This is a genomic window from Rothia sp. HMSC066G02, from assembly GCF_001813145.1.
GTDB lineage: Bacteria > Actinomycetota > Actinomycetes > Actinomycetales > Micrococcaceae > Rothia.
Window position 1 is genome coordinate 198,837 of record NZ_KV811593.1, and the last position, 51,631, is coordinate 250,467.

The 51,631-nt window shown below is 60.0% G+C and carries 38 protein-coding genes and 1 tRNA gene; 7 read left to right on the forward strand and 32 right to left on the reverse strand.

Going from position 1 to position 51,631, the window contains the following annotated elements; translation table 11 throughout:
- Positions 1-117: 117 nt before the first annotated feature.
- The 7 genes from HMPREF2894_RS05260 to HMPREF2894_RS05290 all read right to left on the reverse strand — a co-directional run bounded on the left by HMPREF2894_RS05260 (position 118) and on the right by HMPREF2894_RS05290 (position 10,764).
- Entirely contained in the window at positions 118-1,488 is a 1,371-nt protein-coding gene (locus HMPREF2894_RS05260; protein ID WP_070678124.1) for a hypothetical protein, read from the reverse strand.
- A gap of 492 nt (positions 1,489-1,980) precedes the next feature.
- Entirely contained in the window at positions 1,981-3,516 is a 1,536-nt protein-coding gene (locus tag HMPREF2894_RS05265) for a hypothetical protein (RefSeq protein WP_049340639.1), read from the reverse strand.
- Between the two features lie 598 nt (positions 3,517-4,114).
- The gene (locus HMPREF2894_RS05270; protein WP_070604645.1) at positions 4,115-5,902 is read right to left on the reverse strand and encodes a DEAD/DEAH box helicase; all 1,788 of its coding nucleotides are present in this window, start codon (positions 5,900-5,902) and stop codon (positions 4,115-4,117) included.
- Between the two features lie 264 nt (positions 5,903-6,166).
- A complete protein-coding gene (locus HMPREF2894_RS05275) occupies positions 6,167-6,466 on the reverse strand; it encodes a DUF3039 domain-containing protein (protein WP_005506434.1) in 300 nt (99 codons plus the stop codon).
- Between the two features lie 310 nt (positions 6,467-6,776).
- Positions 6,777-8,453 carry a hypothetical protein gene (locus HMPREF2894_RS05280; protein ID WP_049352976.1) on the reverse strand — a complete coding sequence of 559 codons (1,677 nt, stop codon included), beginning with the start codon at positions 8,451-8,453 and terminating at the stop codon, positions 6,777-6,779.
- Positions 8,429-9,445 (reverse strand): ABC transporter ATP-binding protein, encoded by a 1,017-nt coding sequence (locus tag HMPREF2894_RS05285; RefSeq protein WP_070678126.1) that lies wholly within the window; start codon positions 9,443-9,445, stop codon positions 8,429-8,431. Before HMPREF2894_RS05285 ends, HMPREF2894_RS05280 begins: the two co-directional genes overlap by 25 nt.
- Before the next feature lie 320 nt (positions 9,446-9,765).
- Positions 9,766-10,764, reverse strand: a complete 999-nt coding sequence (locus tag HMPREF2894_RS05290; RefSeq protein ID WP_049347474.1) for a co-chaperone YbbN — start codon at positions 10,762-10,764, stop codon at positions 9,766-9,768.
- Between the two features lie 294 nt (positions 10,765-11,058).
- On the opposite strand from HMPREF2894_RS05290, the gene HMPREF2894_RS05295 reads away from it, so the two are divergent.
- Positions 11,059-12,345 (forward strand): AI-2E family transporter, encoded by a 1,287-nt coding sequence (locus HMPREF2894_RS05295; protein ID WP_049347476.1) that lies wholly within the window; start codon positions 11,059-11,061, stop codon positions 12,343-12,345.
- Between the two features lie 181 nt (positions 12,346-12,526).
- Here the strand turns inward: HMPREF2894_RS05295 and HMPREF2894_RS05300 are convergent, their stop codons facing one another.
- Both HMPREF2894_RS05300 and HMPREF2894_RS08930 read right to left on the reverse strand, forming a co-directional pair.
- A complete protein-coding gene (locus tag HMPREF2894_RS05300) occupies positions 12,527-13,345 on the reverse strand; it encodes an alpha/beta hydrolase (RefSeq protein WP_049340650.1) in 819 nt (272 codons plus the stop codon).
- An 84-nt stretch (positions 13,346-13,429) separates the two neighbouring features.
- The gene (locus tag HMPREF2894_RS08930) at positions 13,430-13,756 is read right to left on the reverse strand and encodes an ATP/GTP-binding protein (protein WP_080562540.1); all 327 of its coding nucleotides are present in this window, start codon (positions 13,754-13,756) and stop codon (positions 13,430-13,432) included.
- A gap of 227 nt (positions 13,757-13,983) precedes the next feature.
- Between HMPREF2894_RS08930 and nucS the strand changes: the two genes are divergently transcribed.
- Entirely contained in the window at positions 13,984-14,697 is a 714-nt protein-coding gene (gene nucS, locus HMPREF2894_RS05305; RefSeq protein ID WP_005506450.1) for an endonuclease NucS, read from the forward strand.
- 261 nt (positions 14,698-14,958) lie between these two features.
- Here nucS and HMPREF2894_RS05310 read toward each other — a convergent pair whose 3' ends face one another.
- The 13 genes from HMPREF2894_RS05310 to HMPREF2894_RS05370 all read right to left on the reverse strand — a co-directional run bounded on the left by HMPREF2894_RS05310 (position 14,959) and on the right by HMPREF2894_RS05370 (position 28,567).
- Positions 14,959-15,216, reverse strand: coding sequence for a F0F1 ATP synthase subunit delta/epsilon (locus tag HMPREF2894_RS05310; protein WP_049340652.1), 258 nt, complete (start codon positions 15,214-15,216; stop codon positions 14,959-14,961).
- Between the two features lie 2 nt (positions 15,217-15,218).
- Positions 15,219-16,682, reverse strand: a complete 1,464-nt coding sequence (gene atpD / locus HMPREF2894_RS05315) for a F0F1 ATP synthase subunit beta (RefSeq protein ID WP_005507810.1) — start codon at positions 16,680-16,682, stop codon at positions 15,219-15,221.
- Positions 16,683-16,738: 56 nt separating this feature from the next.
- The gene (locus HMPREF2894_RS05320; RefSeq protein WP_049340654.1) at positions 16,739-17,680 is read right to left on the reverse strand and encodes a F0F1 ATP synthase subunit gamma; all 942 of its coding nucleotides are present in this window, start codon (positions 17,678-17,680) and stop codon (positions 16,739-16,741) included.
- 75 nt (positions 17,681-17,755) lie between these two features.
- Positions 17,756-19,381, reverse strand: coding sequence for a F0F1 ATP synthase subunit alpha (atpA, locus tag HMPREF2894_RS05325; protein ID WP_049340655.1), 1,626 nt, complete (start codon positions 19,379-19,381; stop codon positions 17,756-17,758).
- A gap of 187 nt (positions 19,382-19,568) precedes the next feature.
- The gene (locus tag HMPREF2894_RS05330; protein ID WP_049347483.1) at positions 19,569-20,381 is read right to left on the reverse strand and encodes a F0F1 ATP synthase subunit delta; all 813 of its coding nucleotides are present in this window, start codon (positions 20,379-20,381) and stop codon (positions 19,569-19,571) included.
- On the reverse strand, positions 20,381-20,938 hold the full coding sequence (locus tag HMPREF2894_RS05335) for a F0F1 ATP synthase subunit B (RefSeq protein WP_049326923.1): 558 nt from the start codon (positions 20,936-20,938) through the stop codon (positions 20,381-20,383). The genes HMPREF2894_RS05330 and HMPREF2894_RS05335 overlap by 1 nt, the downstream gene beginning before the upstream one ends.
- Before the next feature lie 51 nt (positions 20,939-20,989).
- Positions 20,990-21,193 (reverse strand): ATP synthase F0 subunit C, encoded by a 204-nt coding sequence (gene atpE, locus HMPREF2894_RS05340; RefSeq protein WP_005506461.1) that lies wholly within the window; start codon positions 21,191-21,193, stop codon positions 20,990-20,992.
- Positions 21,194-21,336: 143 nt separating this feature from the next.
- On the reverse strand, positions 21,337-22,128 hold the full coding sequence (atpB, locus tag HMPREF2894_RS05345) for a F0F1 ATP synthase subunit A (RefSeq protein ID WP_049347485.1): 792 nt from the start codon (positions 22,126-22,128) through the stop codon (positions 21,337-21,339).
- Between the two features lie 112 nt (positions 22,129-22,240).
- Positions 22,241-22,501: a hypothetical protein gene (locus HMPREF2894_RS05350; protein ID WP_049347487.1), complete on the reverse strand. Its 261-nt coding sequence runs from the start codon at positions 22,499-22,501 to the stop codon at positions 22,241-22,243.
- A gap of 28 nt (positions 22,502-22,529) precedes the next feature.
- Entirely contained in the window at positions 22,530-23,096 is a 567-nt protein-coding gene (locus HMPREF2894_RS05355; protein WP_052265079.1) for a hypothetical protein, read from the reverse strand.
- Entirely contained in the window at positions 23,096-24,385 is a 1,290-nt protein-coding gene (locus tag HMPREF2894_RS05360; protein WP_049358658.1) for an MraY family glycosyltransferase, read from the reverse strand. Before HMPREF2894_RS05360 ends, HMPREF2894_RS05355 begins: the two co-directional genes overlap by 1 nt.
- 256 nt (positions 24,386-24,641) lie before the next feature.
- Positions 24,642-26,600, reverse strand: a complete 1,959-nt coding sequence (locus tag HMPREF2894_RS05365) for a polysaccharide biosynthesis protein (protein ID WP_070678128.1) — start codon at positions 26,598-26,600, stop codon at positions 24,642-24,644.
- On the reverse strand, positions 26,600-28,567 hold the full coding sequence (locus tag HMPREF2894_RS05370; protein WP_070678130.1) for a glycosyltransferase family 2 protein: 1,968 nt from the start codon (positions 28,565-28,567) through the stop codon (positions 26,600-26,602). The genes HMPREF2894_RS05365 and HMPREF2894_RS05370 overlap by 1 nt, the downstream gene beginning before the upstream one ends.
- A 429-nt stretch (positions 28,568-28,996) precedes the next feature.
- On the opposite strand from HMPREF2894_RS05370, the gene HMPREF2894_RS05375 reads away from it, so the two are divergent.
- Positions 28,997-29,998, forward strand: coding sequence for an NAD-dependent epimerase/dehydratase family protein (locus HMPREF2894_RS05375; protein ID WP_070667271.1), 1,002 nt, complete (start codon positions 28,997-28,999; stop codon positions 29,996-29,998).
- 162 nt (positions 29,999-30,160) lie between these two features.
- On the opposite strand, the gene HMPREF2894_RS05380 is transcribed toward HMPREF2894_RS05375, so the two are convergent.
- The 9 genes from HMPREF2894_RS05380 to argS all read right to left on the reverse strand — a co-directional run bounded on the left by HMPREF2894_RS05380 (position 30,161) and on the right by argS (position 43,723).
- Positions 30,161-31,366 carry an L-threonylcarbamoyladenylate synthase gene (locus HMPREF2894_RS05380; RefSeq protein WP_049352981.1) on the reverse strand — a complete coding sequence of 402 codons (1,206 nt, stop codon included), beginning with the start codon at positions 31,364-31,366 and terminating at the stop codon, positions 30,161-30,163.
- 181 nt (positions 31,367-31,547) lie between these two features.
- Complete coding sequence (gene prmC, locus HMPREF2894_RS05385; RefSeq protein WP_049340673.1) at positions 31,548-32,456, reverse strand: peptide chain release factor N(5)-glutamine methyltransferase; 909 nt, start codon at positions 32,454-32,456, stop codon at positions 31,548-31,550.
- A 152-nt stretch (positions 32,457-32,608) separates the two neighbouring features.
- A complete protein-coding gene (gene prfA / locus HMPREF2894_RS05390) occupies positions 32,609-33,691 on the reverse strand; it encodes a peptide chain release factor 1 (RefSeq protein ID WP_049337341.1) in 1,083 nt (360 codons plus the stop codon).
- A gap of 143 nt (positions 33,692-33,834) precedes the next feature.
- The gene (rho, locus tag HMPREF2894_RS05395; RefSeq protein ID WP_049352983.1) at positions 33,835-36,003 is read right to left on the reverse strand and encodes a transcription termination factor Rho; all 2,169 of its coding nucleotides are present in this window, start codon (positions 36,001-36,003) and stop codon (positions 33,835-33,837) included.
- 510 nt (positions 36,004-36,513) lie between these two features.
- Positions 36,514-37,482 (reverse strand): homoserine kinase, encoded by a 969-nt coding sequence (gene thrB / locus HMPREF2894_RS05400; RefSeq protein WP_049352984.1) that lies wholly within the window; start codon positions 37,480-37,482, stop codon positions 36,514-36,516.
- Positions 37,483-37,605: 123 nt separating this feature from the next.
- Entirely contained in the window at positions 37,606-38,706 is a 1,101-nt protein-coding gene (gene thrC / locus HMPREF2894_RS05405; RefSeq protein ID WP_044150573.1) for a threonine synthase, read from the reverse strand.
- Between the two features lie 157 nt (positions 38,707-38,863).
- A complete protein-coding gene (locus tag HMPREF2894_RS05410; RefSeq protein ID WP_049337337.1) occupies positions 38,864-40,153 on the reverse strand; it encodes a homoserine dehydrogenase in 1,290 nt (429 codons plus the stop codon).
- Positions 40,154-40,455: 302 nt separating this feature from the next.
- On the reverse strand, positions 40,456-41,976 hold the full coding sequence (locus HMPREF2894_RS05415; protein ID WP_049352985.1) for a diaminopimelate decarboxylase family protein: 1,521 nt from the start codon (positions 41,974-41,976) through the stop codon (positions 40,456-40,458).
- 82 nt (positions 41,977-42,058) lie between these two features.
- The gene (gene argS, locus HMPREF2894_RS05420) at positions 42,059-43,723 is read right to left on the reverse strand and encodes an arginine--tRNA ligase (RefSeq protein ID WP_049352986.1); all 1,665 of its coding nucleotides are present in this window, start codon (positions 43,721-43,723) and stop codon (positions 42,059-42,061) included.
- A 74-nt stretch (positions 43,724-43,797) separates the two neighbouring features.
- On the opposite strand from argS, the gene HMPREF2894_RS05425 reads away from it, so the two are divergent.
- From HMPREF2894_RS05425 to HMPREF2894_RS05435, 3 genes are all read left to right on the forward strand, one after another.
- Positions 43,798-43,871: transfer RNA gene (locus HMPREF2894_RS05425), tRNA-Arg, on the forward strand.
- A gap of 230 nt (positions 43,872-44,101) precedes the next feature.
- Positions 44,102-45,049 carry an NADP-dependent oxidoreductase gene (locus HMPREF2894_RS05430; protein ID WP_070678132.1) on the forward strand — a complete coding sequence of 316 codons (948 nt, stop codon included), beginning with the start codon at positions 44,102-44,104 and terminating at the stop codon, positions 45,047-45,049.
- A gap of 14 nt (positions 45,050-45,063) precedes the next feature.
- Positions 45,064-46,260, forward strand: a complete 1,197-nt coding sequence (locus HMPREF2894_RS05435) for an alpha/beta hydrolase (protein ID WP_070678134.1) — start codon at positions 45,064-45,066, stop codon at positions 46,258-46,260.
- Between the two features lie 36 nt (positions 46,261-46,296).
- Here the strand turns inward: HMPREF2894_RS05435 and HMPREF2894_RS05440 are convergent, their stop codons facing one another.
- Complete coding sequence (locus HMPREF2894_RS05440; RefSeq protein ID WP_005506503.1) at positions 46,297-46,758, reverse strand: helix-turn-helix domain-containing protein; 462 nt, start codon at positions 46,756-46,758, stop codon at positions 46,297-46,299.
- Between the two features lie 285 nt (positions 46,759-47,043).
- Here HMPREF2894_RS05440 and hrpA point away from each other — a divergent pair, with 285 nt between their 5' ends.
- Positions 47,044-51,537, forward strand: coding sequence for an ATP-dependent RNA helicase HrpA (gene hrpA, locus HMPREF2894_RS05445; protein WP_070678136.1), 4,494 nt, complete (start codon positions 47,044-47,046; stop codon positions 51,535-51,537).
- The last annotated feature ends 94 nt before the right edge of the window (positions 51,538-51,631 follow it).

Consider the following 51,631-nt stretch of genomic DNA (forward strand, 5'->3'; position numbering starts at 1 on the left):
CGGGGAGCCTGGGATAGTACATCCCAGGCTCCCCGCCTCTAGCATGCCCATAACCTAGCGTGTCTGCAACCAGCCGAGGTCATGAAACCTCTGCGGTTATGTAGCAGATTGAGCCGCTTACTTAAAGCGGACCTCCGCCATGCCGTTCACGCGCACGTTCGGGCCGGCCGGCACCTCCTTAGTGCCGACGATCGCGCCGTTACGCACGCTCGGCGCCAGGTAGGATCCGCCTGCACCACCGGCGCCGCCCTGCTGAACGTAGCCGACCGCGCGGCGCGGGTTTTTCGGGTTGTTGCACCACTGCTGCGAGATGATGATTGCCGAAACCGCGTTCGCCACGCCGGAGCCGCCACCACCGTAGCCTGCACCGCCACCAGCAGACACTACGGTCTGGTAGCCGAAGAAGTTCTTGCTGATGGTGATGCTGGTGGTTCGTGCGGTTGCGGTACCGGTCAGGTTCTTCGGGTCGTTCTTGTCATACTGGTAGGCGTACGCGCCCACGCCGTCCGCACCGTTCGCATTGAAGCCGCTACCGCCGGTTGCGCCCGCGGTACTGGTGCTGTGGATGACCTGCTTGTTCTGGGAGCCGAAGCCGACCAGACCGTGGTCACCGGTGGGCAGGGGGTCTGCGATAGCACCCATGCCGCCTCGACCGCCGGAGCCACCCGTGCCGGGGGTTGCGATGATCTGCAGGTTCGCCTCGACGCTGTAGGCGTCGCTTGCGGCGGCACCTTCATAGCCCATGGAGGCTTCTGCATTGCCGCCGGAGCCGCCGCGTACCCATTCCAGGCCGCAGACCGGGCTAATGGCGTAGCTGGAGCCGGGCAGCGGTGCGGTGGAGCTGGAGTTACGCACATGTCCGCCGCCGCCACCTGCTGCGATAGCAACCACGGTGCCGTTGACCAGCAGTGCAGAGGAGCCGCCACCGGATGCGGCGTAAATGCTGCGCTTGAAGTGAGTGTGGGGTGCGCCGTCGCCTGCAGTGGGGTTGCCGTAGGTGCGGGGATTTGCCGTGTCGATAATAGCCTTCGGACCTGCGGGAACGGTGACCTGAGCGGCGGAGGAGCCACCCTTGCCGTAGCCTTCACCGCCGGTTGCGGGCTTGGATTCGTTCCAGCTTGCGCCGTTGCGGGTGACGCGCTCAAGCACGCCGATACCGCCGGCTGCCGCGACGATTTCTACGGTTGCGCCGGGGGTGACACTGACGGTGCCGGTGACCTTGGCGCCGCATCCGCCCTGGCTGCGTGCCATGACGGTGCCGCCAGCGCCGCCGGTGAGGGTGAAGCTGAGTTCGCGTACGCCCGCCGGGACGGTGAAGGTTTTGACGGTCTTGCGGCCGTTTGCCTGTCCCTTGATGGTGTGGGAGGTGCCGGTTTGTGCACCGTTGGCGGCGTAGGCGGGTACGGCTGCGGAGGATGCGATGATGGGCAGTGCCCATGCTGCGCCGGTGAGGATGGTGCGGCGGGGGGGGTGTGCGTTGTGAGGCATGGGGTTTTCTTTCATGAGGGTTGAGGGTGTGGATTGAGATGAGTGAATAATTTACACCTTTATGCACTGAGTGCAATATTCATTTTCTAGAGTATAGACCCTGAAAAACATTCTCAACTCGCCACGCCATGACCTCGCTCAACCCGGCAGTTCTCAGACATAGCGAAGGCCCGCAGGCATCAAAGTGCCTGCGGGCCTTCAGGTTGGCGCATTACTACCAACCTTTTCCTCAAAGCCATTGGTTTCATCGTTGAGACTCAACGAGACATCACTCAATGGCGTTCTCCGTGAGTGGCCAAAATACACCAAGAGACCACTCGCCAGAGAAGTACACAGTCCTCATGCCAGATACGCACAGATGCGCCTCTGGCGGGACTAAAACTTAGGGGCCGATTCTCCCGCCCCTGATGAGATTTCAGGAGTGGGAGAACCGGAAGGGCTAGTATCTAACCCACCGAGTAGCCCAAGAGGGCGACTCGAATAAGCACGCTATTAGGAGCGCTCGCAGAGGGTGACCTTCACGTAACCGGGGTTACGAACGCCGGATTCCTTCGCAGCGTTGTTAGCGGAGGAGATAGAGCCTCCAGCAACAGAGGGAGCAACGTAGGAGCCACCTGCGCCACCTGCACCAGCCTGGAGCAGTGCACCAACATTCTGGCGGACACCACCCTTAGCAGCGGTGTTACCATTCCACTTCTCGCCGGTCAGAATCGAAGAGAGTGCACGAACAGCACCGGAGCCACCGCCACCGTAGCCAGCGCCACCACCTGCGGAGACAACGCCCTGGTAGCCATTGAAGCTCTTCTTTGCAGAATCAACCTCAAGGCCGCCCTTCTCATCGCCCTTAACCACGCCTGCATCGATAGCCTTCTGGTTAGTAACGGGGATAGACTCCTTCGGCAGATCGGGGTGGTTATCCAGCTGGTAGGAGTATGCGGAGACACCGTCTGCACCCTTACCGTCGAAGCCGTTACCACCGGTATCACCTGCGGTAGAGGAGCTGAAGATTTCCTGGTTGTTGGTGGACACGAAGCCCATCACACCGAAAACGTTAGCCAGTGCGTAGAGGCGAGGCTTCTCACCACCGGTACCACCGGTGCCGTTGCCACCACCCTTACCGCCAGCAACTTCCATTGCGGAGGTGGGGGTACGCTTACCGGATGCATCCTTCAGGTGGGTATACCAGGAGACAGAGGTCTCTGCATCGTCACCGGTTGCTGCGGATGCGCTTGCACCTGCAGGCAGAACAGTGGTGTTCGAGGTGTCGCTCAGAGCGGTGGTGCTGGTGTCCTTCGCCTTAGAGTTGAAGTAGGGGTTGGGCTCAGTACCAATAACCTTACCCGTAGAATCCTTCTTCTCACGGGTTTCATTCAGAACATTGTTAGTAGCCGGCTGGGTACGGATACCCGCACCGCCACCGCCACCTGCAAGAGCCACAACGGTACCGTCAATCACCAGAGCGGAGGAGCCACCACCGGAACCGCCGTGAATGTAACGCTTCATGTCGGAGCCACCAGGCCACTTAGCATCGACGCGAGACTGTGCATCCGAGGGGACGGTGTAAACATTCACGTCACCACCATTACCATAGCCCTGGCCGCCGGTTGCCGGACGGGTGCCCCAAATCTTGTAACGCTTCTCTTCCGGAGTATCAGGAGCGTTCTCCGCACCATCCACGCGCTCCAGGTAAGCTACACCACCGGCAGCTGCAACCAGCTCGATAACCTGGCCTTCCTTGACGGGGATTTCACCCACAACGAGAGCGCCGGAACCACCAGCAATAGACGAGGAACCGCCACCTGCACCACCGGCAACCTCGAAGCGAATCTTGTCAACCTTAGCGGGAACAGTGAACTTCTGGGTGTTCTTAGCACCGGAAGGCTGGCCAGAGATATTGAACTTGGGAGCAGATGCGTACGCGCACTCAGTAGAAGATGCGAAAGCGGGAACCGCAGCAGATGCTGCAACAACCGGAGCAGCCCATGCTGCGCCAGCAACAACCTTGCGGCGAGAAATGTTAGTAGACATGTATGTCCTTCGAGAGTGATATCTTGGGCATTCACTCCCACCAAGAACGCGGCAGATAAATCCACGCAGGGCAGAACGCATACACAAAAAGTGAACATAGCGCGCTGAAGAGAGTGAATGCATGATGTTTCTATACAAGCGTCAGCCCCTGCACGCCCAGAAGATCAAAAACACAAAGGTCAGCTTCAAAAGCACAGGGAAACCCAACACTTGGAGAAAGCATACCCCCCCCCCGTATTAAAATTTCAAGCGAAAAACGCACACAATCTTCCATAAACCCACTTTGACATGCAGTGTTCAACCAGTACTTGAACTTTTATTCACACACATTTCTCCCCTAAATCCCTCTGACGCTCCTCCCATAAACAACCTTCAGGCGATGTTTTTCTCGAAATAAAGATTCAAAAGCCACATCTAGAATTTAAGAACCACACATTCCCACCATTCACCCGGCAGATTTTTCCTCTTTTGTGCTTTTAAGCACCTGAAAAAACCTTCAGGTAAAAATCACTCAAAGAACTATAGTTTTCCTTCATATACGCAGAAGCCCCGCGAGCGCACTCACTCGCGGGGCTTTTCTTTACGTTCTATCCACGTTCTAGCGTCGACCCACGAACCAGTCCGACAGCTTATCGATACGCGCCTGAATCTGCTCCGCAGAAGCCTGCGCGACCGCCGGGCCGCCACAAATCTTACGCAGCTCATTGTGAATCACGCCGTGCGGCTGACCCGAACGAATCGACCACGCTGCCACGTTCTTCGCCAGCTTATTGCGTAGCTCCTTCAACTGGCGGTGATCCACCACCGAAGGCGCCGCAGTCGCCGGGCGGCGTGCCGCATGCTCACGCTGATGCGCTCGCAACAGCGTACCGACCTGTTCGGCATCCAGCAGGCCCGGAATACCCAGGAAGTCCTGCTCCTCCTCACTACCCACGGCAAGGTTGCCGGAGGCGAACTCAGCGCCGTCGAACAGCACACCGTGGAAGGACGCCTCGGAGCCGAGCGCCTCGAACTTGCCGCGTGCCAGCTGCTCGGAGGCGCGCTCCTCGCGGTTTGCTTCTTCGAGCAGGTGATCGTCCAGGCCTTCAACCATAGGGTCGATTTCCTGGGGTGTGCCACGGTCGAGGGCGTGGTCGCGTTCTACTTCCATGTCGTTGGCGAGCATCATCAGCTGCGGCACCGAGGGCAGGAACACGGATGCGGTTTCGCCGCGCTTGCGGGCACGCACGAAACGGCCGATCGCCTGCGCGAAGAATAGCGGGGTGCTGGTGCTGGTGGCGTACACGCCCACGGCGAGGCGGGGCACATCCACGCCTTCGGACACCATGCGCACGGCGACCATCCAGCGCTGCGTGCCCTCGCGGAATTCGTCGATTTTCGCGGAGGCTTCGCGGTCGTCAGAGAGAATCACGGTGGGATATTCGCCGGTGATTTTCTGAAGCTGTTCGGCGTAGGCTTTGGCGTCCGCGTGGTCGGTGGCGATGACGAGCGCGCCGGCGTCGGGCACGGTGCGGCGCACCTCGGTCAGGCGCTTGTCGGCGGCGGCGAGCACGGTCGGAATCCATTCGCCGTTGGGGTCCAGGGCGGTGCGCCATGCCTGGGAGGTGATGTCCTTGGTGAAGCCTTCGCCGAGGTTTGCCGCCATTTCTTCGCCCGCGGAGGTGCGCCAACGCATCTGGCCCGAGTACGCCATGAAGATGACCGGGCGCACCACGTGGTCCTTGAGCGCGGGGCCGTAACCGTAGGAGTAGTCCGCCTTGGAGCGGCGGATACCGTCATTGTCGACCTCGTAGGTGACGAACGGAATCGGGGAGGTGTCCGAACGGAACGGGGTACCGGTCAGCGCCACGCGGCGGGTCGCGTCGTCGAACGCTTCACGCAGGCCGTCACCCCAGGAAAGGGAATCACCGGCGTGGTGAATCTCGTCAAAAATCACGAGGGTTTTCGTTTCCTCGGTGTTGCGGGCGTGCAGCTGCGGCTTATTCGCCACCTGCGCGTAGGTCAGCGCCACGCCCTTGTAGTGGCGGCTGATGGTCACATCCGCGTTCTTGAAGTTCGGGTCAATGGGAATACCGACCTTCGCGGCGGCATCTGCCCACTGCTTTTTCAGGTGGTCGGTCGGCGCCACAACGATGAGCTGGCGGACCGTGCCGCGGTTGAATAGTTCCTTGGCGAGGGTCAGCGCAAACGTGGTTTTACCCGCGCCGGGGGTTGCGACTGCCATGAAGTCGCGGGGGTTGGTTTCGAAGTACTTCTGCATGGCTTCTGCCTGCCAGGCGCGCAGGCTGACGGAGGTACCCCAGGGGGCGCGGTCGGGGTATGCCGGGGAGAGCTTCGGCTTCACCATACTGTCGAATAGTGTGGGTTCCTCTGCGGGTGCGCTCATTCTCTCCTTCTTCCTCGTCTGCATCTGCTGTTGCGGCGGGTTAGGCTCGGGACGGCTGATGCCCGCCGGGCACAGCGAGGTTAAATTCTAGCACCACATCCGCGGGTTGGGCCGGGCTGTGGTGCAAGAATTTGGTGCTCGTCAGCAAAGTCTCATGAGCGGTGTTGGGCCGTTGAGTCTTGCTGCTGCGGCGTGTTATTTATTCGTATTTATTCAGGCGTATCGCCCAGGTTGTGTTGTCTGAGGCGTGTCGCCTGGCGCGTATTATTCGCCGGAGCCGTTGTCGCCGTCGTTGCCGGGTGCGAGGCCTTCGTAGATTTCCTTGCACTGGGGGCAGACGGGGAACTTCTGCGGGTCGCGGCCGGGTACCCACATTTTGCCGCAGAGGGCGCGCACGGGTTCACCGGTCAGCGCCGATTCGAGGATCTTTTCCTTGCGTACGTAGTGGGAGAAGCGCTCGTGGTCGCCGGGCTCAGAAAGCTGGGTTTCTTCGCGTTCGAGCAGTGCGGTGCCGCCTGCGGTTCCTGGGCCAAAGGGGTCTTCGATGCCTTCGATCGAGCTCATGTTTCTCCTTGATGATGAGGTGGGATACATAGGGTGAGGGGTGCCGCTGCACGGTTGGGTGATTGGCGCCTTCTCTATTTTAGTAGCAGTTGGGAGGTGCTGAGCCCCCGGGCGGTCAATATGGAGGCAGACCACAGCTCAACCATAGACTCTTAGGTATTGCGGTGAGCTTCTTTCCGCTAGAAGTTCGGGGCTAGAAAGTTCAGGGCTAGAAATTCGTGCGGCACAGAAAAGGGGTTCCGCGCCAGACTTAGTACCTAACACGGAACCCCTCTCGTTTATTCCTGATGTGCTGGAGCTTCGACTCTTGTTAGTTCGCTTGGAAACGTGCCACGCGTTCCAGCATCTTGGAGCTGACCTTGTCGTAGCGGTGACCGCCCCACGCCACGCCACCCACGAGCAGTGCGGCACCAATCAGGAGCTGAATCAAGCCACCGAAGACGAGGGTTAGTAGATCTTGGGTCACGAAAATGTACACAACAACCGAGATACCGCCGGGTAGCGCGCTGAGCATCACCAGAATTACGGTGAGCATGAGCAGCAACTGATTAGCGAAGCCCTCATTGTTCTTCGGGTTCTTGAACGGGTTAGCACCCGGAGGCGCCACGGGCGGGCTAATGAAGGTGTCCATCACGCTGCCCATACCAGCCGCTGCGGCGAGCACGCCCAGCTGGTGCATCAGCACGATGGGGAAAAGCTCCAGGTGTCCATTTGCCGCTGAGGCGACGAACACCATCACCACCACGATCGGAACCATCAGGATGCTGTAACCCCAAAGACGGCCGAGACGATCGTCAATACCGCGTAGCGGGGAGAGCACGTGCAGGCTGAATGCGGTGTTGTCGTAGGAGACGAGATAGCACATGTAGTAGCCGGTGAAGACGGTGCAGAAGTACATCCAGAATCCGAAGAGCTGCATCACGCCGCTATTGATGATCTGGTTAGCTTCAGCCGCGTTGACGCCGTTAAAACTGGCCCGACTTTCGAAGGAGCCTACAGAGCTCAGGAACAGGGGCATAGCCACCGTCAGTATCAGGTAAAGCATGGCGGTGCTTGCGGTCAGCAGCTGCAGACGGTTGTCTTTCAGAAATGAGTGCAGGGTTCGTGCCGCCACGGCGCCACGCGGGGTTGCCGGGAACCGTGCCAACAGACCCAAATCACCTGCGGCGACTTCGGCAGCGCTGGCGTGGTGCGCGCTACCGCCCACATTCGCCATGGAGCGTGCCAGGTTCTTACCCCACAGCCACCATCCGCCAGCCAGGTAGACGAGGGTCAGAGCCAGGCAACCAAGGGCGGTACCCATATTGCCGGTCGCCATAAAGTAGGGCACCGCAAATGCCGACCCGAAGGGCGTCACGCTGAGCCACGGCAGGTAGGGCAGCACCTCTTCCCAGTGCTTGGTCAGGTAGGTTATCGTTCCACCGAAGATAAAGCCGGCGCTCATCATCAGTAGCATGGCAACGATCATCAGGGTGTTGGCGATGCGCGGGTTATCATTCAACGCCATGCCCAGGCGGTTGGCGAGACGAGCCCACACCATGAGGTTCGCAAGGCCGAGCACGCAGCAGATGAGGTACACGACCAGCGCGAGCGGTTGCGATATAAACGCGATCGCACCCAGCAGCACGGCAATGATGCTGGCAATGCCGGGGATACCCACGAACCCGCCGAGGAACTGGCCCTTCTGCAGGGTGGAGGGCTTGATGGGGAAGAGCACGAATCGGCTCTCGTCCAGGGTGCCGTCCAGTCCGCTAAAGAAAATGGGGACAATAGCCCAGGCGAGCGCAATAACCGCGCCTACCAGGAGGGTTCCGAGCTGACCGTATTCGGGTACCTCCGAGTTAGCGATAAAGTATGCGGAGCCGAGGCCGAAGAGCATGCCGCCCGCATAAAGCGCCGCAAAAATTAGGCCGATGAGCGCCCAGATGCTGCGGCGGAAGGAGGCGAGCACATACTGCCACTTTAGTGAGACGAGGTGCCCAACCATGACAATCCTTCCGAGGAGGTGCGGCCGCCGACCAGCTGCACGAATCGTTCTTCAAGGCTCATGCCGGCGCGTACTTCATCGACCGTTCCGGCGGCGAGAATACGGCCGGAGTCCATGACGGCTACGTGGTCGCACAGGCGCTGGACAAGGTCCATCACGTGCGAGGAGATAATGACAGTTCCGCCGGAGGCAACGAAGCCACGCAGAATGTCCTGAATATTAGCGGCGGAAACCGGGTCGACCGCCTCAAAGGGCTCGTCCAGGATCAGCACGGAGGGCGCGTGAACGAGAGCGGCGGCGAGCGCAATCTTCTTGGTCATACCGGCGGAGTAGTCGGCGACGGCACGACCCGCAGCGTCGGTCAGGTCCATTGCGGTGAGCAGGTCCTTGACGCGGGATGCGACAGTTTCCTTATCGATTCCGTGCAGGTAGCCGGAGTAGGTGATGAGCTGCTCGCCGGTGAGCTTGTCGAAGAGATGCACACCGTCGGGTAGCACGCCCAGGTGCGCCTTAGCCTTGAGCGGTTCGGCCCACATGTCGATGCCTCGCACGTATGCGGTGCCTTCGCTGGGCATGAGCATGCCGGTGACCATGGAGATGGTGGTGGTTTTACCGGCGCCGTTGCGGCCGACCAGCCCGTAGAAGGATCCAGAGGGGATATCCAGGTTGATGCGGTCGACGGCGACCTTCTGACCGAATGCCTTGGTGAGGCCGCGGATTTCGATGGCGGGGCGAGCGCCAGCTGCAGGTATAGTCTGCGGGGTGACGGGTAGCTGCGGTGCTACCGATGCGGGAACTACAGCTTCCGGCGCTACAGGCTCGAGGTTTGTAGCTTCCGGCGCTGCAAATTCGGGGACTATAGCTTGAGGTACTGCCGCGGCGGGGGTTGCCTCTACTGTGGTCTCTAGTACCGGGTTGGTCTCTTGTACCGGGTTCTGCGGTGAACCTGGTTCTTGCGGGTTCGGGTCCTGGGGAAAGTGACTAGTGTTCATATTTTCACCCTACCACCCCCCCCCATGAGGTCTAGCAGGTTTGGTGATGAAACCTGCATTATTAAGTACTCACAACGCATATTATGGACATTCCGGAGTGCTATAGATACCATCCAGCCGCACTATCAGACAGGTTGAGTCGATAAACTCTCCCCACCCTCAAAACCGCCAAAAAACGCAAAACAGAACGGGCTACCGTCTACCCCCGCAACCCGAGTGCGGGGGTAGACGATAGCCCGTCCGTATTCAACGTTTCAGCCGCCTAGATTAGCCAGAGCTAGCTAGACCGGCTCATGACGTTTCCCAGGCGACAGCGCCTTTTAGAACAGCGCCATAGTCAGTGCCGCACGCGCCTTGACGGTGCGCGGGTCAGATGCACCCACCACATCGAAGAGCTGCACGAGACGCTCGCGCACACACGCCTTATCGTCAGGACCAACAGCGCTGAACAGGCGCAGTAGACGGTTGTACGCGTCCTCCACGTGGCCACCGACCAGGTCCAGGTCGGCTACGTTGAACGCGGCGTCAATGTTCATGGGATCTGCCGCGGCCGCCGCACGTTCGGTTGCCATGTCCAGATCCTTCACACGGGCGAGCAGTTCAACCTGTTCCAGGCCGAGCTTCGCTTCCTTATCACCGGGGTTCTCGGCAATTGCCTTGCGGTATGCGGCGCGGGCGCCCTCCAGGTCGCCGCGGTCGAGGGCGGCGACAGCTTCTGCGTGCAGGGGCGGCAGGGGCTTTTCATCTTCGGGAACGACCGGGTCGAAGCCGCCGGGCAGCTGGTACTGTGCCGCGAGTTGCAGAACCTGGGAGAGCACATCGCCGAGGTCTTCTGCGCTGACCGGGCCGGTGTAAATCGGTGCCGGGCGGCCCGCCAGAACGGCAACGCCCGCGGGCACGCCGCTCACGCCGAATGCCTGGGCAGCTTCGGGGAGCTTGGTGACGTCCACGGCAGCGCAAATCATGCTACCTGCGGCGGAATCAACAAGCTTCTGCACGCCTTCGAGCATCTGCAGGGAGGAGGGCGAGTGCGGCGCGTAGAGCGCAAAAATTACGGCACCCTGGCTGGAGAGCTGAACGAACTTCTGGAACTCTTCGGGGGTGTTGACCTCGTAGCGCCAGGTGGGAGCGGAGGGGGTCTGCTCGCCGCCCTGTTCGCCAGCAGACTGTGCCGCGTTGGGGTTTAGTTCCATGGCGTTGCGTACGGAGGCGGGAATCTCCTGCGCTGCCCCGTTCTGCGCTGCACCACCCTGCGCGACATGACCCTGTGCCGCGTTCTGGGATGCGCCGCGGTCTGCCGGATCAAAAATAATGCTCATCCTGGGCTCCTTTACGTTCTGTACCTATTGTTGCGTGCGGGCTAAATCCTTCACGCGTTCCTTCCTCTATTATCCCCACAACGCACCGTTGCGAGCGCCCGTTCTCTGTCGCCTACGCTCTGAGCTCATGCCGGGGATAGCGTTTGGGCTATTGCCCGATCCGTCCCGCAAATATCTCTCCCACATGCACTCCCCTGTCCTTGGGATTCACCGTGGACGCCGTAACAAAGTAAACCAGCCGGTAGAATGGCACAGTAGAGAAAAAATACCCGGAATGATTCGGAAAGGAAGAGCATGAGCGAGAAGAAAGCCTCAGAAGCTCCCGCAGAGACGACATCGTCCCCCGAGACGCGCAAGAAGGAATCCCTCACCGATCAGCTAACGGAGACCTTCAGCGAGCTGACCGAAAGCATTAGCCAGGTGCGTTCCAACCGCCGCCGCGCTTCTATGCCTCCTACGGATACCATTCCGGTGGTTCCCGCCGCTTCTGAGGATGCGCCTCCCGCACCGAAGGTGGTCGGCAACGGCAAGACCTCGATGATGCATAACCCGGTCGCTTTTGGTTTCCTCATGACCGTGGGCGTGGGTCTGGCGCTCTTCGCCTACTACATTTTCAATAATGTGGGTGCCCTGGTGGGTTGGGTGACCGGTGCTATTTTCATTGCTCTGGGTCTGGACCCGATTGTGCGCCGCCTGGAGTCTTGGGGCATTAAGCGCGGTATCGGCGTGATTGCTGTGCTTGCTGGTTTTGCTGGCGCTGTGACCGGTCTGGTGATGACGATTGGCCCGGTCATTAGCGAGCAGGCGTCTAAGTTTGTGCAGTACGCGCCGGGTATTTATCAGAACACGATTGATTCTGATTGGTACCACGAGCTTGATCAGCGTTTTAGCATCAGCACCTGGGTGAATGAGAACGTCCCTAAGTTCTTGGAGTCGACGTTCTCCTCTTCGCAGGTCAATAGCTTCATGTCGAGCCTGGTTTCTGCGGGTTCTACCCTGGCGCAGAGCGTGACCGGCGTGATTATTGTGCTGTTCCTGTCCCTGTACTTCCTCACGTCGATGGACACGATTAAGGCGTGGGGTGTGCGTTTGGCGCCGGCGTCTAAGCGTGTGCGTGTCAAGTACATTACCGACAAGATTACTGAGTCGGTGGGTAACTACGTGATGGGCCAGGCGATGGTAGCCATTCTGAACGCCCTCTTCGCATTCTTCATAATGTTGTTCTTGGGCTTTAGCTTCCCGCAGTTGATGGCTTTGGTCGTTATGATTCTGGCGTTCATTCCGCTGGTTGGTGGCGTGATTGCGCTGATTTTGACCTCGCTGATTCTGCTGACTCAGGGTTGGAGTCTGGCGCTGTGGTTTGCGGTGGCGTACTTCCTGTACTTGCAGGTGGAGGCGTACCTGATTTCTCCGCGTATTATGGCTCGCGCTGTGTCGGTCCCTGCCGGTGTTGCGATTATTTCGGTGGCTGCCGGTGGCGCGCTATGGGGCGTGCTGGGCGCGCTGATTGCTATTCCGGTGGCGGCTTCCATGCTGATTCTGGTGCGTGAGGTGTTCATTCCTCGCCAGGACCAACTATAGTCACCGCCCAGTTGTAGTCGCCTCCCAGCTGTAGAGTCCCCTCTAGGTTCTCTACGCGCTCACGGCTCTTCCACCGAGCAGGCGTTTAAGACATAAGGCGGCGGCTTTGGATGTTCTATCCAAAGCCGCCGCCTTGATATTTTTATGCAGTGTTTTTACGCTGTGTTTTTATGCCAAACCTTTAGAGCTCAGTAATTTCTTCTGCCACCGGGCCGTTGTACTCGGTGGGCAGTTCAGTGGGCACACCGGTTACGATGCTGACAATAGTGTTCAGGACCTGCTGCACGGACTTCTCGCCCACCCACAGGTGCTTGCAACCCTCGAAGGGAATTACCCGAGTACGCGGTACAGCCGCGAAACGCTCACGCGCTGCCGGAGGCTGCAGGTAGTCGTCATGCTCGGGCACCAGCGCGTACAGCGGGTTCGAGATCTTGTTCCACTCGTCCAGCTCAGCCGGGTGCACGCGGTGCAACGGCGGGGAGAGCAGAATGGCGCCGGTGAACTCGTTCGCGTATTCGGGCGCGTACTTGAGCACCAGCTCGGTGCCGAAGGACCAGCCGACCAGCCAGGGGTTCGGCAGGGCACGCTCGCGTACAAACTTCAGGATTGCGTCAAAGTCCTTCTTCTCGGCAAAGCCGCCGTCAAAGACACCTTCGCTGGTGCCGCGAATCGAGGAGGTGCCGCGAGTGTTGAAACGCAGCACCGCGATGTTCGACAGCGCCGGCAGGCGGAAGGAAGCCTTCTTGTACACGTGCGAGTCCATGTAGCCGCCGTGGGTGGGCAGCGGGTGGAAGGTCACCAGGGTTGCCTTGACTTCGCCTTCGGGCAGGGCGAGTTCACCGACGAGGCGCTTGCCGTCCGCGGTGGTGACGGTGAAGTTCTCGCGGCGTGCCGGAAGCACAGTACGTGCCTTAATGGGGGTGGGCTCAGCGGCGGTGCTGAAGACGTAGCGGGCGGGATCGAATTCCTGCTCGCGGGTGATATCGGCGGTGTTGCTCATTGCGTTCCTTCAAGAAATGGATTCGAGAATGTGGTTTTGGTCAAGAATGTAGTCTTAGGCTGCACCTCAAGTGCAGTGTTCAGCCTATTTGCGGCGGGTGCGCCAGCAATGCTGATGCCAGTGCCTGCGCTCGTCAATGGCGCGGCTACGGCCCATCGTGTGGCTTTCTTGCCACACCACCAGGTGCGCTGTTCTGGGCGGAATCGGGCGGTAGCATTCGGGGCAGGTGTAGGTTTTTTGGGCGTTGACGGCGGGAATGTATTGCACCAGCCAGTCACCGTATCGGTCACGTTCCAATCGGGGCGCAGGGTCGAGGATCCTGCTGATATCACGCCCTGCGGGTGCTTGACGGTGCCACTTATCGCTGGTGGTGCCGGATGCTCGCCTGCCGGGATGATTCTTACGTGCCATGAGCCCTATTCTACCGCGCCGCTCAGCTATCTCTACCTATCGGTCCTGCCGCTGTTCGCTCTACGCTCTTCCACATACTGGCGTGGTACTCATGTTGAGGCGGTACTCCCCCGCTCTGTGCCGTACTTCCCTGCTGTGCCCCGTCCGCGACCTGTACCAAGCTCAGGTTCCCTATCTCATACCCTCACCTGCTAGAGCCAAACACTCGTACCTGCTAGAGTGGACGGATGCGTATTGTCATTGCTGAATGCTCCGTAGATTATGAGGGCCGCCTCCGCGCCCACCTGCCCCGCGCTACCCGCCTGCTGATGGTCAAGAATGACGGCTCCGTCCTCATTCACTCCGACGGCGGTTCCTACAAGCCTCTGAACTGGATGAGCCCTCCCTGCTCCCTGCTGGTGGCTGAGCGTGAGGACGTTCCGCAGAGCATCCGTGAGGACCTAGAGTCCGATGTTCAGCAGCTGTGGACCGTTCAGGCAGCTAAGAGCGATGACCGCCTCATGATTCGCATCTACAAGATTGAGCACGAGCACGCCACCGACCTGGGTGTTGATCCCGGCCTCATCAAGGACGGTGTGGAGGCTGATCTGCAGCGTCTGCTCGCAGAGCAGATCCACACTCTCGGTGAGGGCTATTCGCTGGTGCGCCGCGAGTACCCGACCGCTATCGGTCCGGTAGACATCATGGCGAAGGATGCGCACGGCGTCTCCGTGGCGGTTGAGCTCAAGCGTGTGGGCGATATTGACGGTGTGGAGCAGCTGACCCGTTACCTGGAGTTGCTCAACCGTGACCCGCTGCTGGCACCGGTGCGCGGCGTATTTGCGGCACAGACGATTAAGCCGCAGGCACGTACCCTGGCTGAGGACCGCGGTATCCGCTGCGTGAGCCTGGACTACGATGCGATGCGCGGCGTGGACGACTCCGCTGACCGTCTGTTCTAGCTGACCGTCTGTTCTAAACGGCTCTAGGCTAAGCAGCTGCACATAGCTTGAGGGGCGCCTCCCGACCATGGGAGGCGCCCCTTTTCAGCCCATCATCTTTCTGCCCGCGCTCTTTCGGCGCACGCGTTCTTTCTGTGCACACTCTCGTTCTGCGTAAACAATCTACCCCCGGATACACCAATCGCCGGTGCCCCTCCCCTTTCAGGGTGGAACACCGGCGAGGTGTACACAGTGGCTAATTCCCGCTGAGGGGAACCAGCTTTAGATCTGTGCGTGCTTTGCAACGATGGTCACGTGATCGTTCGAGACGGTCAAGAAACCTGCGTTGAGGATGGTCTTAATGGGCTCACCATCAACGGGTTCAATGAGCAGCTCGCCGTCCTGTGCCAGCAGCGTGCAGGTGGGGATCATGCCCGGCAGGATGCCGAGGTCACCGCTGACGGAGCGTGCACGAACGTACTTCGCTTCGCCAGTCCACACGACGCGTTCGCGGGAAACAACTTCAACTTTCAGAGCCATGATTACTTAGCTCCAGTCTGTGCCTTGATTTCCTCGTAGCGGCGCATAACGTCGTCCATACCACCAATGTTGTAGAACGCCTGCTCGGGGATGTGGTCGACATCGCCGTTGCAGATCATCTGGAAGGACTCGATGGTGTCCTTCAGCGGAACGGTCGAACCCTCGACACCGGTGAACTGCTTTGCAGTGTAGGTGTTCTGGGAGAGGAACTGCTCGATACGACGTGCACGTGCCACGACGATCTTCTGCTCCTCGGAGAGCTCGTCCACACCCAGAATCGCGATGATGTCCTGCAGTTCCTTGTTTTCCTGCAGAATAGCCTTCACACGAATTGCGGTGTCGTAGTGCTCCTGACCGATGTACTGTGCGTCCAGAATTCGGGAGGTGGAGGACAGCGGGTCAATTGCCGGGTACAGACCGCGCGATGCGATTTCACGAGAGAGCTCGGTGGTCGCATCCAGGTGCGCGAAGGTGGTTGCCGGCGCCGGGTCGGTGTAGTCATCCGCAGGCACGTAAATTGCCTGCATGGAGGTGATGGAGTGACCGCGGGTGGAGGTAATACGCTCCTGCAGCAGACCCATTTCGTCCGCCAGGTTCGGCTGGTAACCCACTGCGGAGGGCATGCGGCCCAGCAGGGTGGAAACCTCAGAACCTGCCTGAGTGAAACGGAAGATGTTGTCGATGAACAGCAGCACGTCCTGGTTCTGAACATCGCGGAAGTACTCCGCCATGGTCAGACCGGTCAGTGCCACGCGCAGACGGGTTCCCGGGGGCTCATCCATCTGGCCGAACACAAGAGCGGTGTCCTTCAGAACGCCTGCTTCTTCCATTTCGACCCACAGGTCGTTACCCTCACGGGTACGCTCGCCAACACCGGTGAACACGGAGGTACCACCGAAGTTACGAGCCACACGGGTAATCATTTCCTGGATCAGCACGGTCTTACCCACGCCTGCACCACCGAACAGACCAATCTTACCGCCCTTGATGTAGGGGGTCAGAAGGTCGATGGACTTAATACCAGTCTCCAGCATTTCGGTGGAGCCTTCCAGCTCTGCGAAGCCGGGAGCGGCACGGTGGATCGGCCAGTAGGTGTCAGCCTTGATCTCGGAGTTCGGCACGTCGAGTGCGTCACCGAGAACGTTGAAGATGTGGCCCTTCACGCCGTCACCAACGGGGACGGAGATCGGTGCGCCGGTGTCGACTACAGCCTGACCGCGGACCAGGCCGTCAGTCTGCTGCAGGGAGATAGCGCGAACGATCGAGTCGCCCAGGTGCTGTGCGGTCTCGAAGGTGATGGTGCGGGTGCGACCGTCGAGGGTCAGCTCGGTGGTCAGAGCGTTGTAAATCTCGGGGACCTGACCGGCGGGGAACTCGACGTCGACCACGGGGCCGATGACGCGGGCAATACGACCCGTTGCGCCCTGAGTCGGTGCGGAGACCGATTCGTTGTAGGTGGCAGTCATATTTCTCACTTACTTAGAAAGTTTGGACAGTTGATGGCTTCGTTGGCGTACAAGTACTAGGAGCCGAGGGCGTCTGCGCCGCCCACGATTTCGGAGAGCTCCTGAGTAATTTCCGCCTGACGTGCGTTGTTCATCAAACGGGTGTACTTGGTAATCAGCGTCTCAGCGTTGTCACCTGCGGTCTTCATCGCGCGCTGGCGGGATGCCAGCTCACTTGCTGCTGCCTGCAGGAGGCAGGAGAAGATACGCGATGCAATGTAGCGCGGCAACAGCGCGTTGAGCACTTCCTCGGCGGAGGGCTCGAACTCGAAGGATGCCGCCTGCTCGTACTCAGCCTTGGTCAGTTCCTGGTCGGGAACGATTTCCTCGCCCATAGCCTTTGCGTCACCCACGTGGATGGGCAGCAGGCGCAGGATCTTGGGTTCCTGAACAACCATCGACTTGAACTCGGTGTATACGATGTGCAGTTCGTCCACGCCGCCCTCTTCGAAGGGCAGGTCGTAGGCTTCGAGCAGCGCGTCACGAATTTCGACGGCAGTTTCAACACGAGGTGCATCGGTGTGCCCCTCCCACGCACGGGCGTAGGGGCGCTCACGGAACTCGAAGTAAGCCTTTGCCTTACGGCCAACCAGGTACAGCTGTACCTCCTGGCCGTTAGAGCGCAGCCTCTCAATCAGAGATTCGGTACGACGCAGGATAGCGGAGGAGTACGAACCTGCCAGACCGCGGTCACTGGTAACAACCAGGATTGCGGAGCGACGGTGTTCGTAGGTTCCGAACTCGTGCGGCTTGTGAATCAGCGGGTGCTTAATACCGTGCTGAGTCGCAACCGCAGTCACCACGCGGGTCAGAGCGTTCGCGTAAGGGCCGGCTGCCTGAGCAGCGTTACGAGCCTTGTTAATGCGGGAGGTCGCGATCATCTCCATCGCCTTGAAGATCTTCTTCATAGACGACGTCGAAGCAATCTTCTGTCGGTAAACCCTAATCTGGGCTCCCATAGAGCTTCCTTTCTCCTTGCTTTCTGCCCCGCCCCAGCCTCATAGCTGAGGCGGGGAGAAGGCGAGGACTAATCGCTAACCGATGGTTTCCTGAGTGATGTCGCTATCGCGAGCTGCCTTGTGCTCCTCGTGACCTGCGTCGACGAGGTGGCTGCTGCCCTCAGACTTGAAACCCTGCTTGAAGTCAGTAACTGCGGACTTCAGAGCTGCAACGGTGTCATCCTCAAGCTTGCCGGAGGAAGCGATATCGGTCAGTACCGAGGTCTTGTGACGCAGGTACTCGATGAAGCCTTCCTCGAAGCGCAGCACGTCGGAAACCTCAATGTCGTCGAGGTGACCGGAGGTACCAGCCCAAATGGAGACAACCTGCTCTTCAACTGCGTACGGGGTGTACTGCGGCTGACGCAGCAGCTCGGTCAGGCGAGAACCGCGGGTCAGCTGTGCCTTGGTAGCGTCGTCCAGGTCGGATGCGAACATTGCGAACGCTTCCATTGCACGGTACTGTGCCAGCTCCAGCTTCAGGGTACCGGAGACCTTCTTCATAGCCTTGGTCTGTGCGGCACCACCAACACGGGAGACGGAGATACCGACGTCGACTGCCGGACGCTGGTTAGCGTTGAACAGGTCGGACTGCAGGAAGATCTGGCCGTCAGTAATGGAGATGACGTTGGTCGGAATGAAGGCGGAAACGTCGTTTGCCTTGGTCTCAATGATCGGGAAGCCGGTCATCGAGCCTGCGCCCAGGTCGTCAGAGAGCTTAGCGCAACGCTCCAGCAGGCGGGAGTGCAGGTAGAAGACGTCACCGGGGTATGCTTCACGTCCCGGCGGGCGGCGCAGCAGCAGGGACACAGCGCGGTATGCTTCTGCCTGCTTCGACAGGTCGTCGAAGATGATGAGGACGTGCTTGCCACCGTACATCCAGTGCTGGCCGATAGCCGAACCGGTGTAGGGTGCCAGGTACTTGAAGCCTGCTGCGTCGGATGCGGGAGATGCCACGATGGTGGTGTACTCCAGCGCGCCGCGAGTCTCAAGGGTGTGGCGGACAGCTGCAATGGTGGATGCCTTCTGGCCAACAGCCACGTAGATGCATCGAACCTGCTTGTTGGGGTCACCCGAAGCCCAGTTGTCCTTCTGGTTCAGAATGGTGTCGATCGCAATAGCGGTCTTACCGGTCTGGCGGTCACCAATGATCAGCTGACGCTGACCGCGACCAATCGGAATCATCGAGTCGATTGCCTTCAGACCGGTCTGCAGCGGCTCGTGAACCGACTTACGCTGGGTCACGCCGGGAGCCTGCAGCTCCAGTGCGCGGCGACCTTCAGCCTCAATGGGGCCCAGGTCATCGATCGGGTTACCCAGGGGGTCAACAACGCGACCGAGGTACGCGTCGCCAACGGGCACCGAGAGGACCTCACCGGTGCGGTGTACGACCTGGCCCTCTTCAATACCGGTGAAGTCACCCAGGACGATCACACCAATATTGCGGGTATCCAGGTTCTGTGCGAGGCCGAGGGTGCCGTCTTCGAAACGAAGCAGCTCATTCGCCATAACCGAGGGAAGGCCCTCGACACGAGCGATACCGTCGGAGGCCGATACAACTCGACCCACCTCAACACGTTCTGCATTGCCGGGTTCGTAAGACGCTGCAAACTCGTTCAGCGCATTACGGACATCTTCGGCATTGATGGTCAGTTCGGCCATCTTGTGTCCCTGCTCTCTCATTGTGGTTGCGTTCCGTCAACGGAACCAACCGAAACTTGCAATTCGGGTTGAACGGGCGGGCAATGCCGCCGCTTCTGCGAAGGAGGCATCTGCCACGCACCCGCTACCCGAGGTATCTTCTAAATCACCGTTGCGACGAACGGTTCAGCGTCGCTAGCTTGAGCCGCTAGCCGATGGAACGAGCCAGGTCGGACATGCGGGTCTCGACGGTACCGTCGATCACCTCGTCGCCCACCTGAACACGCAGACCGCCCAGAACGGCGGGGTCCACCGAAACGTCGAGCTTCAGCTCACGGCCGTACACGGCGTTGAGCGTGCGACCGAGACGTTCAAGCTGTGCCTGCGACAGCGCAATCGCGCTAGTTACTCGCGCAATGTAACGGTTCTGTCGCGTGACGATGATTTCTGCGAACTCATCGGCTACCCGTGCAGCGTGACGGCCGCGGGGGTTGGAGCCAACTCGTTCGAGCAGAAGCACACCTTCGGCGGTGGTGGCGGGGCCACCGAGCGCCACGGCGAGCTTCTTCTTTGCTTCTTTGCTTGCCTGATGGTCGGACAGCGCTTCCTGCGCCTGAGCGTTGGAATCAACGGTACGCACAAAGGTGAGTAGTTCGTTGAGTACCTCGTCCAGGGCGTCCACGCCACCGCGAGACTGAGCCGATGCGGTCACGGCGAGCACTGCTGCACGCTCCAGGGCATTCGCCAGATCAGCATCATCGGACCAGCGCTGAGCCACCGCACTGGTGAGCACAGCCATAGCCTGAGAAGAGATCTTGCCGCCGAAGACGGTGTTAGCGATACCCTGACGTGCTGCTGCATCACGCGAAGAATCGGTGACAGCACGGCGCAGGGTGCCGTTGTGGTCGAGAACATCAACCACAGCGAAAAGCTCGCTCGCCAGGTTCAGGGGCTGCAGGGAAGCGTGAGCTTCCAGCACCTCTTCCACCTTGCTCAGTGATTCAGTAGATACTCCTGCCATTACCGAGCCGCACCTGCGTTCTGCTTCTCGGTTTCAAGGTCAGCAAGAAAACGATCTACCACACGGGCCGATCGCTCATCATCGTTGAGGGCTTCGCCCACAATCTTGCCGGCAAGGGTCGTAGCAAGAGTGCCAACCTCGGAACGGAGGGACACTGCTGCTGCCGCACGCTCTGCCTCGATAGCCTTTGCTGCATTATCGCTAATGCGCTGAGCCTCAGCGGTTGCACGCTCGCGAGCATCGGCAATGATTGCCTCGCCCTCTGCGCGTGCCTCTTCACGAATCTTCTGAGCCTCCAGTCGAGCGCTTTCGAGCTGCTGGGTGTACTCATCGCGAGCCGCTGCAGCCTCTGCCTGTGCCTTCTCGGCCTTGGCAAGGCCACCTTCGATTGCTTCCTTACGGTCCTGGTAGATCTTCTCGAACGCCGGGACAACGTACTTAGCAACGATGTAGTAGAGGATCAGGAATCCGATGAGGGTAATGACAATTTCCCCGACGTCGGGAATCAGGGGGTTCGAAGTTGCCTCCGCTCCCCCTTCGCTTGCCAGATAAATCATGGAGGGAATCCTGTTCTATGGGATGGGTCGTTTAGGATGTGGCAGAGCCGGTTACTTGATGAAGACGAGAACCAGGCCCAGAATTGCCAGCGCCTCGACCAGTGCGAAGCCCAGGAACAGCATGGGCTGCAGGGTCTTCTGGGACTCGGGCTGACGAGCAACGCTGGTCATGTATGCCGCGAAGATCAGACCCACGCCGATGCCGCCGCCAATAGCTGCCAGACCGTAGCCAACCGCAGTGATGGAACCAACCATTATTTTTCCTTTCAACAGTGTTCGACCGGGAACATACCCGGACCGAACAGAGTTTGATTTGAGTTAATAGCCCGCACAGTGAACGTGTGGGTTGCTTTATTCACGCCCAATGACGAACGCGAAAACCTAAAAAACTAGAGAGTTTAGTGTCCCTCGGAAACCGAGCCCTGCAGGTACACAGCCAGCAGCAGAGCGAACACATAAGCCTGGATGCACTGAATCATGAATTCCAGGAAGTACAGGAACAGGCCCAGAGCACCGGGAGCAATAGCAGCCAGGTAGCCGATACCACCCAGGGTCTCAACCATGTAGGTCACCATGCTGGATGCAACCATCAGCGCCAGGTGACCACCGAACATGGTCGCGAAGAGACGTAGCGCGTGAGTTGCGGGACGAATCAGCAGGTTCGAGAAGAACTCGATCGGGATCAGGATGGGGTAAATCCACACCGGCAGACCCGAGGGCATGGTGATGTCCTTGAAGAAGCCGCCCAGGCCCTTGCGCTTGATACCAACGCCAACCCAGGTCAGGTACGCTACGCCAGCCAGCGCGTAGGCGCTACCGGGGTGCGAGAAGGTGGGCAACTGAACAAACGGAATCGAACCGTAGAGGTTGTTCACCAGAACGAAGAAGAAGGAGGCGAACAGAATCGGCACGAACGGCTTGTAGTGCTGTACGCCCAGGGTTTCCTTACCGAGGGAGTTACGAGCAAACATGTAGCCGGACTCAGCGATGAACTGAGTCTTGCCGGGAACCATGGCGCGCTTACGTGCTGCGGTGAGGAAGAAGACCGCGATAATCACCACGGACAGCAGAATCAGTACGTTCTGCTTACCGAAAGCGAAATCACCAATGGTGAAGAAGGGTGGCAGATGCATGTCTTCGGGGGTCGGCGGCACATAGGCTTCCGCGAGGATCAACCCGTTCTCGATCAAAGCAAGTCCTTTCTTGCTACTAGTGGCTATCAAGAGCCCATGTCTGCCTATAAACGACTGACATGCTAACTACATGGATGAATGTGTGACCTGGCGGTCCGCGTTCAATGACCTAACGGTCTTTATTCTGCCTGGTCATGTGGGTAAAGACGAGGGTCAAACCTCCAATAGCGCCAATCAAGACGCCAACCCACACCAGCCAGGTGGTGGAGAAGACCAGGTCACCGAGGTAACCGATGCCTCCCCACACTGCTACACCGATGATCAGATAGAGAATCGACATGACTGCACCGGAGAGACCTCCGTCAGATACCAATTCTCCGGTGGTGCGGAGCTTTTTATCTCCGTCCCACCACTTCTTCTCTTCGGCCAAACGTTTTTCCTTTCAAACACCGATCGTGTTACCGACCATGGTCTTCCGAGTCGGTGTCGAAGTACAAAATTCTCAGTCGTGCGATGCTAACTGTTTCAATAACAATCCACAGAATCACGCCGGTACATGCGCCTGCGAGAGTCCAACCGTGCCTCAGATTCTCGGGGAACGGCACAAACATCAATACCAGACCGAGCAGAGCAATCTTCACGAGGTAGCTCACCACCAGCGATTTGGGTACACCCCAGTCGAAAATGGGAGCAACCAACATAACCAATACGCCCAGAGTGAAGCATATATAGATTATCAGAAAGCCCAATGTTATTCCTAGCGCGCCCACGGGGCCCGCAAACAGGTACGCACTCATCATACCGCCCAACCAAGCCAGCAGAGAGTAAGCCGATACCCTGTAGAACAAAAATTTCCAGGAAAGCTCTTGACTCTCGAAAGAAGAGGCCTTCAAACCTGCTTGAGCACGCTCTCGGCGGTGTTTCTGCTGCTTCTTGCGCTCCGCCGGCGGATACCACAGAACGTCCACCACGCGCCTCCAGAGAGGCTCTGCAGGAGCCTGAGATTTAGGCTGCTCAGAAGCCATTAGTGTTTCTCCCCACGGTTGCGATGAGAAGAAGGCTGAACAGAGGAGCGAGCAGCAGAAGAGCTATCTGCACGGTCTTTCACGGAATCCGGCATGATCGGCTCCGGATGCAGCGAGGTCGGCTCTACGTTCTCAGGAGTCGCCGGAACGCCAGTCGCCGAGGTCAAAGAGCCGGTAGCAGGCTCTGCAGTTGCCGACTTCGCCTTCGGCGCCGAACCCTTCGAATCCGCCGCAAAGCGCTTCGACAGGTCAATCGCAGAAGTAGGTGCCTCACCGCCAAAGAGCTGCGGCATACGCAGGTACACCACCAGCACGGCAAGAGCCACAAGAACCACACCAACAGCCGCCAGCACGGCGCCCGAAGCAAACAAATCAGAGGCAAACGCCAGCAGCACCCACACCAGAATGGTCGTACCGGTCACCACGGCGGTCGAACCAAGGTGGCTGAAACCAACATCCGTCAGACGCTGATAAGTGTGAGTACGGTGCGGCTTGTACCACTGCTCCCCCGCCATAAAACGACGGAACAGAGTCGTACCCGCGTCCGCCAGATACGTCATCAGCGGAGCAAAAGCCAACAGGAACGGAACATCCGCAAACCACGCGCCCACAGCCAACGTGCCCAGCGCCGCGCCCAAAACATAAGAACCCGCATCGCCCAAAAACACGTTCTTACCAGGGCGCACATTCCACGGCAGGAACGCCGCAAAAGCACCGGCAACAGCCACACCAGCCAAAGCCAGCCACGGAAGGTTCACCATCCAACCGGTCAGCGCATACGCCAAACCAGCCACCAGACCGTGAGCACCAGAAATACCGTTAATGCCGTCCATAAAATTCGCCACGTTAATGTAGCCGGCAACAAAAATCGCGCCCAGAATCAGCAGCAGAATGTTCGTGCCCTGCACCGTCGCAAAGCTCACGCTCACCAGTACGCCAATCACCAGCTGCAGGCCCGCACGACGCACAATGCTCACGCCGCGAATATCCTCAAGCCAGCCCAGGGCAAGAGCACACAGAATCGCCGCGGCAATCGTCACCGCCAGCTGCAAAGACTCAGCAGAACGGTACGTCCAGCCGAACAGGGTAGCCGCCACAAACGCCACAAAGGTCGCAGCCGCAGTCGCCAAACCCATACCGCGGTAGGTCGGAGCAGTATGCGAAGAACGCTCATTAGGAACATCCACCATGTTGTAGCGGTGCAAAATCGGGCGCACCGCAAACGGCAAAAGGGCACCCAAAACAAAAGCAAGAGCAAAAATGCTCAACAGCTCAGAAAAGGAGGTCATACCAGCTCCAAGGCATTGGCGCCGCTCCCCTGGACGCAAGCTCCAGAATTGCAGCTAAGGGACGATGTGTGCGTAGTGTGTGTGTGTTTACTTCGTATTCTATAGAACTCTTCAGTAGCCCGGGACTAAACATTACAGATTCTCTCCATACGTTCTGCATATTCTGCGTCCTGAAATGTTCTACACCCGAGAAAGAGAAAACACCGGATACCGCACCCGCCACGCAAGTGCAGCATCCGATGTCATTCCCTAAAGATTAGAACGTCTGCGCATCCGCCAAAGTACGCGGATCAGGGGCACGCTCCAGGCCATGACGTTCATAGCCGCTGTGCTCCCGATAGTTCTGAATCCACCGCTCATAATCGAGCTCATCAGGGTCAAGTGCCGGGGCACTCGACCGGGAAATATACCGGTTCTCCTCGCTCGGCACCAGCTTCTCGGTACCGCCGAAGAGAGTCTCATCCAGCTTCTCACCCTTACGAAGACCAATCTCCTTGATCTCCACGTCATACCGCTCATACGCCTGGCGCATCGCCTTCGCAACGTCCAGGATCTTGACCGGCTGACCCATATCCAGCACCATGACCTCACCCGGGCGACCAATCGCACCGGCAAGCATCACCAGCAGGCAGGCATCGGTAATCAGCATGAAGTAACGGGTCGCGCGCTTATCGGTCAGGGTAATCGGACCACCCGAGAGAATCTGCTTCGTAAAGAGCGGCTTAATCGAACCGCGCGAACCAAACACATTACCGAAACGAACCGACACGTAGGTGTTGCCGGTCTTCTCGCCAAAGTACGCGGTCAGACGCTCCGCCACGCGCTTGGACTGACCCAGCGCAGTCTTCGGGTCCGCAGCCTTATCGGTCGAAACGTTCACGAAGGTCTTCACGCCCACCGCCTCCGCGGCACGCAGCACGTTCAGAGTACCCAGAGAGTTCGTCTTCCACGCCTCCTGCGGGTACGCCTCCAGCGCCGACACATGCTTCAAAGCTGCAGCGTGGAACACTACCTCGGGGCGACGGTCACGGAAAATCTCCAGCAGGTTATCACCCTCACGAATATCAGCCAGGATGATGCGGTCATCGTCCAGGCTCGACTCGTGAGTAATCGAAACCTTCGTCTCCATCAGCAGAGTCTCATCATGATCAAGCATCATGAGGGTCTCAGGCTCAAACTCGCTAATCTGACGGCACAGCTCAGAACCAATCGAACCGCCCGCACCTGTGACCAGCACGCGCTTACCGTGCAGGTACGAACGCAGAATATCGCGGTCAATATCGTAGTTAATCTCACCACGAATCACGCGCATCAGGTCGTTATCGCTCGCGGTAATCAGACGCTCACCCATCAGTCGAGCATTCGCGCTACTAATACGCTGAACCTCAACCTTAAGCTTACGCATGCGGTTGCAGAAGGACTCGAAGTAATCCTCCGACATATCCGAAATCGTCACCAGAATCTTACGGGTACCCGACTCACGAATCACCTGCTCCAGCTCGCGGTACGTCGTAATCACCGAAATGCCGTGGAACTTCGTACCAGCCTTCAGCTGATCATCGTCGAAGACCGCAACCGGGCGAAGCTTCGCATCCTCATCGTGCAGCATCGAATCCATGACCATGCCGCCAATAAAGCCGGCACCGTACACAATCACCGGTTCACCGGTCAGCTCACGCACAGCACCGCGCTCAGTGTACACACGCTTCGCCATGCGAGCGCCCGCCATCATAATCAAGCTAAATGCCGCCGCAATCGCAGGCACACTATGCGGCATATGGGGCAGACCCAACAGCTCATCCACAAAGGAGAAAGCAGTCAACGCCGCACCCGCGCTCAAAGCAGCCGCGCCGGCACGCCAGGACTCGTCAAACGAACCGTACGAATACACGCCGTTATAAATCTTCACACCCGCCAGACCAATGACCAGGTGCAACACCACAGCCAACGTAGCGGTCATCGTCAACGACGCCGGGTGAATAATATCGAACACCGAACCGTTACTGAGCAGCACACTATAGCGGAGCATGTACGCGAACAAAACCGCCAGCAGCCACGCGCTCGAATCGATCAGAGCCTGCGCAATCAGCCACCACGGCTTACGCTCATACAGGCGGTTCACCAGCATCGTGCCAGAGTCACCCTCCGTCACCATCGTGCCGCGCTGAGCCGCCTTCCGCATCACCACATGAGCGTGAGGTTTCAACTGAGCCACTACATGCCTCCTTCAGATGCGGTACCAGAAGAACGAGAAGAAGCACGAGCCGTCAACGACGACAACGCACGAAACGCCGAACGGCGCGCCTGCTCAGGAACAAAACGGTACACACTACGCACCGCCATATTCTGAGCCCACTGAAGCTTAGAAATACCGTGACCGGTGTACAGTCGACGCTGAATCGCCACATCCTGCAACCAGGCGTCCACTCCCCCACGCTTCGTGTACGCGCCCGCACCCACGCGGTAACGCACCAGAGCCTCGGGGATATTGCCCAGACGGTAGCCGGCATCGCGCAGACGCATCCACAGCCACCAATCCTCAGCGCCGGGCACGAACTCGTAACCGCCCAGCTGCTGCACGGCACTCTTCACGAACGCCACCGACGGGTGATAAATCGGGTTACGCGAATCCATCGCGCGCAGCAGACGCTCGGACTCAACAATCGCCTCGCGGGTCGACTCCACCGCAGTATTGCTCTCATTCACCTCAAGCATGGCAGAGCCCAGCACCGTGTAGCCGCCCTGCACCAGGGCAGGAATCAGACGCGCAAAACGAGTCGGCTCAGACAGATCATCAGAATCAGCACGAGCCACCAGCTCATACGAACACGCCTGCAGACCGGCGTTCAGCGCCTCCGCCAAACCAACATTCTGAGCCAGCTCCACCACCTGAATCGGCGGGCAATCCAGATTCTCGGCGCGCTGAACCCAGCGGTCCACCACGGCATCCAGCTCGGGGGTCAGCGGACCGTCCTTCACCAAAACCAGCTCGGAAGGACGCACCGTCTGGTTCAGAAGATTTGACTCCAACGCCTGGTCCAGATAGGCGGGGTTCTCCTTCGCGTACACGCTCATCAGCACCGAGAAATCGGGTACAGAGCTCACGCAACCACGCGCCTTCTCAGAATCAGCGGGGCTTTCAGCGGATGCCGGCACGCCGTAGCGGCCGGGGAAAGTCAGCGGGTAAATGCCCTCAAGCACCTGAGCATTCGGGCGAGGCGCACGCAAACCATCACGCACACCATTGAGGAAATACCCCAGGTAGGTGCGGCGGTCATCAGTACGCAGAACAGTAGAAATCCACAGGCGCGCCGACGAGCCACCGTACAACAGCTTCTCCAGCGGGTTCAGGGTACGCGAACGGGTAAAGACCCACAGCTTATTGCGCACATCGTTATAGAAACGCGGGCCCGGGTCAGCGTTCGTCGTACCAAAAGTCTTCGTGTGGTGCTTAGCCACAGAAGAAGGCACCGCAATGCCGTCACGGTGATGAATCAGACGAGTCGAAAACTCGAAGTCATCATTCCAAATGAAGAACTCAGCAATCGGCAAACCACCATTACGGCGAATAGCCTGCGCGTCCATCAGAATCGACACGAACGAGGCGCTACGAATCGGACGGGCACTCACCGCCTGCGCACGAGCATAACGCTGCTGACCCGCCGCAAACATCGTGCGCGGAGTGTTCATCGGGTGGTCCTCGCCGTTCGTCCACACCACACGAGACGCCACCACCGCGGGGCGCTGCGAAGGCACCGGCGAATAGTTCAGCCAGGCGGCAACCGCCTCCGACAGAGTGTTCTCGGTCGGCTCGGTGTCATCATCCATAACCCACACCAGATCCGGGTTATGGCGTTCCAGGGCGCGATCAATACCCACCGCGAAACCGCCAGCACCGCCCATATTGCTCTCCAGGCGGATGCAATCCACCGGTAGCTCGTAGTCCAGGGCACGCAGATACTCAGCAGTACCGTCCGTGGAGGCGTTATCAACAATCACCACCGCCGCAGGCACACGCTCACCAGAAGCGATACCAGCAAGGGTCTTCGGCAGCAGGTCCTCACGGTTATAAGTCACCACCACGGCAACCGTGCGGGGATACTCATTCAAAGAATTGTGAGAAGAAGACTGATCGGAAGAAGGCTGGGCAAAAGCGGTCACGTCGCTGTACTTTTCTGCCATAAGTTCTCCCTCCGTGGCGCGATGCGCCTGAATCAGCCGGTACGCGATATACCCATACCGAGCTGGGCGCTTATGGTGTTTCTCGCGCCCGCGGTATTCAACCGTGTGGATATATCACTCAAAGAAAATATTCTACCTGCGGTCTCCACTAGAGAGTGAACCATCACCTCAAAAGACGCACTTTATGACAAATAAACAACCGAATTCAGTTGATTTATCCGCATAGCGGACGCACCCGCACACCCAGTTTTGGGTATCCATCAAGCTACCAGCTTCACAGCCTGTGTTTGCGCTGTGCACCCCGTGCGAAAAAACGACCAGAGACCGAATAAAAACCCACAAATTCCCCATAAACTGTTCAAATATGGGAAAGTTGAAATGACCCCATTTTTCCCCGCAACGTACGCGGGCTCGTGAGAGGTAAAAGAGATGTCCGAATCCAAGTGGAAAGTCATTGGCGCCAGCGGCTTCGTTGGTTCCTCCATCGTCGCGCGTCTAAACGCAGAAGGTATCAGCGTTGATCCCATCGAGGCACCTCGACTCGCAACCCGCGCCCTCGACGTAGATAGCATCATCGACGAGGCAGACCAGCTTGAAGGCATCATCGACTCCCTCGCAGAAGCCTTCGCCGGCGCGCAGGTCGTCGTCAACGCAGCGGGCCTCGCAGCGCCCAATATGCAGGATCTACCTCCGCTCGTCGGTGCAAACGCCCTGCTTCCCGCCGTAATTGCCATCGCCGCACAGCGAACCGGCGTACGCCGCGTCATCCACCTCTCCTCCGCAGCGGTACAGGGCCCGCGCCTCGTGCTGGATGATTCCGAAGAGACCAACCCGTTCAGTGCCTACTCCTTCTCCAAGGCACTCGGCGAAGAAGCGCTGCTCGACCTGCAGGACTACTTCCTCGAAGAGCACCCCGACTGCGCACCCGAACTGTGCATCCTTCGCGCAACCAGCGTGCAGGGCCGAGGCCGACGCACCACCGAACTCTTCGCCAAGATAGCTTCCTCCCCCTTCGCATCCGTTGCGGGTGCAGGCACCGGCAAGTCCCCGGTCTCCAGCGTGCAAGCCCTCGCAGAATTCGTGGTCATGCTCGGCACCTTCCCCGGCGAGCTACCCACCATCGTGCTGCAGCCCTGGGAAGGCGCAACCGTTGCCTCCGCATCCGTGGACGCTGGTCGCCGCCACCCGCACCGCCTGCCCGAGTGGCTCTGCCGCGCAGCCGTCAAGGCGGGCTACACCGTCTCCGAGCTGATGAATGACAAGTTCGCAGGATCCGTGCGTAAGGTCGAGGTCATGTGGTTCGGCCAGGGCATCGACGACTCCTGGGCACGTGACAACAACCTTCTGCCCACCCCGCGCGTGCGTGAAGTACTGCGCAACGCCCACACCGCGCTGGGTAAGAAGAAGGACCGCCGCTTCGACAAGAACTAGGTAGCGTACGTGCGCCCCTAGCAGCGCACAACCTGAGGCACGCAGCCCAGGAGCGCATAACCTGTAGGACTCATAACGAAAGGGAACCCCCGATATATCTGAACGATATATCGGGGGTTCCCTATACGTTTTTATGCTCCGAGCTTTATAACTCGCAGAGGTTTAGAGGTGATCCTCCGGGGCGTCCTTCTGCTCGGTCTTTGCCTCAGACTCAACCTTTGCCTCAGCTTCAGTCTTGGTAGCCTCAGTCTTAGCTTCTGCCGACTTAGCCTCATCCTTAGAGGCAGTCTCAATCTTCGACGCGCCAAAGACCAGCGCGCGAGCAGTATCAGCAGGAACTGGGTGAGTCTGCGGCTCATCCGCACGAACCGGCTTCGGAGTGTTGTCACGGTAGCCGCGCGAACGCTCCTGGTCCACGCCAGTGCTGAAAGCAGAAGACAGAGCCGAAGTAGCGCCCAGCAGGGACGCAGCGACAGAACCGGCCACCGGTGCCGAAGCGCGACGAGCAGGCTCACCGCTCACAGTGTGGGTGCTGTCCCACTGCTCGTACGCTTCATCCAGGTCAGCCTGCTCATCCAGAGCACGCTCAGAAGGAGTCGACTCAGACGACGCGGAAGAAGCAGCCTCAGCTTCCTCAACCTTACGAGCCGCCTGCTCGTCAGCCTCCGCACGAGTCAGAATGGTCGGAACGACCTCGCGCAGCTCCTCCACCGAAATTGCGCCCTCACGAACCACCACGTAGGGGAAGGAAGTGCAATCCAGAATCGTGGACGGTGCCGGGTCACGCTCAGTCACCACAACCACGCCGTCCTCATTCGGCTCAGACTCAAGCGGCTTAGGACGAGCGCCACCGTCAATCACCACAGCAACGTCCTCGCCCAGAGAATCCATGGCGGTCTGTGCGTCCAGTGCGGCTTCCTGACCGGTCTTGTTCGCGCTCGAAACCGCCAGCGGACCGTGCTCAGTCAGCAGCTTCAGGGCGAACTCGTCATCGGGAACACGCACGGCAACAGTACCGCGGGTCTCACCCAAATCCCAGCTCAGCGACGGGTACGCGTGAAGAATGATAGTCAGCGCGCCGGGCCAGAAGCGACCACCCAGATCGTAAATATCGTCCGGAACGTCGTCGACCACGCCAGCGAGCGCAGCAAGATCAAAGATCAGCACGGGCGGCGGCATGGTGCGGTCGCGGCCCTTATCTGCCAGCAGCTTGGCAACGCCCTGATGCGAGAAAGCATCGGCGGCAATACCGTAGACGGTATCGGTGGGCATCACAATCGTGTCGTGCGCCTTCAGCGCCTCGCGGGCAGCTTCAATGGCCTCGCGGGTCTCAGTTTCAGTCGTTACGGGGTACAGCTTTGCAGTCACGGGTCTTATTCTCTCATGTTTTTCTGGATGCGGCGAGACACCGGCACCCACAACGCGCCATGTGGAAGCACTCTTCCGGGGGTTCACCGTATTTCGCCGGCTCTGAGCTGGCTACTGAGCTGACTACTGGGGCGGACGCGTTGCCTTCATGCAGCCCGGCACGGGCTAGGTGGTGCATTTACTAGTCTAAAGGCTCTAGTGGGCGCGGTTTATAACCGACGCTATGACGCGGACGATTATTCAGGTCACGCACCGGGTAGCAGTCCTCGAAGCCGACACGTGCCAACAGCTCGGCGACGGCTTCTTCCTGGGTGTCGTCGTGCTCCATGATGAACAGACCGCCGGGGGTAAGAAGTTCGAAGGCGCGGGCGGCAATCGCGGAGGGCATCTGCATGCCGTCCTCTCCCCCGCCGTACAGAGCCATGTCCGGGTCGTGCAGGGCGGCTTCCGGGTCGGCGGGTACGTTCGCCGGCGGAATGTACGGAGGGTTCGAGAGCACCGCGTCGAAGGTTCCGGAAAGTTCGGGCAGGGCGGTGAGGGCGTCCCCCTGAACCAGGTGTACGCCGAGCGGCTCCAGGTTCTTACGGGTGTAGGGGATGGCGTCTTCGGAGAGTTCCACCGCGAACACCTGGGCGTTCGGCAGTTCGCTCTTAATTGCCGCCGCGATAGCCCCGGAGCCGGTGCACAGGTCGACGATGCGCAGCTGACCGGTTGTCGAATCGGTGCGTGCGGTCAGCACCTTGAGGGCTTCTTCGACGAGTAGCTCGGTCTCGGGGCGGGGTACGAACACGCCCGGTCCGACTGCCAGTTCTAGGCGGTAGAAGGGAGCGGAGCCGGTGATGTGCTGCAGCGGTTCGCGGTAGGCGCGGCGGGCGACCAGCGCCTCGTACTCTGCGACCTGTGCGGGGGTGAGCCGCTCCCCCATGAGCGCGGCGTGCTGTAGGCGTGAGCGTGAGCCGTCGTAGAGCAGGTGCGCGGCGAGGAGCTCGGCGTCCACGCGGGGGCTGGGCACCTGCGCCAGTGCCGCGGTGGCGCGCGTGAGTACCTGCGCGAGTTCTTCCCCGCGGGGGTCGTGCACATTCACCTTCATGAGCTCTCCTTTTCATCTCTCAACGGCTCAAAGCCTATCGCGGCATACAGGTGAGGGGCTCCACCGCCGTAGCGGCGAGCCCCTCACCAACATCTCACGTCGATTCAGTGAATCGACAAGAGTCTATATACAGAACCTACGTCTGCACAGAACTACTTCTGTTCCTGGCCCACCTGAGCGAGGCGGTGCGCCTCATCCATCTCAATAGCGGACTGAACCACAGGCTCCAGGTCACCATTCAGTACAGCATCCAGGTTGTACGCCTTGTAGCCGGTACGGTGATCCGCAATGCGGTTCTCTGGGAAATTGTAGGTACGGATACGCTCCGAACGGTCCATGGTACGCACCTGCGAAGCACGGTGCGCCGCGTTCTCAGCGTCAATCTGCTCCTGCTGGTGAGCCAGCAGTCGCGCACGCAGCACGCGCATTGCAGCTTCACGGTTCTGCAGCTGAGACTTCTCATTCTGCATCGCCACGACAATACCGGTGGGCAGGTGGGTAATACGCACCGCCGAGTCGGTGGTGTTCACCGACTGGCCACCGGGGCCCGAAGAACGGTACACGTCAATCTTCAGGTCGTTCTGGTTAATCTCGATTTCTTCCGGCTCATCCACCTCGGGGAACACCAGAACACCGGCAGCGGAGGTGTGGATACGGCCCTGAGACTCAGTCGCCGGAACACGCTGCACACGGTGCACGCCACCCTCATACTTCAGGTGCGCCCACACGCCCTCAGCCGGCTCATTCGAGGAGCCCTTAATAGCAATCTGGGCGTCCTTGTAACCGCCAACATCGGTGCTGGTCGAAGAAATAATCTCAGTCTTCCAGCCCTTGTTCTCGGCATAACGCATGTACATGCGCAGCAGGTCACCAGCGAACAGAGCCGCCTCGTCACCACCGGCACCAGCCTTCACCTCAAGAATGACGTTACGGCCATCATCCGGGTCACGCGGAATCAGCAGGCGGCGCAGCTTCTCCTGAGCAACCTCCAGCTCCTCCTCCAGACCGGGAATCTCCGCCGCGAAATCCGGATCCTCATCAGCCATCTCGCGAGCAGCCTCAAGGTCATCCTTCAGCGAAGTGTACTTATTGTATGCAGTCACAATACCGGTCAGCTCCGCGTAGCGGCGGCCCACACGGCGTGCCTTACCCTGATTCGCCTGCACGGCGGGGTCAGCCAGCTGATTCTGCAGGTCAGCGTGCTCATCCAGCAGAACCTGAATAGATTCAAACATTCTGTTCTCTCTTCCATCTCCCGCACTTTACGCCGCACGGGCAGGCACTAGACATCTCACACCCCTCACAACGGGGATGCACAAAACGAACGGCTCACGCGCCCCACCCACAATGAGGAGGTGGGGCGCGTGAGATACGAGCCTTAGTCGACCAGACGCAGACCGTTCTTCTGAACCGTCAGAAGGAACTCCACGTTGCTTTCAGTCTTACGCAGCTGGTTGGTCAGAACACCCAGAGCCTGCTCGGGTTCCATACCCGCCAGGGCACGGCGCAGACCCCACATAATCTTGATCTCATCCGGGGAGAGCAGGTTCTCCTCGCGGCGAGTACCAGAAGCATTAATATCAACCGCCGGGAAGATACGCTTATCCGCCAGCTGACGGGACAGGCGCAGCTCCATGTTACCGGTGCCCTTGAACTCTTCGAAGATCACTTCATCCATCTTCGAGCCGGTCTCAACCAGGGCGGTAGCCAGAATGGTCAGCGAGCCGCCCTCTTCAATGTTGCGGGCAGCACCGAAGAACTTCTTCGGCGGGTACAGTGCGGCAGAATCCACACCACCGGAGAGGATACGACCGGATGCGGGAGCCGCCAGGTTGTATGCGCGTCCCAGGCGGGTCATGGAGTCCAGCAGCACGACCACATCGTAGCCGAGCTCCACCATACGCTTCGCACGCTCAATAGCCAGCTCAGCCACAGTGGTGTGATCCTCAGCCGGGCGGTCGAAGGTCGAGGCGATAACCTCACCCTTGACGGTGCGCTGCATATCGGTCACTTCTTCAGGACGCTCATCCACCAGGACCATCATCAGGTACACGTCCGGGTTGTTCACGGTAATCGCGTTCGCAATGGACTGCAACATGAGGGTCTTACCCGCCTTCGGCGGGGACACAATCAGACCACGCTGACCCTTACCAATCGGGGACACCAGGTCCACCACGCGGGTGCCCAGCTTCTTCGGGGTGGTCTCCAGGCGCAGACGCTCCTTGGGGTACAGCGGAGTCAGCTTCGAGAAGACGCGGCGGTTCGCTGCTTCCTCAACGCTCTGACCGTTAATCGCCTCAACCTGAACCAGCGCGTTGAAACGCTGGCGGCTGCTCGACTCACCCTCACGCGGCACGCGAATCGCACCGAGCACGTGGTCGCCCTTACGCAGGTTGTACTTCTTCACCTGAGCCAGGGAGACGTACACGTCGTTGGTGCCGGGCAGGTAGCCGGTGGTACGCACGAAAGCGTAGTTGTCGAGAATGTCCAGAACACCCGAAATCGGTGCCAGCACATCGTCTTCGCTCAGGCGAGGCTCGTTCTCCTCGCGGCGGCGAGCTTGCTTCTCGGTGCGCTCAGCCTGACGGTCGCGCTTGGAACGGCGCTCAGTACGCTCGGTGCGCTCGGCACGCTCTGCGCGTTCTGCACGCTCAGCAGCCTTACGCTCGGCACGTTCACTACGCTCAGTGTTGCGCTCTGCACGCTCAGCCTGACGGTCACGCTTAGTGCGACGCTCGGTACGCTCACCATCCTGGTCGCGGCGACGCTCACGGGTGCGGGTACGCTTCGAGCTCTTCTCACCGTCGGGGGTGCCAAAAGTCATGTCCAGGGCAGCGTTCAGGCTGTCCAGGCTCGCGGTGCCGTCAGCGGTAGTAGCCTTCAGCTCAGCAGAGTTACCGGGCAGGTCAACCTGCTCCGCACGCTCGCCAATACGCTCAGCAGCCAGTTCAGCGCGCACATCCAGCGGAGGAAGCTCAGCGGGCTTCTCGTCCTTACGGGTGCGGGTGCGGCGGGTACGCTTCTCCGGCTTCTCGTTATTCTCAGTCTTCTCGGACTTCTCAGCCGATGCGTCCTCACCCTCAGCGGCACGGCGAGCGCGCGCACGCTTCTGAGCGGGAGTCTCGTAACGGGAAGAGCGGGTTCGCTTCTCAGACTTTTCAGCCTTCTCAGCGCCCTCAGCGGGGGCTTCAGTAGCCTCAGCGTTTTCGGTCTTCTCAGCCTTTGCCTCGGCGTCCTTCTGGGCGCGAGTACGGCGGGTACGGCGAGGCTTAGACTCTTCAGTCGTCTCAGCAGCGGGAGTCTGGGCAGACTCAGCAGCAGCCTCAGACTTAGGTGCCTCAGACTTGGGCGCAGCAGGAGCGGCTACGGCGCCACCACGCTGATGCTCTTCAAGAGCCTGAACCAGCTCGGCCTTCTTCAACTTCAGATAGCCGCGGATACCAAGCTGCTGGGCGAGGACACGCAGCTGCGCGACCTTCAAGTTTGCAAGTTCCGGTGCGGCAGCTGCCGTACCGTACTCATCGGTGACAACAATATTCTTTGCCAACTACAATTCCTTTGGTTATAAGCCCTGAAAATCTTCAGAATAAAGATCGGGCGGGCGCTATAGCGCGGTCAAAGGTTTAGACACTGCCGAAAGAAAACAGCAGTCTGCACCTTCGACTCCCTCGAACCGCGCTGGAGGCGGTTCGCGTCTCTTACCGTACCCGCTGATTCAGACACAGCGAGCACACACGGAAGATAAGGCGCTCTATCACAAATGTGGGCAAGCCCAAACCATCATCTATAGAACCATCTACACGAGATGAAGAGGACGGATTGGTCACTTGAAAGGGCACCCGCCGCGAAACCGAACCCTCAGAAAAGTCTTCCCCTATGCGTCAGAAATAAAGAAAGACATGAATCCCAAAGGCACTCCCCCGAACCTTACCGGCTCCCGCCCAGATACAAAAGCATCTGAGGCATCAGGGGAAACGGAAGTACGTTACGAAGGATAGTATCGACGGTCTACATTGAACGACGGGCGAACCTCAACATAGGACGAACTAATAACGTCCTACTGAGTAACTATAACACCTTCAGTATCAATTTCAAGGGGAAGCACCCGCCAGTTCAGGCGGCGATCCGCAATAGCGCTACCAGGGTGAGTCGCCTCAAACTCGGCAATCGCCTCCTGAACCTGTCGCACCTGCTCCTCGCCGTGCGCAAAGGTCAAAACGGTCGGGCCAGCACCAGAAATCACCGCCGCAAAACCCTGACCGCGCAGATACGCAACCAGCGCAGCCGACGGCTCCATCGCGGTCACACGGTAACCCTGATGCAGGTAATCCACGGTCGCATCCATCAGGTACTCGGGAGCATCAGAGAGAGTGCGCACCAACAACGCCGCACGAGCCGAGTTCGCCACCGCCTCAACGTGGGGCATCTGCGCAGGGATCAGCGAACGAGCAAGCTTGGTCGACACCTCATAATCGGGCACAGCCACCACGGGGCGAACATCAGGATGCACCGGAATAATCAGGGTCTTCCAGTTACCCATCTCGCCCCAGGACACCGACAGGTTGCCGTAAATCGCCGGAGCCACGTTATCCGGGTGGCCCTCCATATCGGAGGCGACCTGCAGCATCTGCTCACGGCTCAGACGGTGCTCCTCCGGCAGCAGACCGCTCGCCGCAGCCACGCCCGCCACAATAGCCGACGCCGAAGAACCCATACCGCGAGAATGCGGAATCTTATTATCAGCAATCAGCTTCACCGGCGGCAGTTCGTCCAAACCAGCCGCAGCGAAACCAGCCTTCATCGCCTGCAAAACCAGGTGGCTCTCGTCGCGAGGAACATCCGCGCTACCCTCACCGCTGAGCTCAAACTCCAGACCGGACTCAATACGCTCAACAACCAGCTCATCATAGAAGCCAAGACCCAAACCCATGCTGTCATAGCCGGGACCCAGGTTAGCGCTCGTAGCGGGAACGCGAACCTTAACGGACGCGCCCACCGGAATATCAGAAATATGCAGGGAAGACATGAGAAGAACCTCGCGATCGGTGACGTAATGAGTGAATAGGTGAAAGATACAAAAAGGGGCTGTCATGCAGGTGCACCCCGCCCCGCAAACACGGGACGGAGTGCACATCGTAGTATGAACAGACTAGTTCAAATCAAGAATATCTGCCACAGCAACCACGTCGAAGGGAGCCTTAGTCGGCTCAACCTTCACACCGTTAACAGCCTCAAGAGCCCACTGCGGGTCCTTCAGACCGTGACCGGTCACGGTAATCACGATGGTCTTACCCTCGGGAGCTTCACCTGCGCGGTGCTTCTTCAGCAGACCCGCAACACCGGCAGCCGAAGCCGGCTCCACGAAGACACCCTCGCGGGCGGACAGCCAGCGGTGCGCCTCCAGAATCTCCTCATCGGTGACAGCCTCAATCACGCCGCCGGACTCGTCACGAGCAGCTTCAGCCTTCTCCCACGACGCGGGGTTACCGATACGGATTGCGGTCGCAATGGTCTCAGGAGCCTCAATCGGGTGACCAGCAACGATCGGTGCAGCACCAGCAGCCTGGAAGCCCCACATAATCGGACGCTTGGTCGCAACCGGCTCCAGCACCTTACCGTCACGGTTGGTGTAAGGCTCCGAGTACTCCTTGTAGCCCTTCCAGTACGCGGTAATGTTACCCGCGTTGCCAACCGGCAGCAGGTGGTAATCGGGAGCGTCACCCAGGGTGTCAACAACCTCGAACGAACCGGTCTTCTGACCCTCAATACGGTACGGGTTGACCGAGTTCACCAGGAACACAGGGTAGTTCTCGCTGAGCTTGCGAGCAATCTCCAGGCAGTTGTCGAAGTTGCCGTCAATCTGAATGATGTCAGCACCGTGAGCAATCGCCTGAGACAGCTTACCCATGGAAATCTTGCCGTCCGGAACCAGCACTGCACAGCGCATACCAGCCTGCAAAGCGTACGCAGCAGCCGACGCGGAAGTGTTACCGGTCGAAGCACACACAACAGCCTTCGCACCGTCACGCTTAGCGGCGGTCATCGCGCTGGTCATACCGCGGTCCTTGAACGAACCGGTCGGGTTCATACCCTCAAACTTCAGGTAAACGGTGTTGCCGGTCTCAGCAGACAGTGCCGGCGCGTGAATCAGCGGGGTGCCGCCCTCGCCCAGGGTCACAGCCTTCACATCGTCTGCGAAGGGCAGACGGTCACGGTACTCATTGATAACGCCCTGCCACACGTGTGCCATTGGCTTCTCCTTCAATCTTGGCGCCCCGCCCGCCGGACCTCCCATAGGTCCGGCGCGGTAGCGGGTACGCGGGTTAGTTAGTGAGCGATGCACCCGCAAGCGAACATCGCACGTTTAGTGAGCGGCGCGTGCCGCACATAGATAACGCTTTTGAGCCTTAGTGCTTCTCGGACTCCACGCGGATGACCGAGTTCACCTCACGCACAGTGTCCAGAGCATCAATCACGGCAATCGCACGGCGCAGATCGGAATCCTTCGCCGAGTGGGTCACCATACGAATCTGAGCCGCGCCCTCCTTTGGGGTGGACTGGCGCAGCGAATCCACCGAAATACCGTGCTCGGCAAGGATACGGGTAATATTCGCCAGAACGCCCAGGCGGTCCTCCACCAGAACACCCACCGAGTAGCGGGAAATCACGTTGTCCAAGCTGGTTGCGTGTAGCTGAGCGTGGGAAGTCTCCGGAACACCGGGACCGCCCAGCACCAGGCGACGAGCCAAGGACACGAAGTCACCCAGAACAGCCGAAGCAGTCGGAGCGCCACCCGCACCGGGACCGTAGAACATCAGCTCGCCAGCGTTCTCCGCCTCAACGAATACAGCGTTGAACGCACCGTGCACGCCCGCCAGCGGGTGCTGACGCGGAATCAGGGTCGGGTTCACACGAATGTTAGCGCCGTTCTCACCCTCGCGCTCACAAATAGCCAGCAGCTTGATGACGTAACCATCAGCATCCGCGGCAGCAACATCATCAGCGGTGATGGAGGTAATGCCCTCGGTGTGCACATCATCGATGGTGAAGTCAGAGTGGAACGCCAGCGAAGCAACAATCGCAGCCTTCGACGCGGCATCGTGGCCCTCAACGTCAGCGGTCGGGTCAGCCTCCGCGTAGCCGAGCTTCTGAGCCTCAGCCAGTGCGTCTGCGAAGGATGCGCCGGTGGTGTCCATCTGGTCAAGAATGTAGTTGGTGGTGCCGTTCATGATGCCCAGAACGCGGGTCACACGGTCACCAGCCAGGGAGTCACGCAGGGGGCGCAGAATCGGGATAGCACCCGCAACAGCAGCCTCGTAAGAGAGCTGAGCACCGGACTCATCAGCGGCAGCCTGCAGCTCCACACCGTGCTTAGCCAGCAGCGCCTTGTTGCCGGAGACCACGGACTTACCCGCCTTCAGAGCACGCAGAATGCGGGTGCGAGCCGGCTCAATACCGCCGGTCAGCTCGATGACCACATCCGCCGCATCAATCAGGGATTCAGCGTCGGTGGTGTACAGCGAGGGGTCCGCATTCCAGTGGCGGGATGCATTAGTATCGCGCACAGCAATACCGATCAACTCCACGGGGGCGCCAATGCGCTTTTCAAGGACGGCGTTATCCTCGACCAGGATGCGAGCAGCCTGGGAACCGACATTACCGGCACCAAGCAGTGCTACTTTGATCTTTTCAGCCACGATAGTCTCTTTCTACGGTCTGTTCCGGGTTCGCCCCGGTATCTCTTCGGGCTACGGTGTGGATGCGGCGCAGAGCACGCACTCAACAACCACTTTATCAAGAGGCGGGGACGGCTCAGCAGCCTCAAGCTGCGACTTTTACTCTCTGAGATGAGGTATCCCTCACAGTTATGAGGTGAACCTTATCTTCTGCCATGTTGTGAACGCACAAAACCGTGAAGACCCCGCCCGCAACCGCCACCTCACGGCACGCATTGTAGAAACGGGAACTTCACGGCTTTTCATGATGTCAGACAGGGTTCTTAGATTTCCGACCCCATATCCAGCGCCAACATATCCTCCTCACGCTGACGGCGAATCATCATGCGAGAAGGCTTACCCTCAGCAGTGGCAATCACCGGCGGGCGAGTCAAGAAGTTATAGTTCGAACCCAGCACATAGCAGTACGCGCCGGTCGCCGGAACCGCCAGAATATCGCCAGCCTGCAGGTCAGCGGGCAGGTAGCAGTAGCGCACCACCACATCGCCAGACTCGCAGTGCTTACCCACCACGCGAGAGAGCACCTGCTCCCCCGCCGGAGCACGATTCGCCAGGGTCACCGAATAATCCGATTCGTACAGCACCGGGCGGGCGTTATCACTCATACCGCCGTCCACCGAAACGTAGCGGCGCACACGGATCTCGCCGTTCTCATCCTCAATGCTCACGTTCTTAATGGTGCCCACCGTGTACAGGGTCGCACCCGAAGGACCGGAAATGGAACGGCCCGGCTCGAACGACATGTGCGGAATCGCCATGCCCAGGCGCTCACAGGTCGCCGCGACGGAAGCGGCAATCGACTCGGTCACCTCGGTAATGGAGCGGGGGTGATCCGCCTCGGTGTAGCCGATGCCGTAGCCACCACCCAGGTCCAGCTCCGGCAGGGTCACGCCCAGGTCACGGTTGAGACGGTTCATGAACTCCAGGGCGGTAGTAGCCGCCTGCTCGAAGCCCTCCGCCTCAAAAATCTGCGAACCAATATGGCAGTGAATACCGCGGAAATCCAGGGAATCGGTCGCATTCAGAATCGCGGCAGCCAGAGCCGCGTAAGAATCGGTAGCCTCAACACCCCAGTGCTCCAGCTCCTCCTCTTCCAAACCGGCGAGCGCGGCGGTGCCGGGCTGCAGGGACATGCCGAACTTCTGATCCTCGTGTGCGGTCGCAATGGACTCGTGGGTCGAGGCATGCACACCGGGGGTGATGCGAATCAGCACCGGAACCGGGGCGTACGGCTCCTCGCCCTCAGCCACACGCTCGGCGGCAAGCTCGGCGTACACGCACTCAATGAGCTTGAGCTCATCCACCGAGTCAGCCACCACACGACCCAGGCCGTTACGGATCGCGCGGGCGATCTCAGCCTCCGACTTGTTGTTACCGTGCAGGGCGATGTTCGCACCGGGCACCTGTGCGCGCAGAGCCAACGCCAGCTCACCACCGGAGGCGGTATCCAGGCACAGGCCCTCCTCGGTCGCCCAGCGCGCCACGGCAGTGGACAGGAACGACTTACCGGCGTAGTAGACGCTTACCTTCGCACCGTGCGCGGCGAAAGCCTGCTCAAAAGCGGTGCGGTAGGCGCGGGCGCGGGTACGGAAGGTCGTCTCGGAGAAGACGTACTGCGGGGTTTCGTGCTCATCAACCAGGTCGCTGACGGTCACGCCATCAATGCAGAGCTCGCCCTGCTCATTGCGGGTGAAGGAGTCAGTCCAGATGGTGCGGGACAGGGTCTCGGGGTGCTCGGGGTAGGTGAGCCATTCGGGGGCGTAGAGGGCGCGGGCTTCGCTCATCGTGTCTCTTTCTTAGCTATCTTGCCGGCATACGTTCAACCCCCGCCCCGGTAGCACCGGGTCGGGGGTTGAAATGAGAGTATTACATGCGCTCGGGTGCGCTCACACCCAGCAGGTTCAGGCCGTTAGCCAGCACCTGCTGTGCTGCGTTATTCAGTAGCAGGCGGGTACGGCGCAGGTCGGTGACCTCTTCATCAGCCTTGGGGGCGACGCGGGAGACACCGTACCAGCTGTGGTACGCCGAAGCGAGCTGCTCCAGGTAGCGGTTCACGCGGTGCGGCTCGTAGAACTTCGCGGCATCACGCACAGCGGCGGGGAACTGGCCGAGTACAGCCAGCAGCTCACCGTCAGCAGCCGAGTCGAGCAGGGAGGTGTCCACGCCGTCCTCAACCTTCACGCCAGCCTCCGCAGCGTTACGTGCCACAGCGGCGGTACGTGCGTGAGCGTACTGCACGTAGTAGACCGGGTTCTCGTTGCTCTTGGAGGTCAGCAGGCCCAGGTCAATATCGATGGGGGTGTCCACCGAGTAGCGAGTCAGCTCGTAGCGGGCTGCGTCAACGCCCACAGCTTCGACCAGGTCCTCGAGGGTGACCACGGTGCCAGCACGCTTGGACATGCGGACGGGCTTGCCGTCCTTGACCAGGTTTACCAGCTGACCGATCATGACCTCAATCTGGTCGGCGCGGTAACCAAGAATCTGGGCGATAGCCTTCAGACGGCCCACGTAGCCGCTGTGGTCAGCGCCGAGCATATAAATCGCCACGTCAGCGGGGTTTACTGCACGGGTCATCTTGTCCTGGTAGTAGGCGATATCACCCGCCACGTAGGCGTGGTTGCCGTCAGACTTGATGACCACGCGGTCCTTATCATCGCCGTAGTCGGTGGTGCGCATCCACCATGCACCGTCAGCTTCGAAGAGCTGGCCGTTCTCGCGCATGGTCTCAAGCAGGGCGTCCACCTTGCCGCCTTCGAACACGGAGTTCTCGTGGAAGAACACGTCAAAGTGAGTACCGAATGCCGCCAGGGACTCCTTGATCTGATCGAACATCAGGTGAGTACCGATTTCGCGGAAAATCTCTTCGGGGTTCTCAGCCTCAAGCGCGTCGGGGCGCTGAGCCAGAATCTGGTCCTTAATGTCAACAATGTACGCGCCAGCGTAGCCGTCCTCGGGGGTCTCCTCACCGCGAGCAGCGGCAATCAGGGACCGCACGAAACGGTCAATCTGGGTACCGTGGTCGTTGAAGTAGTATTCACGCACGACGTTAGCGCCCTCAGCCTCAAGGACGCGGGCGAGCGCATCACCGACGGCAGCCCAGCGGGTACCGCCCAGGTGGATGGGGCCGGTGGGGTTCGCGGAGACGAACTCAAGGTTAATGGTCTTACCGGCGAACTTGTCGCTGCGGCCGTATGCTTCGCCAGCCTCAACGATGGTGGCGGCAAGCTCACCAGCAGCTGCAGCGTCCAGGGTGATGTTCAGGAAGCCGGGACCAGCAATATCTACGGATGCGACACCGGGGATGGCGCCAATCTTCTCTGCCAGAAGAGCTGCTGCCTCACGCGGGTTCTTGCCCACCTTCTTGGCGAGCTGCAGAGCGACGTTGGTTGCCCAGTCGCCGTGTTCGCGGGACTTGGGGCGCTCTACTCGGACGGCGGGCAGTTCAGCGCCCTCCACGAGGGTCAGCTGGCCGGAGGAAATGGTTTCTTCAAGGGCAAGCGCAATGGCTTCAGAGAGTTCTTCAGGAGTCATAACAAACTATTCTAGCAAGCCTTGGCAGGTGCCTGACCCTTTATCTAGTGCATATCTGATACCATAGGTGGGTTGCCTCTGTAGCTCAGCGGATTAGAGCACCAGTTTCCGGTACTGGGGGTCGAAGGTTCGAATCCTTTCAGGGGCACGATGTTCTTATTCGAGAGGGAACACGGGAGCCGATATCCGAGGCGTATTGTTCGGGTATCGGCTCCTTTTTATTTAGCGGCCATGCTGGGCAGCTCCCTCTTCAACTTCAGAGGGTGGACACTACCCTCCTGCCTGTTGTGGCAACGCTCGCACCCTTGAGAGAATAGGGAAACGCGCACACTGTTCAACTCAACCCGAACTTTAAGCCACAACAGCGGAGGTAACCCGATGACCACCATGCGCCAGATTCAGCTCACCGAATGGGGCGACGAAAGCGTTCTGCACGAAGCAAACGTGCCTATCCCCTCACCGGTGCGCGGTCACGTGCTCATCAAGACGGTTGCCGCCGGTGTCAACCCGATTGACCTAACCACTCGCAAGGGTCTGGGGCCCGCCGCTCAGCTTGCCGACCCGTCGTACAAGCCCTTCGTGCCCGGCTGGGATGTTGCCGGCACCGTGGTTGCCACCGCCGGCGACTACACGGGTTTTAAAGTGGGCGACGGCGTATTTGGCCTGGTGTCTTTCCCCTCCCCCGCCGGTGCGTACGCCGAGTATGTTCTCGCCCCGGCGCATCAGCTGGTGAAGGTGCCTGCCGATGTTCCCTGCGCACAATTGGGTGGCGCTCCCCTGGCGGCGCTGACCGCATACCAGGCGCTCTTCGAAGTGGCGCGATTGAAGGAAGGCGAGCGCGTGCTCATTCACGCCGGTGCCGGAGGCGTCGGTCACCTCGCTGTTCAGTTGGCGGCGCAGGCTGGCGCGCAGGTTTTTGCGACCGCCTCCGCGGCGAACCACGAGTTTGTGCGCTCGTTGGGTGCCCAGCCCATTGATTACCGCACCGAGGATTTCCGTGCCGTACTGGGTCAGACCATGGATGTGGTACTCAATTCCACCGGTCAGCAGACCTTCCTCGATTCGCTGGAGGTGTTGGTTCCCGGCGGTCGTATTGTTACCCTGACCAGCCCCGACCCGCTGGATGTTGCGCGTGAGCGCGGCTTCGAGGCGCAGTGGCTGACGGTTCACCCGGACCGCGCGCAGATGCAGGAGATTTCCCGCCTCATGTCCTTGGGCCTGTTGAAGGTGCACGTGGATCAGGTGCTTGATTTTTCGCAGGCTGCGCAGGCTCATGCCCTGGTGGCGACGGGTCGCACCCGCGGCAAGATCGTGCTGGTTCCCTAACGAGGTGCTGATTCATGCAGACTTCTGAGAGCACGCCGAAGGTTGAGGGCGCATTGAACGCTGAGGGCGTACCGAATGTAGAGAGCGCGCCGACCGTTGAGGGTACCGAGTACCGCTCCGGTTTTTACCGCGAGGCGGGCTTTTACGATGCCCACTCGCTGCCCGACTACGGCGCGCAGTCGCCGGTAACTCGTGAAGCGTTCGCCTACGATTTCTTCCCCGCGACCGGGGATATCTCTTCCCCCGCGCCGCTACTGGTGTGGGTTCACGGTGGCGCCTGGCGTTTCGGCACCAACCAGGCCCTACGCGACATCATCCTGCGCACCCCTGGCGGGGAGCAGCCCAATACGCAGGCGCTCATGCGCGCCGCTTTTCAGCAGGCAGGTTGGGCGGTCGCATCCATCAACTACCGGTATTCACATCAGGCACTCTTCCCGGGTGCCCTGCACGATGTGAAGGAGGCCGTGCGTTTCTTCCGCGCCAACGCGCACGAATTCGGTATTGATCCGCAGCGCATTGCGGTAGCGGGCGGAAGCGCCGGCGGGCACCTGAGCATGATGGTTGCGCATACGGGAGATTCCGCCGCCGGTGACCCTGCATTTGGGGATTCTGCGAGCGCTCCCGAGCACGACGAATACTTTGAAGGCAGGGCGGCAAGCGCCTACCCGTCCCATAGTTCGCAGGTGGCGGCGGCGGCTTCGTTTTACGGGGTCAGCGATTTGAGGACCATCTTCACCGATCGACCCCTGGCTGGCTACGCTCTCGACCACCCCGAGGATGACGGGGCGGAATGGCGACTACTGGGAAGCACCCACCCCGTCCCCGCAGATGTGTCTAATATCGATATTTCCGCGGGTGAGCGGGCGGTTCCGGGTGTCTGCATCGAGCGCGCCCAAAAGAACTGGGAGCGTGCGCATCCCATTGATGCGGTACGCCCCCAGAAACGAGTGAATAAGATCGAAAGTGCCTCTGCACCGGGAGTGAGCGGCGGTGCCACTCCCCTCATGCTCGTGCACGGTATTAGCGATTCGTGTGTGCCGTACCAGCAATCGGTGCGGGTGTATCAGGCGCTGCGCACGCGGCAGGTGCCTACCGATTTGGTGCTGGTTCCGGATGCCGAACACGGGGATTCGCGCTGTTTTAGCCCCGATATTGTTCAGCAGATGCTGCGATTCTTCAACCGCGCTGTTCGGTTCAACCGCAGCGTGTAGCTCAACCGCGGCGTGTAACCTGAGCGGTTCGACAGGTTAGCGAACGCGGCGGTTCACGTATTCGTGCTCAAGGCGGTAACGCTCGAGGTCATCAAAAGCAACGCGACGGTGCGTGTTAATGCGCTCGAACGGAATATCTCCGCGCTCCAGCAGGCGAACAACGGTCGGGCGGGATACGCCCAGGTAGTCTGCCGCCTCCTGCGTGGTCATGAGGCGGTCCTGGCGTACCACGCAGACGTCCTTACGGTCGGCGAATGCGCGCGCTACGGAGGTGAGGGGCCCGTACATTTCGGGAGAAATCTGTACGCGCTCGCCGTCGCCGGTGACCAGGTAGAGGGTCTCTTCGGCGCTGAGGCGGTCGAAGTGGGTGCGCAGACTCGCGTGAACGAGGGCTTGGAAGAGCTCTTCGCAGCGGTGGTGAATTTCTTCGTGCTGTCCGTCTTCGCAGCAATCCAACACTGCAACACGTGTTGCCGGGTACGTCTTTGGTGATGGCATAGTCACTCCTTCGTTACTGTGTTATTCACCACTGTAGCAGTTGAACGAAACTATCGAAAGAAAGTTAAGAAGCGCAGTTAATTCGCATCTACGGCGCATAAAATTCAGATGAATAATTATTAACTCTCTTAATAGCATTTGATGTCATTTATTGTATATTAACTGCTCTCTTGGGGCCTGTATTCCGCCACCGCCCACCCCGGGGTTCCCGCGAACAAACCCAAATATGACAAACAAAGCACACCCCAAGCCCACCGCAGGCAAGGCGAGTACACTGGATAGGATATGTCTGAGCAGAAATCCACGAAGAAACACGCAGATACTTCTAAGGCCCCCCGCACCGCCCCCACCATGGCGAGCATGGCCGCCGCAATCCACGCGGCAAAGGTACGATCCGCCGAAAAAACCGCAGATAAAACTACTGAGAACAATGCGGTAAAAAAGGGTGCACAGAAGAACAGCACCCCGAAGAATAACGCAGACCGCAAGAACTCCTCCCGCGGCGCCTCCGAACGCAACTCCAACGCCTCCCGCTCCAATCGACGCGCAGGCGCCAACAACCGTGCCCGCAAGCAGGGCAACCAGCAGGGCGACAACAAGAGCAGCCAGCAGAACCGCCCGGCACCGCGCCGCTACGAGCCGTTCATTCCCGAGGTCATCACCTACCCTGAAGAGCTGCCCGTCAGCGAACGCCGCGAAGACATCATGAACGCGATCCGCGACAACCAGGTCGTCATCATCGCGGGTGAAACCGGCTCGGGTAAGACCACCCAGATCCCCAAAATGTGCCTCGACCTGGGCCTGGGAGAGAAGGGCCTCATCGGCCACACCCAGCCGCGCCGACTCGCCGCACGCTCCGTCGCTGAACGCATCGCCGAAGAACTCGGCCAGAAAATCGGCGAAACCGTCGGCTACCAGGTGCGATTCACCTCCGAAGTGGGCGAACACAGCGCTATCAAGCTCATGACCGACGGCATTCTGCTCGCCGAGATTCAGAACGACAAGCTGCTGCGCCGCTACTCCACCCTCATCATTGACGAGGCGCACGAACGCAGCCTGAACATTGACTTCATCCTCGGCTACCTCAAGCGCATCCTGCCGCAGCGCCCGGATCTGAAGGTCATCATCACCTCCGCGACCATCGACCCGGAGCGTTTCGCACGCCACTTCTCCCCCAGCTACGTGCCGGGCAAGGGCATCGTCGACGAAAACCTCAGCGCCGAAGAACGCGAAATCGCCGAAGCGATTCTGCCCGACGATGCGCCACCCATCATTGAGGTGTCCGGCCGAACCTACCCCGTGGAAATCCGCTACCGCCCCCTCGAAGGCGACGAGCTCTACCTGGATGACGAGGAAGTGGCCGAAGACCGCGACCCCACCGACGCGATTCTCGACGCCATCAAGGAGCTCTCCAAGGAGGCACCCGGAGATATCCTCATCTTCTTCTCCGGCGAGCGCGAAATCCGCGACGCCAAGGACGCCATCGAGGCAATGGTTCTCAAGTCGCCGCGACTGAACTACGAAGTGCTGCCCCTGTACGCGCGCCTCTCGCTCGCCGAACAGCACCGCGTGTTCTCCCCCGGATCGCGCCCGCGCATCGTGCTCGCCACGAACGTTGCTGAAACCTCGCTGACCGTGCCCGGCATCAAGTACGTCATCGACACCGGCACCGCCCGCATCTCGCGCTACTCCGCGCGCACCAAGGTTCAGCGTCTGCCCATCGAGCGTATCTCGCAGGCCAGCGCCAACCAGCGTTCGGGCCGATGCGGCCGCGTCAGCGACGGCATCGCCATCCGCCTCTACTCCGAGGAAGACTTCAACTCACGCCCCGAGTTCACCGACCCCGAAATTCTGCGCACCAACCTCGCAGCCGTCATCCTACAGATGATCGCAATCGGCGTGGTTCGCGAACCCGGCGACATCTCCCGCTTCCCGTTCGTGCAGCCGCCCGCATCCCGCGCTATCAACGACGGCGTGAACCTGCTCCGCGAGCTCGGCGCGCTCACCGAACGCCCCCGCAGCCCCCGCAAGGGCCGCGGCAATAGCGCAACCCTCACCGCCATCGGCCGAGCCATGGCGGCATTCCCCGTGGACCCGCGCCTGGCCCGCATGATCATTGAAGGCGGCCGCCGTAACTGCGCCAAGGAAATGATGGTGCTCGCCGCCGCCCTGACCATCCAGGACCCGCGCGAACGCCCCGCCGACGTGCGCGCCGAAGCCGACGCGATGCACGCCCGCTTCGTCGACGACACCTCCGACTTCTCCTCCTTCCTGCTGCTCTGGGACTACATCAACGAGCAGCAGGCGGCGCTGTCCTCCTCGCAGCTACGCAAAATGTGCCACCGCGAATACATCAACTACCTGCGCATCCGCGAATGGCAGGACCTCTTCGCCCAGCTGCGCGAAATGGGACGCACCGCCAACATTCACGCCAGCGGCGGCAGAGACATCAACGCCTCCGCCCACGAAATCGACATCCACAAGAGCCTGCTATCCGGCCTGCTCTCGCACGTGGGCGCCAAGGAAGAACGTGAAAAGGACTCCAAGGGACGCAACCGCGGCCCGCGCGAATACCTCGGCGCACGCGGTACCAAGTTCGCCATCTTCCCCGGCTCCGGCCTGTTCAAAAAGAGCCCCGACTGGGTGCTCTCCGCCGAACTCGTCGAGACCTCCCGCCTGTGGGCGCGCACCAACGCCTCCATCGACCCGCAGTGGATCGAAGAAATCGGCAAGCACCTCATCAGCGTGCAATACTCCGAACCGCACTGGTCCCTCAGCTCCGGCGCGGCAGTCGCCTACGCCAAGGGCACCCTCTTCGGCCTGACCATCTACGCCGACCGCCCCGTACAGTACGCCCGCGTAGACGCCGCCGCGGCCCGCGAACTGTTCATCCAGTCCGCCCTCGTCGAAGGCCAATGGCACACCCAGCACAAGTTCTACCTGCGCAACCAGCGCGCCCTCGCCGAAGTCGAGGAACTTGAAGCACGCCTACGCCGCCGCGACCTGCGCGTGGACGACTCCGTACTCTTCGCCTTCTACGACGCACGCATCCCCGCCCACGTCACCGACGTGCGCGCCTTCGACAAGTGGTGGAAGCAGGCACGTCTTGAAGACGACAACTACCTGGACTTCAACCCCGAAAAACTCATCAACGAGGAAGCCGCCGACTACGACGACTCCCAGTTCCCCCGCCAGTGGGTGCAGCGCACCGACAGCGGCGAACTCACCCTGGACCTGCGCTACGAATACGCCCCCACCGCAGGTGTAGGAGGCGCCCGCACCGAAGCCGCCAAGCGCGACGGTGTGGCCGTGCAGGTGCCGATTCTCTTCCTCAACCAGCTGAGCCCCGAACCGTTCCGCTGGCAGATTCCCGGCCTGCGCCACGAGCTCGTGACCGCGCTCATCAAGTCGCTGCCCAAGGCGATTCGACGCAACTTCGTGCCCGCACCCGACGTGGCGCGCGCCGCCTGCGCCGCCCTCGAGGAAGACTACTCCCCCGCAACCGACGAGCTGCTCCCCTCCCTCGCGCTCGTACTGCGCCGCCTGCGCGGCGTGGTCGTCGAACCCGAAGCCTTCAACTGGGACGCCGTGCCCGAGCACCTGAAGATGGGCTTCCAGGTGCGCAACACCCGCAACAAAATCCTGGGTGAGGGCAAGGACCTGCGAGCCCTGCAGCAGCAGCTACACAAGGAGATTCGCAGCGCCCTCGCCGACTCGCTCGGCGCATCCGACGAGGCCATGGCGAAGATGGTTGCGCTCGCGCAGGGTGGATCAGGCAACTCAGGCGGCTCGGGCAACTCGGGTGGCTCCGCTCGTCCGGGCAGCGCAAAGGGCGCGAAGAACCCGGCGAAGGGCACCCAGGCCGAGGCGGGTGCATCCGGCGGAGTACGCGAGGTCACCGGCCTCACTGCCTTCCCCGCCGATCTCTTCCCCAACGGAGAAATCCCCCGCAAGGTACAGCGTGTCATCGCGACCCAGGCGGTTAACGGCTACCCCGCTCTCGTGGACGAAGGCTCTAGCGTGGGTCTGCGCATCTTCCCCACCGAAGCAGAGCAGCTGCACGCGCAGCGTCGCGGCATCATCCGCCTGCTCCAGCTGCAGGTGCCCTCGCCCGTGCGCTACGTGAGCGAACACCTCTCCCACAAGGAGAAAATCGTCTTCACGCAGAACCCGCACGGCTCCATCGACGAACTCATCCGCGACTGCACCGTCGCGGCGCTCGACCACCTCGTGCCGCACACGCCCATCTTCACGCACGCCGAATACAGCGAACTCTACGAGCACGTGCGCGCCGAACTCATCGAGACGGTCTTCGACGTCACCAAGCTCGTCGCCGAAATCCTCTCCGAAGCCACCGCGCTGAAGAAGGCTATCAAGAAGGCAACCTCGCTGACGACCATGCACGCCGTCTCCGACGTGAAGGCACAGATGGAGAACCTGGTCTACCCCGGGTTCGTGGCGCAGACCGGCTACGACCAGCTGGTTCACCTGCCGCGTTACCTGAAGGCCGCCCAGGTGCGCCTGACGAAGCTCGGCCCGAACCTACACCGCGACAACCAGCTCATGCTCACGGTGCAGGATCTTGAGGATTCCTACGATAACGCGGTCAAGTCGCTGCCGGCCGGCACCATCGTGCCGGATGCGCTCCGCCGCGTGAACTGGATGATTGAGGAGCTACGCGTCAGCTTCTTCGCCCAGGAGCTCGGTACCGCCTACACGGTGTCTGAGAAACGCATTGCGAAGGCTCAGCGTGAGGCGCTGGACGCCATCAAGCGCTAGCTTGTGAGATTACGTCTTGTGCGGATGGCGGTGTTCGTCCTCGCTCCTACTCAGGTGTAGGTGCGCCGCATGTTTCCTCCGCGCCTACGCAGGG

Coding starts and splice junctions, on each gene's coding strand:
- HMPREF2894_RS05260 (WP_070678124.1), bottom strand. CDS start 1,488: ATGCCTCACAACGCACACCCCCCCCGCCGCACCATCCTCACCGGCGCA.
- HMPREF2894_RS05265 (WP_049340639.1), bottom strand. CDS start 3,516: ATGTCTACTAACATTTCTCGCCGCAAGGTTGTTGCTGGCGCAGCATGG.
- HMPREF2894_RS05270 (WP_070604645.1), bottom strand. CDS start 5,902: ATGAGCGCACCCGCAGAGGAACCCACACTATTCGACAGTATGGTGAAG.
- HMPREF2894_RS05275 (WP_005506434.1), bottom strand. CDS start 6,466: ATGAGCTCGATCGAAGGCATCGAAGACCCCTTTGGCCCAGGAACCGCA.
- HMPREF2894_RS05280 (WP_049352976.1), bottom strand. CDS start 8,453: ATGGTTGGGCACCTCGTCTCACTAAAGTGGCAGTATGTGCTCGCCTCC.
- HMPREF2894_RS05285 (WP_070678126.1), bottom strand. CDS start 9,445: ATGAACACTAGTCACTTTCCCCAGGACCCGAACCCGCAAGAACCAGGT.
- HMPREF2894_RS05290 (WP_049347474.1), bottom strand. CDS start 10,764: ATGAGCATTATTTTTGATCCGGCAGACCGCGGCGCATCCCAGAACGCG.
- HMPREF2894_RS05295 (WP_049347476.1), top strand. CDS start 11,059: ATGAGCGAGAAGAAAGCCTCAGAAGCTCCCGCAGAGACGACATCGTCC.
- HMPREF2894_RS05300 (WP_049340650.1), bottom strand. CDS start 13,345: ATGAGCAACACCGCCGATATCACCCGCGAGCAGGAATTCGATCCCGCC.
- HMPREF2894_RS08930 (WP_080562540.1), bottom strand. CDS start 13,756: ATGGCACGTAAGAATCATCCCGGCAGGCGAGCATCCGGCACCACCAGC.
- nucS (WP_005506450.1), top strand. CDS start 13,984: ATGCGTATTGTCATTGCTGAATGCTCCGTAGATTATGAGGGCCGCCTC.
- HMPREF2894_RS05310 (WP_049340652.1), bottom strand. CDS start 15,216: ATGGCTCTGAAAGTTGAAGTTGTTTCCCGCGAACGCGTCGTGTGGACT.
- atpD (WP_005507810.1), bottom strand. CDS start 16,682: ATGACTGCCACCTACAACGAATCGGTCTCCGCACCGACTCAGGGCGCA.
- HMPREF2894_RS05320 (WP_049340654.1), bottom strand. CDS start 17,680: ATGGGAGCCCAGATTAGGGTTTACCGACAGAAGATTGCTTCGACGTCG.
- atpA (WP_049340655.1), bottom strand. CDS start 19,381: ATGGCCGAACTGACCATCAATGCCGAAGATGTCCGTAATGCGCTGAAC.
- HMPREF2894_RS05330 (WP_049347483.1), bottom strand. CDS start 20,381: ATGGCAGGAGTATCTACTGAATCACTGAGCAAGGTGGAAGAGGTGCTG.
- HMPREF2894_RS05335 (WP_049326923.1), bottom strand. CDS start 20,938: ATGATTTATCTGGCAAGCGAAGGGGGAGCGGAGGCAACTTCGAACCCC.
- atpE (WP_005506461.1), bottom strand. CDS start 21,193: ATGGTTGGTTCCATCACTGCGGTTGGCTACGGTCTGGCAGCTATTGGC.
- HMPREF2894_RS05355 (WP_052265079.1), bottom strand. CDS start 23,096: ATGGCTTCTGAGCAGCCTAAATCTCAGGCTCCTGCAGAGCCTCTCTGG.
- HMPREF2894_RS05360 (WP_049358658.1), bottom strand. CDS start 24,385: ATGACCTCCTTTTCTGAGCTGTTGAGCATTTTTGCTCTTGCTTTTGTT.
- HMPREF2894_RS05370 (WP_070678130.1), bottom strand. CDS start 28,567: ATGGCAGAAAAGTACAGCGACGTGACCGCTTTTGCCCAGCCTTCTTCC.
- HMPREF2894_RS05375 (WP_070667271.1), top strand. CDS start 28,997: ATGTCCGAATCCAAGTGGAAAGTCATTGGCGCCAGCGGCTTCGTTGGT.
- prmC (WP_049340673.1), bottom strand. CDS start 32,456: ATGAAGGTGAATGTGCACGACCCCCGCGGGGAAGAACTCGCGCAGGTA.
- prfA (WP_049337341.1), bottom strand. CDS start 33,691: ATGTTTGAATCTATTCAGGTTCTGCTGGATGAGCACGCTGACCTGCAG.
- thrB (WP_049352984.1), bottom strand. CDS start 37,482: ATGTCTTCCCTGCATATTTCTGATATTCCGGTGGGCGCGTCCGTTAAG.
- thrC (WP_044150573.1), bottom strand. CDS start 38,706: ATGGCACACGTGTGGCAGGGCGTTATCAATGAGTACCGTGACCGTCTG.
- HMPREF2894_RS05415 (WP_049352985.1), bottom strand. CDS start 41,976: ATGAGCGAAGCCCGCGCCCTCTACGCCCCCGAATGGCTCACCTACCCC.
- argS (WP_049352986.1), bottom strand. CDS start 43,723: ATGACTCCTGAAGAACTCTCTGAAGCCATTGCGCTTGCCCTTGAAGAA.
- HMPREF2894_RS05430 (WP_070678132.1), top strand. CDS start 44,102: ATGACCACCATGCGCCAGATTCAGCTCACCGAATGGGGCGACGAAAGC.
- HMPREF2894_RS05435 (WP_070678134.1), top strand. CDS start 45,064: ATGCAGACTTCTGAGAGCACGCCGAAGGTTGAGGGCGCATTGAACGCT.
- HMPREF2894_RS05440 (WP_005506503.1), bottom strand. CDS start 46,758: ATGCCATCACCAAAGACGTACCCGGCAACACGTGTTGCAGTGTTGGAT.
- hrpA (WP_070678136.1), top strand. CDS start 47,044: ATGTCTGAGCAGAAATCCACGAAGAAACACGCAGATACTTCTAAGGCC.